The sequence below is a fragment of the Micromonospora sp. BQ32 genome, from assembly GCF_059358895.1.
In genome coordinates, this window is record NZ_JCADBI010000029.1 from 1 (window position 1) to 48,709 (window position 48,709).

General features: G+C 72.3%; 41 protein-coding genes and 1 pseudogene. 23 read left to right on the forward strand and 19 right to left on the reverse strand.

The genetic code is table 11. The features are described from left to right. Together AC5L30_RS31790 and AC5L30_RS31795 are read right to left on the reverse strand one after the other, a co-directional pair. Positions 1-491: pseudogene (locus AC5L30_RS31790) on the reverse strand (hypothetical protein); the annotation flags it as partial. Positions 492-856: 365 nt separating this feature from the next. Continuing rightward, entirely contained in the window at positions 857-2,338 is a 1,482-nt protein-coding gene (locus tag AC5L30_RS31795) for an aminopeptidase P family protein (protein WP_494871867.1), read from the reverse strand. 132 nt (positions 2,339-2,470) lie between these two features. Between AC5L30_RS31795 and asnB the strand changes: the two genes are divergently transcribed. Next, complete coding sequence (asnB, locus tag AC5L30_RS31800) at positions 2,471-4,432, forward strand: asparagine synthase (glutamine-hydrolyzing) (protein WP_091405235.1); 1,962 nt, start codon at positions 2,471-2,473, stop codon at positions 4,430-4,432. Positions 4,433-4,517: 85 nt separating this feature from the next. Here the strand turns inward: asnB and AC5L30_RS31805 are convergent, their stop codons facing one another. Then, positions 4,518-5,603, reverse strand: a complete 1,086-nt coding sequence (locus AC5L30_RS31805; RefSeq protein ID WP_494871868.1) for a lytic polysaccharide monooxygenase auxiliary activity family 9 protein — start codon at positions 5,601-5,603, stop codon at positions 4,518-4,520. Positions 5,604-5,955: 352 nt separating this feature from the next. Between AC5L30_RS31805 and AC5L30_RS31810 the strand changes: the two genes are divergently transcribed. The 3 genes from AC5L30_RS31810 (at position 5,956) to AC5L30_RS31820 (ending at position 10,304) form a co-directional block, all read left to right on the forward strand. Further along, on the forward strand, positions 5,956-7,161 hold the full coding sequence (locus AC5L30_RS31810; protein WP_494871869.1) for an XdhC family protein: 1,206 nt from the start codon (positions 5,956-5,958) through the stop codon (positions 7,159-7,161). Between the two features lie 116 nt (positions 7,162-7,277). Beyond that, the gene (locus tag AC5L30_RS31815) at positions 7,278-8,213 is read left to right on the forward strand and encodes a PfkB family carbohydrate kinase (RefSeq protein ID WP_494871871.1); all 936 of its coding nucleotides are present in this window, start codon (positions 7,278-7,280) and stop codon (positions 8,211-8,213) included. A 264-nt stretch (positions 8,214-8,477) separates the two neighbouring features. Further along, positions 8,478-10,304, forward strand: coding sequence for an alpha-galactosidase (locus tag AC5L30_RS31820; RefSeq protein WP_494871873.1), 1,827 nt, complete (start codon positions 8,478-8,480; stop codon positions 10,302-10,304). Between the two features lie 21 nt (positions 10,305-10,325). Here the strand turns inward: AC5L30_RS31820 and AC5L30_RS31825 are convergent, their stop codons facing one another. Together AC5L30_RS31825 and AC5L30_RS31830 are read right to left on the reverse strand one after the other, a co-directional pair. Then, entirely contained in the window at positions 10,326-11,156 is an 831-nt protein-coding gene (locus tag AC5L30_RS31825) for an MBL fold metallo-hydrolase (protein WP_494871874.1), read from the reverse strand. Beyond that, positions 11,153-11,557, reverse strand: coding sequence for a thioesterase family protein (locus AC5L30_RS31830; protein ID WP_494871876.1), 405 nt, complete (start codon positions 11,555-11,557; stop codon positions 11,153-11,155). The genes AC5L30_RS31825 and AC5L30_RS31830 overlap by 4 nt, the downstream gene beginning before the upstream one ends. 126 nt (positions 11,558-11,683) lie before the next feature. Here AC5L30_RS31830 and AC5L30_RS31835 point away from each other — a divergent pair, with 126 nt between their 5' ends. Then, on the forward strand, positions 11,684-12,766 hold the full coding sequence (locus AC5L30_RS31835) for a phosphatase PAP2 family protein (RefSeq protein ID WP_494871877.1): 1,083 nt from the start codon (positions 11,684-11,686) through the stop codon (positions 12,764-12,766). Between the two features lie 51 nt (positions 12,767-12,817). Here the strand turns inward: AC5L30_RS31835 and AC5L30_RS31840 are convergent, their stop codons facing one another. The 5 genes from AC5L30_RS31840 to AC5L30_RS31860 all read right to left on the reverse strand — a co-directional run bounded on the left by AC5L30_RS31840 (position 12,818) and on the right by AC5L30_RS31860 (position 16,794). Further along, positions 12,818-13,780 carry a hypothetical protein gene (locus AC5L30_RS31840; RefSeq protein WP_494871879.1) on the reverse strand — a complete coding sequence of 321 codons (963 nt, stop codon included), beginning with the start codon at positions 13,778-13,780 and terminating at the stop codon, positions 12,818-12,820. 8 nt (positions 13,781-13,788) lie between these two features. After that, a complete protein-coding gene (locus tag AC5L30_RS31845; RefSeq protein WP_494871881.1) occupies positions 13,789-14,136 on the reverse strand; it encodes a PadR family transcriptional regulator in 348 nt (115 codons plus the stop codon). A 102-nt stretch (positions 14,137-14,238) separates the two neighbouring features. Beyond that, positions 14,239-15,735: a PH domain-containing protein gene (locus AC5L30_RS31850; protein ID WP_494871883.1), complete on the reverse strand. Its 1,497-nt coding sequence runs from the start codon at positions 15,733-15,735 to the stop codon at positions 14,239-14,241. 43 nt (positions 15,736-15,778) lie between these two features. Further along, positions 15,779-16,321 (reverse strand): PH domain-containing protein, encoded by a 543-nt coding sequence (locus tag AC5L30_RS31855; RefSeq protein WP_494871925.1) that lies wholly within the window; start codon positions 16,319-16,321, stop codon positions 15,779-15,781. A gap of 242 nt (positions 16,322-16,563) precedes the next feature. Next, positions 16,564-16,794, reverse strand: coding sequence for a hypothetical protein (locus AC5L30_RS31860; protein ID WP_494871885.1), 231 nt, complete (start codon positions 16,792-16,794; stop codon positions 16,564-16,566). A gap of 240 nt (positions 16,795-17,034) precedes the next feature. On the opposite strand from AC5L30_RS31860, the gene AC5L30_RS31865 reads away from it, so the two are divergent. From AC5L30_RS31865 to AC5L30_RS31875, 3 genes are read left to right on the forward strand one after another with little or no spacing between them, the layout of a single operon-like run. Beyond that, positions 17,035-18,132, forward strand: a complete 1,098-nt coding sequence (locus AC5L30_RS31865; protein WP_196924350.1) for an AAA family ATPase — start codon at positions 17,035-17,037, stop codon at positions 18,130-18,132. After that, on the forward strand, positions 18,111-19,106 hold the full coding sequence (locus AC5L30_RS31870; protein ID WP_494871927.1) for a DUF58 domain-containing protein: 996 nt from the start codon (positions 18,111-18,113) through the stop codon (positions 19,104-19,106). Before AC5L30_RS31865 ends, AC5L30_RS31870 begins: the two co-directional genes overlap by 22 nt. Next, complete coding sequence (locus tag AC5L30_RS31875; RefSeq protein ID WP_494871887.1) at positions 19,103-20,053, forward strand: VWA domain-containing protein; 951 nt, start codon at positions 19,103-19,105, stop codon at positions 20,051-20,053. The genes AC5L30_RS31870 and AC5L30_RS31875 overlap by 4 nt, the downstream gene beginning before the upstream one ends. Before the next feature lie 297 nt (positions 20,054-20,350). On the opposite strand, the gene AC5L30_RS31880 is transcribed toward AC5L30_RS31875, so the two are convergent. The 4 genes from AC5L30_RS31880 to AC5L30_RS31895 all read right to left on the reverse strand — a co-directional run bounded on the left by AC5L30_RS31880 (position 20,351) and on the right by AC5L30_RS31895 (position 24,515). Further along, positions 20,351-21,619 (reverse strand): acyltransferase family protein, encoded by a 1,269-nt coding sequence (locus AC5L30_RS31880; RefSeq protein WP_494871889.1) that lies wholly within the window; start codon positions 21,617-21,619, stop codon positions 20,351-20,353. Further along, a complete protein-coding gene (locus tag AC5L30_RS31885; protein ID WP_494871891.1) occupies positions 21,616-22,521 on the reverse strand; it encodes an alpha/beta hydrolase in 906 nt (301 codons plus the stop codon). The genes AC5L30_RS31880 and AC5L30_RS31885 overlap by 4 nt, the downstream gene beginning before the upstream one ends. 99 nt (positions 22,522-22,620) lie before the next feature. Continuing rightward, positions 22,621-23,283 (reverse strand): response regulator, encoded by a 663-nt coding sequence (locus tag AC5L30_RS31890; protein WP_494871892.1) that lies wholly within the window; start codon positions 23,281-23,283, stop codon positions 22,621-22,623. Next, on the reverse strand, positions 23,280-24,515 hold the full coding sequence (locus AC5L30_RS31895; protein WP_494871894.1) for a sensor histidine kinase: 1,236 nt from the start codon (positions 24,513-24,515) through the stop codon (positions 23,280-23,282). Before AC5L30_RS31895 ends, AC5L30_RS31890 begins: the two co-directional genes overlap by 4 nt. 155 nt (positions 24,516-24,670) lie before the next feature. Here AC5L30_RS31895 and fabG point away from each other — a divergent pair, with 155 nt between their 5' ends. The 4 genes from fabG (at position 24,671) to AC5L30_RS31915 (ending at position 28,094) form a co-directional block, all read left to right on the forward strand. After that, positions 24,671-25,375 (forward strand): 3-oxoacyl-ACP reductase FabG, encoded by a 705-nt coding sequence (fabG, locus tag AC5L30_RS31900; protein WP_494871896.1) that lies wholly within the window; start codon positions 24,671-24,673, stop codon positions 25,373-25,375. 27 nt (positions 25,376-25,402) lie between these two features. Continuing rightward, positions 25,403-26,170: an enoyl-ACP reductase FabI gene (fabI, locus tag AC5L30_RS31905; RefSeq protein WP_091403861.1), complete on the forward strand. Its 768-nt coding sequence runs from the start codon at positions 25,403-25,405 to the stop codon at positions 26,168-26,170. 100 nt (positions 26,171-26,270) lie between these two features. Next, a complete protein-coding gene (locus AC5L30_RS31910; RefSeq protein ID WP_494871897.1) occupies positions 26,271-27,299 on the forward strand; it encodes a ferrochelatase in 1,029 nt (342 codons plus the stop codon). A 15-nt stretch (positions 27,300-27,314) separates the two neighbouring features. Continuing rightward, the gene (locus AC5L30_RS31915; protein ID WP_238657188.1) at positions 27,315-28,094 is read left to right on the forward strand and encodes an HAD-IIA family hydrolase; all 780 of its coding nucleotides are present in this window, start codon (positions 27,315-27,317) and stop codon (positions 28,092-28,094) included. Positions 28,095-28,231: 137 nt separating this feature from the next. On the opposite strand, the gene AC5L30_RS31920 is transcribed toward AC5L30_RS31915, so the two are convergent. Continuing rightward, positions 28,232-29,026, reverse strand: a complete 795-nt coding sequence (locus tag AC5L30_RS31920) for an Rv1486c family protein (RefSeq protein ID WP_494871900.1) — start codon at positions 29,024-29,026, stop codon at positions 28,232-28,234. 184 nt (positions 29,027-29,210) lie between these two features. Between AC5L30_RS31920 and AC5L30_RS31925 the strand changes: the two genes are divergently transcribed. Beyond that, positions 29,211-30,023, forward strand: a complete 813-nt coding sequence (locus AC5L30_RS31925; protein WP_494871902.1) for a DUF3097 domain-containing protein — start codon at positions 29,211-29,213, stop codon at positions 30,021-30,023. 24 nt (positions 30,024-30,047) lie between these two features. Here the strand turns inward: AC5L30_RS31925 and AC5L30_RS31930 are convergent, their stop codons facing one another. Further along, the gene (locus tag AC5L30_RS31930; protein ID WP_494871903.1) at positions 30,048-31,346 is read right to left on the reverse strand and encodes a serine hydrolase domain-containing protein; all 1,299 of its coding nucleotides are present in this window, start codon (positions 31,344-31,346) and stop codon (positions 30,048-30,050) included. Positions 31,347-31,466: 120 nt separating this feature from the next. Between AC5L30_RS31930 and AC5L30_RS31935 the strand changes: the two genes are divergently transcribed. The 4 genes from AC5L30_RS31935 to AC5L30_RS31950 all read left to right on the forward strand — a co-directional run bounded on the left by AC5L30_RS31935 (position 31,467) and on the right by AC5L30_RS31950 (position 36,476). Then, positions 31,467-31,940 carry an NfeD family protein gene (locus tag AC5L30_RS31935; RefSeq protein ID WP_494871905.1) on the forward strand — a complete coding sequence of 158 codons (474 nt, stop codon included), beginning with the start codon at positions 31,467-31,469 and terminating at the stop codon, positions 31,938-31,940. A 5-nt stretch (positions 31,941-31,945) separates the two neighbouring features. Beyond that, the gene (locus tag AC5L30_RS31940; protein ID WP_494871906.1) at positions 31,946-33,052 is read left to right on the forward strand and encodes an SPFH domain-containing protein; all 1,107 of its coding nucleotides are present in this window, start codon (positions 31,946-31,948) and stop codon (positions 33,050-33,052) included. A gap of 212 nt (positions 33,053-33,264) precedes the next feature. Continuing rightward, complete coding sequence (locus AC5L30_RS31945; RefSeq protein WP_494871908.1) at positions 33,265-34,032, forward strand: hypothetical protein; 768 nt, start codon at positions 33,265-33,267, stop codon at positions 34,030-34,032. 242 nt (positions 34,033-34,274) lie between these two features. Next, complete coding sequence (locus tag AC5L30_RS31950; RefSeq protein WP_494871910.1) at positions 34,275-36,476, forward strand: transglycosylase domain-containing protein; 2,202 nt, start codon at positions 34,275-34,277, stop codon at positions 36,474-36,476. Between the two features lie 5 nt (positions 36,477-36,481). On the opposite strand, the gene AC5L30_RS31955 is transcribed toward AC5L30_RS31950, so the two are convergent. Continuing rightward, entirely contained in the window at positions 36,482-38,329 is a 1,848-nt protein-coding gene (locus AC5L30_RS31955) for a thiamine pyrophosphate-requiring protein (protein ID WP_494871911.1), read from the reverse strand. Between the two features lie 91 nt (positions 38,330-38,420). On the opposite strand from AC5L30_RS31955, the gene AC5L30_RS31960 reads away from it, so the two are divergent. From AC5L30_RS31960 to AC5L30_RS31970, 3 genes are all read left to right on the forward strand, one after another. Next, complete coding sequence (locus AC5L30_RS31960) at positions 38,421-39,269, forward strand: TrmH family RNA methyltransferase (protein ID WP_494871928.1); 849 nt, start codon at positions 38,421-38,423, stop codon at positions 39,267-39,269. 47 nt (positions 39,270-39,316) lie between these two features. Then, a complete protein-coding gene (gene argG, locus AC5L30_RS31965; protein WP_494871912.1) occupies positions 39,317-40,768 on the forward strand; it encodes an argininosuccinate synthase in 1,452 nt (483 codons plus the stop codon). A gap of 101 nt (positions 40,769-40,869) precedes the next feature. Further along, positions 40,870-42,741, forward strand: a complete 1,872-nt coding sequence (locus AC5L30_RS31970; RefSeq protein WP_494871914.1) for a PucR family transcriptional regulator — start codon at positions 40,870-40,872, stop codon at positions 42,739-42,741. A 248-nt stretch (positions 42,742-42,989) separates the two neighbouring features. On the opposite strand, the gene AC5L30_RS31975 is transcribed toward AC5L30_RS31970, so the two are convergent. Next, a complete protein-coding gene (locus tag AC5L30_RS31975; RefSeq protein WP_494871916.1) occupies positions 42,990-44,339 on the reverse strand; it encodes a MurL-like N-terminal domain-containing in 1,350 nt (449 codons plus the stop codon). 82 nt (positions 44,340-44,421) lie between these two features. Between AC5L30_RS31975 and murD the strand changes: the two genes are divergently transcribed. After that, positions 44,422-45,768 (forward strand): UDP-N-acetylmuramoyl-L-alanine--D-glutamate ligase, encoded by a 1,347-nt coding sequence (gene murD / locus AC5L30_RS31980; protein WP_494871918.1) that lies wholly within the window; start codon positions 44,422-44,424, stop codon positions 45,766-45,768. Positions 45,769-45,857: 89 nt separating this feature from the next. Here murD and AC5L30_RS31985 read toward each other — a convergent pair whose 3' ends face one another. Next, the gene (locus tag AC5L30_RS31985) at positions 45,858-46,826 is read right to left on the reverse strand and encodes a hypothetical protein (protein ID WP_494871920.1); all 969 of its coding nucleotides are present in this window, start codon (positions 46,824-46,826) and stop codon (positions 45,858-45,860) included. Positions 46,827-46,913: 87 nt separating this feature from the next. On the opposite strand from AC5L30_RS31985, the gene AC5L30_RS31990 reads away from it, so the two are divergent. Both AC5L30_RS31990 and AC5L30_RS31995 read left to right on the forward strand, forming a co-directional pair. Next, the gene (locus AC5L30_RS31990) at positions 46,914-47,786 is read left to right on the forward strand and encodes a hypothetical protein (RefSeq protein ID WP_494871922.1); all 873 of its coding nucleotides are present in this window, start codon (positions 46,914-46,916) and stop codon (positions 47,784-47,786) included. Positions 47,787-47,816: 30 nt separating this feature from the next. Then, positions 47,817-48,641 carry a hypothetical protein gene (locus AC5L30_RS31995; protein WP_494871924.1) on the forward strand — a complete coding sequence of 275 codons (825 nt, stop codon included), beginning with the start codon at positions 47,817-47,819 and terminating at the stop codon, positions 48,639-48,641. The last annotated feature ends 68 nt before the right edge of the window (positions 48,642-48,709 follow it).

A 48,709-nucleotide genomic window follows, 5' to 3' on the forward strand; every position in this document is an offset into this window, starting at 1 on the left:
CCCGTGCGGGACTTCTTGTCGTCGTGCTTCTTGCCGTTGTCCTTCTTGTCGTCCTTCTTGTCGTCCTTCTTGTCGTCGTCGAACTCGTCCAGCTCGTAGGTGCAGTCCTTGGCAAGCTTCAGGGTGCCCCCGTGACCACGGTTGAGCAGATCGATGGCCTCGACCAGATCCTCCTCGTCACAGTCCACCTCCCTGACCTGGTCCCGGTCCTCACTCCGACCCTTGTCGTCCTTACCGCGCTCACCCCGGCCCTTGTCATCCCCGGCCTGGTTGTCCCAATCGTTGTTCCAATCGCCCACGTCGGGGCCCTGGCCGCCCTGCTTGCCGGCACCGACGTGGGACTTTTCGTCGTCAGCCTGGCCGGCGTCGCTGATGGGCTGCTTCGCGGACGATTGAGCGCCCGAGGTTCTATCGCGGCCACCGGGCTTGTCATCACGAGCGGCCAGGCCGCCCAGTGCCGCCAGGCCGACCACGCCGGTCAGTCCGGCCACGCCGGCAGCCACCCAGAGTTTGCGCCGCCCTGTACCCGGTGGGGCCGCGGTGGTCCAATCGTCGGGAGTCGTTTGGTTGTTGGACATCAGAGCCTTCCGCCCTTTCCTGCTACCAGACGGGGCCGCACCGCACGAGGCGCCGCGACCAGCTACAAATTGGTTGCAGCCTTTGAAGCTGACCATATGAGAACGATCCTCGTGATGCGGGCTTATCCGAAGAAACCGCGCATTCCGCTCAGGTGTAGTCAGGTGCTCCGCAACCTACCGGGGCCGACAGGAAGGGGTTGAACAGCACAAACGCCATCCCCCGCAGACGACGAAGGGCCCATCCCGTGAACGGGAAGGGCCCTTCGGGGCGTACGGGGTCAGCCGGGCAGGCGCGGACCAGCCTCGCGCTGCTCACCCAGCCACGTCTCCACCTCGTCGGCCGTGCGCGGCAGCCCGGCCGACAGGTTCACCGCGCCGGTCGCGGTGACCAGCACGTCGTCCTCGATCCGAATGCCCACACCGCGCAGCTCGGCCGGGACCAGCTCGTCCTCCGGCTGGAAGTACAGGCCGGGCTCGACGGTGAGCACGTAGCCCTCGCCCAGCGCGCCGTCGCGGTACGTCTCCTTGCGGGCGTTGGAGCAGTCGTGCACGTCGATGCCGAGCATGTGGCCGAAGCCGTGCAGCGTCCACCGCCGGTAGATGGTCGACTTCTCGTCCATCGCCTCGTCCACGCTCACCGGCAGCAGACCCAGCTCGGCCAGCCCTTCGGCGAGCACCCGCATGCAGGTCAGGTGGACGTCCTTGAACTTCACCCCGGGGCGGATGGCCTCGATGCCGGCCTGCTGCGAGGCGTACACGATGTCGTAGACCTGGCGCTGTAGCGCGGTGAACCGGCCGCTCACCGGCAGGACCCGGGTCACGTCGGCGGTGTAGAGGTTGTGGCCCTCGACACCCATGTCCATCAGCAGCAGGTCACCCGGTCGGGTGGCGCCGTGGTTGTGCACCCAGTGCAGGATCGTGGCGTGCTCGCCGGCACCGACGATCGAGCTGTACCCGACGTCGTTGCCGTCGTGGCGGGCCCGCAGCGCGAAGACGCCCTCCAGCAGCCGCTCGGAGACCGCCCGGTCGGCCGGCAGGATCCGGGCCACGTCCTCGAAGCCGCGTACGGTGGCGTCGATCGCGTCCTGGAGCTGGCCGATCTCCCACTCGTCCTTGACCAGCTTCATCTCCGAGATGGCGATCGCCAGTTCCCGGTCCCGGGCCGGCTGGTCCTCGGCGCGGGGCCCGTCATAGGGGCGGACGGCCGCGTCCACCTGGGCGTCGAAACCGCGCAACACCCGGGTACGCCCCGGCGCCAGGTCGGCGAGCGTCGCCTCCAGGCCGGTCAGGTCGGCGGTGGGCAGGCCCAGCTCGGTCGACTTCTCGCCGAGGGTGTGCCGCCGGCCCACCCACAGCTCGCCGTTGCGGCTGCGGAAGAACTCGTCGGTCTCCCGGGAGGACCGGGGCCGCATGTACAGCATCGCGTCGTGCCCCGAGCCGTTCGGGCGCAGCACCAGCACGCTGTCGGCGTCGTGGTCGCCGGTCAGGTAGGCGAAGTCGCTGCCCGGCCGGAACGAGTAGTCGGTGTCGTTGGCCCGGACCTTCTCGGTGCCGGTGGGGATCACCAGCGTCTCGCCGGGGAAGGCCGCCGAGAGGGCCGCCCGCCGCTTGGCGTAGTTGGGCGTCTCGGGGCGGGGCGTCACGGGGAGCGCCGTGTCGCGCCAACCCTGCCGCATGAAGGACAGGAACGCCTCCGGGTAGTCCGGATCGTGCGATTCCGTACCGTCCGTCGGCGTACCGTCGGTCTGTCCCTCGGTCATTGCGCCGCTCCCTCCGCTTCGTTGCTGGTCCCGACGGTACCGCGCGTCCGGTTGGCGGTAACGGCCCCCGGGAGTCGGGTGGATCGACGGACGGCTGCAAGGGCCGACAGCGCGCGTGGAAAGATGGCCACCATGTGCGGACTTCTGGCCTTCTTCAGCGCGAACGGCAACGCCGCCGCGCATCGCGACCACATCGCCGGAGCGTTGGAATGCCTGCACCACCGCGGCCCCGACGAGACCGGGGTCGAGGTGGTCGGCGACGCCTCCGGCCGGTACGCGGACGGCGTGTTCGCCCACAAGCGGCTGGCCATCATCGACGTCGCGTCGAGCCACGAGCCACTGCCCTACGCGAACGGCCGTTACCTGCTGACCTTCAACGGCGAGATCTACAACTACATCGAGCTGCGCGAGGAGTTGATCAGAAACTTCGGTGCCCAGTTCGCCACCGCCGGTGACGGCGAGGTGATCGTCGCGGGCTACCACTTCTGGGGTGAGCAGGTGCTCACCCGGCTGCGGGGCATGTTCGCCTTCGTCATCTGGGACCGGCAGGAGCGCCGGGCGTTCGGTGCCCGCGACTACTTCGGCATCAAGCCGATGCACTACCTGGAGACCGCCGACGGTCTCTACCTGGCCTCGGAGAAGAAGGCGCTGCTGCCGTTCGCGCACAGCAACTACCAGGGCGACGCGGGCGTCGACACGGCCAACCTGAGCCACTACCTGACCCTGCAGTACGTCCCTGAGCCCGGCACCCTGCACAAGGGCATCAGCCGGATCGGCTCCGGGGAGTACCTGAACTGGACGCCGGGCGGGCGGATCGACGTACGCCGGTGGTACCGGCCGGTGTTCCGGCCGGCGCCGGTCGACGACGAGCAGAAGCTCTACCACGAGATCCGCGAGACGCTGCGGGAGAGCGTGCGCATGCACATGCGCTCCGACGTGCCGGTCGGCTCGTTCCTGTCCAGCGGCATCGACTCCACCGCGGTGGTCGCGCTGGCGCGGGAGTTCAACCCGAACATCCTCACGTTCACCGTCGGCTACGACGTGCCGGGTTACTCGGAGATCGACGTCGCCCAGGATTCGGCGCGGCACCTCGACGTCACCACGATCCCCACCAAGATCGGTCCGCAGGACATGATCGACGCGCTGCCGAAGATCGTCTGGCACCTGGACGACCCGGTGGCCGACCCGGCGCTGGTGCCGCTCTACTTCGTGGCCAAGAAGGCCGCCGAGCACGTCACGGTGGTGCTCTCCGGTGAGGGCGCGGACGAGTTCTTCGGCGGCTACACGATCTACCGGGAGCCGCTCTCGCTGGGCACCGTCAACGGCCTGCCCGGCGGCGTGCAGAAGGGGCTGCGCGCGGTCTCCAAGGCGATTCCGCAGGGGGTCAAGGGCAAGAGCTTCCTGGAGCGCGGCACCACCCCCATCGAGGAGCGTTACTACGGCAACGCCCGGATGTTCACCGAGGAGGAGAAGCAGCACCTGATGCGCCGCTACGACCCCTCGGTGCGCTACACGGATGTCACCGCCCCGATCTACGCCGAGTGCACCGAGCTGGACGACGTCACCAAGATGCAGTACGTCGACCTCTACACCTGGCTGCGCGGCGACATCCTGGTCAAGGCCGACCGGATCTCGATGTCGCACTCGCTGGAGGTGCGGGTGCCGTTCCTCGACCGGGAGGTCTTCGACGTCGCGGCGAAGATCCCGGTCGACCTGAAGCTGCCGCCGCGCTCCGACGCCACCAAGTACGCGATGCGTCAGGCGTTGCAGGGTGTCGTGCCGCCGGCCATCGTCAACCGCAAGAAGCTGGGCTTCCCGACGCCCACCCGGGTCTGGCTGCGGGGCGAGATGTACGAGTGGGCCCGGCACGTGCTCAGCACCTCGGGTGCGGGCGATCTGCTCGACCTGTCGTACGCGCTGCGGCTGCTCGACGAGCACAAGCGGGAGGAGGCCGACCACTCCCGCAAGGTGTGGACGGTGTTGATCTTCTGCATCTGGCACGCGATCTTCGTGGCCAAGACGCTCGACCCGGGCATCCAGCGCAACCAGTCCGCGCTGCTCACGAAGCCGGTCGTCGGCTCCATGGTTCGCTGACCCTGCCCCACTCTGTCGATCAAGAGGTTTGCGTCATCCGGGACGGTTCCGATGACGCAAACCTCTTGATCATTTCAGGTGGTGGTCAGCGGCGGGCGCAGGTGACTGTGGGGAGCCCGTTCGTTCCTGACGAACTGGCCAGGAAGCCGAACGTGGCGGTGCCCTCCGGTGCGACCGTGCCGTTGTAGGCGACGTTTGTCGCCGTCACCGTTGAGCCGGACGACGTCTGTGTGGCACCCCAGATCTGACTGATCGACTGTCCGTTGGGCCAGGTCCAGCTCGCGGTCCAACCGGCGAACGGCGTACTGCCGTGATTCATGATCGTGACCTCGCCCTGGAAGCCGCCCTGCCAGGTGCTGCTCACCTTGTAGGCGGCCATGCAGTCACCGCCGGTCGGCGGCGGGGTGGTCGGCGGCGGGTCGGTCGGCGGCGGGTCGGTGGGCGGCGGGTCGGTCGGCGTGCCGCCCGGGCCCACGCCGGTGACCTGGCCGTTGCCGCCGTCGAAGGTCACGTCGGAGCAGCCGAAGAAGTTCTCCTGCGAGTCCGAGCGGACCCAGCGGGAGTAGATGATGTGCCGGCCACTCTTGCCCGACGGCAGGTTGCCGCTGAAGTAGTAGTGCCCGTCGTTGCTGCCGACCGCCCCGCGCTGCGGCGGGTTGGTCACCGTGAGGAACGGCTCCTCCAGGTCACTCCAGGCCAGCGCCCGGGTCGGGCTCCAGCTGTTCTTGGTCACGTAGAAGTAGAACGTGCCCGGGTGGTGCGCCCAGTTGCTGTACTTGAAGTCCAACCGCGCCCCGGCGGTCAGGTGGGTCAGCGGCCAGTCGGTGCGCGGCAGGTCGTAGCCGCGGAAACCGGTGTTGCCGCCGCTGCACAGTTGCCCGTCCGGGATGAAGCCGGTGGTCCGGCCACCAGCGTCGGAGCGCAGCACACTGAACCAGTTGTAGAGCGAGTTCGCCCCGCTCTGCGCCACGGCGGCGGAGCACGCGGGGTTGTTCGGCCTGATCTCACCGGTCTGGCTGCGGCCGTCCTGCCAGCACAGGAAGGTGCGGCTGCCCGGCGTCATCGCCGCGCCGTGCGCGGCCGCCGGCTGCGGATTGGACGCCACGGCGACAGCGCCGAGCGCGAGGGTCACGGCCGCGGTGAGCAACGCGGCCGTACGGGAACGATTCACGGGTTCTCCTGACTCGCGAGGCGTGCTGCTCGAGCCGCCTCGCCGCAATCGGGTGGGATGTGGCCTGATCGCCCCGCTGTCGTGAGCGGTGCGACGATCACGGCGACGTGCCCCGGCGGAAAACAGCCGTGGACGTGCGCCGTCGACGGTCCTGTCCTGGACCGGTGCCCTCGCGTCTAACCAACCCGGCAACCGGCGGCGCCGCAGCCCTCGCACCGCCCGGTACGCGTCATCCCACCACGCCACGCGGGGGGAGCGCAATAGTCGTTCCTCGATGCATGAGAAGACCCGCCGGTGGCCGTTGGACGCCATATCCTGCGTACGGGGAGCGGGAACGGAGAGGCGGCCGTCGGTGCCGGACGTGTTCGACGAGGTGCACCGCCGGTGCCGCGACGGCGAGCCGGTCGCGCTGGCCACCGTCGTGGCCACCTGGCACTCCGCCCCGCAGCCACCCGGCGCCGCCATGGTGGTCACGACCGACGGCACGGTCGTCGGCAGCGTCTCCGGCGGCTGCGTCGAGGCGGATCTCTACGAACGGGCCCGCCGGGTGCTCGACACCGGCCGACCCGAGCTGTGCCGCTACGGGATCAGCGACGACGACGCGTACACCGTGGGCCTGACCTGCGGCGGCGTCCTCGACGTGTTCGTGGAGCGCGTCGACGTGGGCGCCCTGCCGGCGCTGGACGCGGTCGCCGCCGCCCGCCGCAGCGGCCACCCGGCGGCAATCGTCACCTGCGTGGCCGCCGACGCCCACCACCCACCCGCCGACGCCAACGACCCACCGGCCGACGCCCACGACCCACCCGCCCACGTCCACGGCGACCCGGGAGCCGACCCGGCTCGGCGGCTTGGCCGGCGGCTGGTGCTGACCGGCCAGCGGTCCGTCGGCTCGCTCGGCGACGACCGGCTCGACGACGCCGCCAGCGCCGACGCCCTCGGGCTGCTCGCCGCCGGGCGCAGCGGGATGCTCCGGTACGGGTACCACGGGCAGCGTCGAGGCGGCGGCCTCAGCCTCTTCGTGACCGCGTACGCCACCCCGCCTCGGATGATCGTCTTCGGGGCGATCGACTTCGCCGCCGCGGTGGCCCGGATCGGCGCGTTCCTCGGCTACCGGGTCACCGTCTGCGACGCCCGGCCGGTCTTCGCCACCGCGCGGCGCTTCCCTGAGGCGGACGACGTGGTGGTGCAGTGGCCGCACCGCTACCTGCGGACGGAGTTGGCGGCCGATCGGCTCGACGAGCGGACGGTGGTGTGCGTGCTCACCCACGACCCGAAGTTCGACGTGCCGTTGCTGGAGCTGGCGTTGCGCCACCGGCTGGCGTACGTGGGCGCGATGGGCTCACGGCGCACCCACGACGAGCGACACAAGCTGCTGAGCGAGGCGGGGCTCAGCCCGGAGCAGCTTGCCCGGCTGGCTTCCCCGATCGGGTTGGATCTCGGTGGTCGTACCTCGGAGGAGACCGCGGTGAGTGTGGCCGCGCAGATCGTCGCGGCCCGGTGGGGCGGCACCGGTCGCCCCCTCGCGGTACTCGACGGGCCGATCCACCAGCCGGGGTAGCGCGCGCAGGTCGGTGCCTGGCCTTCGGCGCTCATCGGGCCGCGCGCTGTGCCAGCCTGGTGCCACGGCGATCGGCTCGGCGAGCGGCGGTCGGTGGCGACGACGAGAGGATCGGCATGGGATACGCGGTGGTGCTCGGCGAAGCGCTCGTCGACCTGCTCGACAGCGAGCTCGACGGGGAGCGGGTCTATCGGCAGGCCATCGGTGGCGGGCCGCTCAACGTGGCCGTCGGGGTGGCCCGACTCGGCGGTGCGGCGCAGTTCGTCGGTTCGCTCGGTGACGACGCGTTGGGCGGCCGGATCCGCGCCTTCCTCACCGCAGCCGAGGTCGGGGTGGCCGGTGCGGTCACGGTGTCGGCGCCGACCACGCTCGCGGTGGTCACGTACGCCGGGCCGGAGCCGGACTTCCGGTTCTACGGCGAGCCGGCCTCCTACGGACTGCTCGGCCCGGACGATCTGGATCTGGCGCTGCTGGAGGGCGCCGACGTGCTCTACTGCGGCTCGATCGTGCTGCTCCAACCCGGCACGCTGGCCGCCGCCCGACGTGCCTGGTCGCTCGCCACCGGCCTGCGGGTCTTCGACCCGAACGTTCGTCCCCGGCTGCTGAACGGGCCAGCCGCGTTGGCAGGGCTGCGCGAGGTGGTGGCCGAGTTCGCCGCCGGCGCGCACCTGGTCAAGCTGAGCGCCGCCGACGCGCTGCTGCTCTATCCCGGTGAGCCGGTCGAGGGGGTGGCGGCGTACCTGCGTGAGTTGGGGGCGGCCACGGTGGTGGTGACGCTCGGCGCGGCGGGTGCGGTGCTGGCCGCCGCCGACGCCGACCCGGTCCGGGTGCCGGCCCCCAAGGTCAACGCGATCGACGCGACCGGCGCGGGTGACTCGGTGATGGCCGCGCTCATCGCCGACCTGCTCGTCGACGGCGAACCGGAGAGCCCGTCCGGCTGGACCGACCGGGTCGCCTTCGCGCTGCGGGTGGCCGGCCTGGTCTGCGAGTCCCCGGGCGGTGCCACCGCCATGCCCACCCGCGCCGCCGTGCAGAACCGCTTCAACCCCTGATCCCACCCGCTCGCCCCCCTGCCCCCCTGCCCCACCCCCGCGCCTTCCGTGCCTTCCGCGCCTTCCGCGCCGATCTTGCACTTTCGATTGACGGTTGGTCCGCTTTGCTCATGTTTGGCCCCGCACAAAGTGCAAGATCGCGGCAGGGTGGGGCGAGGGTGGGGGCAGGGGGTGGGGTTGGGGGAGCGGGTTGACCTCGGGGTTTTGTGAACGTTAACATCGATGATGCGCGATGGAAACGTGGACGTCCTCGGGGAGGTTCTGATGCGGGTGGTTCTGGTACCTCTGGCATTCCGCCGGGTCGCGGCCCTGCTGGTCATGCTTCTCGTGGCTGCCGGGATGGTCGTCGCCAACCCGCCGGAGCGGGCGGTCGCGTGGGACAACGGGGTGGCCGACACCCCGCCGATGGGGTGGAACAGCTACGACTCGTTCAACTGGAGCGTCACCGAGGCCGACGTCCGGGCCAACGCCGACTACATGGCCACGAACCTGCGGCAGTTCGGCTGGGAGTACGTGGTGATCGACTGGGCGTGGTACTACCCCGGTCGGCACAACAACAGCCCCAACCAGGACGCGAACCTGCAACCCCGGCTTCGGATGGACGCCAACGGGCGGCTGCTGCCGGACACCACCCGGTTCCCCTCCGCCGCCGGTGAGAACGGGTTCAAGCCGCTGGCCGACTACGTCCACTCGCGAGGGCTGAAGTTCGGTGTCCACCTGATGCGCGGCGTTCCCCGCCAGGCGGTCGCCGACAACGTCCCGATCCTCGGCACCACCTGCCGCGCCAACCAGATCAACAACACCACCACCGCGGCCTGGCTCAACCTGATGTGGGGCCTGAACATGTCCAACCCCTGCGCGCAGAGCTACCTGGACTCGATGTTCCAGCTGCTGGCTTCCTGGGGGGTCGACTACGTGAAGGTGGACGACATCGCCGCCCCGACGTACCGGCAGTCGGAGGTCGAGGGATACCGACTGGCCATCCAGCGCAGCGGCCGCCCGATGGTGCTGAGCCTGTCACCCGGCCCGACCTCACTGGCCAGCGGCGCACACGTCCAAGCCAACGCGCACATGTGGCGGATCGTCAACGATCTGTGGGACAACTGGTCGTCCGTGGACGCGCTCTTCGACCAGCTGCGCAACTGGACCCCGTACCGCGCCACCGGTGCCTGGCCCGACGCCGACATGATTCCGATCGGCCGGCTCTCCAAGTACGGGCCGGTCGGGTCGCCGCGATACTCGAACCTGACCTCCGACGAGCAGCGCACCCTGATGTCACTCTGGGCGATCAACCGGGCGCCGCTGATGTGGGGCGGCAACCTGGTCGAGAACCGCGCCGCGGAGCTGGCGTTGATGACCAACGCCGCGGTCCTGGCGGTCAACCAGAACAGCGCGAACAACCGTCAGCTCTACGGTGGCAGCCGGCAGGTGTGGATCGCCGACGTGCCGGGCAGCGACGATCGGTACGTCGCCCTGTTCAACCGGGACAGCAGCGCGGGGCAGGTGTCGGTGAACCTTGCCGACCTCGGGATCGGGTCGGCCGCCGTGACCGACCTGTGGTCCGGCGCGTCGCTCGGCACGGTGACCGGCACCCTCACCCGGTCGCTCCCGGCCCACGGGGCCGGGCTGTACCGGCTGACCCCGGACACCACAGTGCCGGTGCCGACCACGTACACCCTCACCGCGCGGCACAGCGGCAAGCTGCTGGACGTGTACAACAACGCGACCACCGACGGCGCCGAGCTGGTGCAGTGGGCCGCGAACGGTCAGCCCAACCAGCGGTGGCGGTTCCAGGACGCGGGTGGGGGTTACCAGACGGTGGTCAGCGTGCACAGCGGCAAGTGCCTCGACGTGTACGGCGGCGCGACCGCGACCGCCGACGGGGTCCGCGTGATCCAGTGGAGCTGCAACGGCGGCACCAACCAGCAGTGGCGGGTACAGGACGTCGGCTCGGGGTACGTGCAGCTCGTCGCCCGGCACAGCGGCAAGTGCCTCGAGGTGGTCAACGCCGCCACCGCCGACGGTGCCCGCCTCGCGCAGTGGACCTGTGGCACCGGCACCCACCAGCAGTGGCGGCGTACCCAGGTGTAGCCGCGCGGGGTGGGTGGTGGGTCAGGCCGCGCCGGTCAGTTCGAGGTAGCCGCGGTGGGCGGCGACCAGGGCGGGGCGGGCGCCGAAGGGGGCCTCGGCGGCCACCCGCTCCGGCGGGGCGCTGCCGGTGTGCGCGGCCCGGATCAGCCAGGCCAGCTTCGCCAGCTCCGCGTGCTGGGTCCGGACGAAGTCGACGCCCACCGGGTCGCCGTGGCCCGGGATGACCACCGTGCGCGCGGTGGTCAGCCGCAGCAGGTCCGCGACCGCGTCCGGCCACTGCAAGGGGTACGAGTCCTCGAAGGCGGGCGGGCCGCTCTGCTCGACCAGGTCCCCGGCGACCAGGACGTCGGCGTCCGGCACGTGCACCACCAGGTCGGCCTCGGTGTGCCCCCGCCCCGGGTGGCGCAGCAGCACCCGCCGGCCGCCCAGATCGAGGACCGTCTCGACGTGCACGGTGTGCGTCGGGGCGAGCAGCGCAGTGTCGGCCAGCTCGGCGGCGAGCGCCGGGTGCTCACTGCGCAACTCCTCGTACGCCTCCCGGCGCAGCCGCTCCGGCTCGTCGCGCAGGGCGGTGGCGGCACGTTCGTGCGCGTACACCGGGCGGGGCGGGTCGCCGGCCAGGACGGCGTTGCCGAAGCAGTGGTCGTAGTGGTGGTGGGTGTTGACCAGCGTCAGGGGACGGTCGGTGATCGCGCGGACGGCCGCGGCCAGCTCGGTGGCCTGGGCGGCCGACGAGAGCGTGTCCACCAGTAGCGCCTCGTCGTCGCCGACGACCAGGGTGACGTTGACCCGCAGCAGCGGCTCGGCCAGCACGTGCACCCGGTCGGCGACCTCGACGAAGCCGACGTTCACGACGCCCGCCCGGCGCGCTCGACGAAGCGTCCCCGGTCGACCAGGATCCGGTCCACCCGGCCCCGGGCCACCGTCTGGTCGCCGTCGCTGACGGTGACCTCGAACGACAGCCGGCGACCGTCGACGGTCGCCAGCAGCGCCTGCGCGCGGACCGTTCGGCCGATCACGGTCGGTGCCAGGTGCTCCAGCTCGACCCGGGTGCCCACGGTCGTCGAACCGGGCGGCATCCTGGTCGCCGTCGCCGCGACGGTGGCCGCCTCGGCCAGCGCCAGCACCCGAGGAGTGCCCAGCACCGGTACGTCCCCGGAACCGACCGCCTGGGCGGTGTCCGCGTCGGTGACGGTCAACTCGACCTGGGCGGTCAGACCCGGCGCGAAGGCCGGCTCGGGCTGCTCCTGCATGGTCGTCAGCCTAGGTGCTCGCCGGACACGTTGAGCACGCGCCTGGCGATCCGGGCCCACCCACCCCGACGACCACCGGGTGGTCCCCGTCGGTCGATGCCGTACCCGTCGTTAACCTTGACCCCGATGGCCGTCGTGACTGACCCCCAGCCCCCCGCCCGGACCGACCCGCCCGCGTCCCCGGACGGGGGTCGTCGGCGCGTCGTTGCCATGACCGTCTGGGCGGTCGCCTTCGTGGCCGCGTGGCTGGCCATCGGGCTGCCCACCGACCCGGCGTACGCCTTCGTCTGGATCTGGCTCGCGACCATCGCCTGGAACAGCGAACGGCCGTGGCGTAGTCACCTGCGCTTCGCCCGGGACTGGGTGCCGGTGGTGCTGCTGTTCGTGGTGTACAACCTCTCGCGCGGGTTCGCCGACAACGGTGCCACGCCGCACGCGATGGAGCTGATCGTCGCCGACCGGTTCATGTTCGGCTGGGCCACTGGCGGGGAGGTGCCCACCGTCTGGTTGCAGCAGCACCTCTACCACCCGCAGGTGCACTGGTGGGATGTCGCAGCGAGCTGGGTGTACTTCTCCCACTTCGTGGTGGCGCTGGCCGCCGCCGCGGTGCTCTGGTTGCGCGACCGGCACCGTTGGGCCGCGTACATGCGGCGCTGGGGTTTCCTCTGCGCGGCGGGCCTGGTCACCTACTTCATCTACCCGGCCGCCCCGCCCTGGTGGGCGGCGCAGAACGGCCTGCTCACCGAGGTCGCCCGGATCTCAACCCGGGGTTGGAAGGCGTTCGGCATGCACGGCGCCGGCAACGTCCTCAACGCCGGCCAGATCGCCTCCAACCCGGTCGCCGCGATGCCGTCGCTGCACACCGCGTGGGCGTTGTTCGTGGTGCTGTTCTTCCTGACCGCCATCCGTCGTCGCTGGTGGCCGCTGCTGCTCGCGTACCCGCTGGCGATGACCTTCACCCTGGTCTACTCGGGTGAGCACTACGTGATAGACGTGCTGGTCGGCTGGGCGTACGTCGGGCTGACGTTCCTGGTGGTCGGTCTGGCGGAGCGTGGTTGGGCGGCGTGGCGCGCCAGGCACCCGAGCGTCAAGTCGGGACAGGCCACGGAGCCGTCACCGACGCCCACCGACCCTCCGCCCGGCGAGCCCGCGCCCCCACCACGGGAACCGGACACCACCACCCACCCCGCGATCCCCGCCGACCGCTAGGTGCTGTCCCGCGGATCGTGAGGGTCGCTCGTTCCGACCCGAAGCTGGTGTTCAGCGCATCACGGGTTCATCGGGTGGTAGCGACCGCACCTCGGGCTTGAGGCGACGGGCGAGGTGATTGATGCCGGCCATGGTGGCGGCGATCACCGTGATGAGGATCGCCAGTGGTAACGGCTGACCGTCGAAGTGCCGCATCGCCGTGTTGGAGAGCAGCGGGTCGGGGACGAGCCATCCGGCGATGAAGCCGGTGAGTCCGATGCCGATGATGACGGCGGGCCGGTGGCGGCGGACTGCGAAGGCGGCTCCGACAGCGACGGTGGCGGCGGTGAGGATCCCGATGACCGTCGGCACGGCGTCGGGAACGTAGACGCCGTGGCGCCCCCACTCTCCGGTGCCTTTCCAGGCGAGGATCCCGAGCGGGACGAGGGCCCACCAGAACAGGCGCGGCCGGGGCACGGTCCACCGCTCGCGGGCGGCGATCGCGAGCAGGACGAGGGTCAGGATCGGTGGGGCGTACGCGAAGAGTTGTTGGCCGGGGTTGATTCCCAGGCCGGCGCCGTTGAGCACGTCGATGACGGACCAACCTATGGTGACCGTCAGGAATATCGCTTGCAGGGTCAGGGCGGTCCGGGGCGCGCCGCACAGCCAGGCGATCAGCGGTGCGAGGGGCAGCAGGCCGAGAGCTACCATCTGCGGCCAGCTGGCGATGATGGGCGACATGTCGGTGGCGAGGACGGCGCCGGTGAACAGGTCCAGGGTGTGACCGGCGGGCTGGGTGCCGGCGGCGACGAGCAGGGCGGTGAGCCCGGTGGTCAGGGCCGTGGTCGTGACGGGCGTGGTGAGTCGCAGCCGGATCGCCAGGGCGATGATGTTCAGTGTCTCGTGCCGGCTGGGGTGTCGGCGGCCGTGGTCGAGATCGAGCAGCAGTCCGAGCAGTTCCTCGCCGCGGGCGGTGCGGTGCGTGGCCGGCAGCAGGCGCAGCAGCCGCCGATATCGTCGTTCCAGAGGGCTCATGTCCGGGCTCATCCGACGGTCCCGAGGCGTGGGGCGTTGCGGGCGGCACGCTTGTCGAGGCGCTCCTCGGCGAGCCGGACCGCGGTGGCCATCCGCCGGCTCTCAGCGCGGATGGCGTCCGCCCCCGCGTCGGTCAGTTTGTAGAAACGGCGCAGCCGGCCCTTCTCCACCTCGTCGTGGTCGGGGGCGATGAGCCCCTGGGTGACGAGGCGGTCGAGGGCCCCGTAGAGGGTGCCGGCGCGTAACCGGATCCTGCCGTCGGTCATCTCGTCGACCTCTGTCACCAGGGCGTAGCCGTGGCGGGGTTGGTCGGCGAGGGCGGAGAGGATCAGGAACGTCTGCTCACTGATTTCCATGACCTATATATATCGCACGGCGATATATATAGCAACGATGTGACGGGGTGGCGTGGCGGGATGGTCAGTACGCCCAACCGGTGCTCACACTGGCGGGGCAGGTCAGGGTTGGGTGCGCGCCTGGTGGGCTCTTGTGGTCAGCTCGGCGGCCAGGGCCCAGGCATCTGCCAGGTCGCGGTCCTGGGCGGTGGCGCCGGAACCGCCCGCGGTGTCCGCGTGTACGGAGGCCAACCCCAGCCGGCGCTGGAGGGGCCCCTGAACCACTCGCACGCTCTGGACCCGGGCGTACGGCACGATCACCAGCTGCCGGGTGAGCCGCCCGGACCGGGTGGCGAAGACCTGCTCGAACAGCCCCGCGCCGAACGCGGCACGGCCCAGTGGGTGCAGCCAACGGGTCCGGCGCGGCGGTGGGCTCAGCGTGAGCGCGTCGAGGCGTACCCCGGGGAGCACCTCGGCGACGATCATCGTGGCCGTCGGCAGGTCGCCGACCGGCAGCAGCCGATCGGGCCGGTTGCGGTCGTCGGCCTCCGCGACGGAGTAACCGGCCACCTCCAGCCGCAGCCGCAGCCAGCCCTTCATCCTCCAGAGCAGCGGCCAGGTGGCCCGCACGGTTTGCACCCGCTCCAGCGGCACGGTCTGCGCCCGCGTCTCCAGCAGGCCGTTGTGCACCCGCAGCGTGCCGCCGTCGCGGGCCAACCGGAAGTTCCAGTCGTCGAGGACCCGGCGGATCGGTTGCAGCAGCACACCCGCCATCGCGGTCAGGGTGCTCGCCACCGCGACGAACGACCACGAGCCGGCGGTGAGGAACTGCACCACGACGAAGGCCACACCGAACGGGAGCAGGAACGCCTGCGGGGTGAGCAGCTGGCTGATCAGCAGGTTCTGGTTGCGTACCGCGTGCAGTGGCCGGCCCGGCGCGGCCGCCGGTGGCGCTGGCGCGCCCGGGACCACCGAAGCCGCCGCGTCATCGGGCGCGGGTAGCTGCGCCACCCGCCCGGCCAGCGCCAGCAGACGCTCGCGCAGCAGAGCCGCGTCGGCCACCCCGAGGTACGCCAGTGGCGCCTCGGTCTTGCCCCCGCCGACCACCTCCAGCCGCAGCTCGGCCAGACCGGTGAGCTGGGCGAGCAGCGGCCGAACCACCTCCACGGCCTGCAACCGTTCCAACGGGATGGCCCGGATACGCCGCCAGAGCAGCCCCTCGTACACCCGTAGTTCCCGGCCGACGACGTGGTAGCCGGTGTTGTACCAGCTGATCACCGACAGCACGGTGGCGCCGAGCGCCAGCACCGCCACCATGGCGGCGAACCAGCCGAAGCCCACCCGGGACAGCGTCGACCAGGACAGCCCGGCGATCACCACGACCAGGGACTTGGCGCCGTGCAGCACCGGGCTGAGCGGGTGCAGTCGCTGCCGGGGCTCGCTCTCGGCACCGCCCGGTGGTGGCGGCCACGGCGCGGGCGCTCCCGGCGGCACCGGCCCAGGCGGCGCCGCACCAGCGAGTGGCGCGCCACCCGGTGCCGTGTCAGCGGGCAGCACCGGCCCCGATGGCGTCGAACCGGTGGGTGGCACGGTGCTCGGCTCGGCGGGCCCGTCGCTCATCGGAGCGGCCCTCGGCGGGGCCGGCGGTTGCCTTCGCGGGTGCTCACAGCCCCTCCGCCCGGTCCTCGCCGAGCGCGGTGAGTCGATCGCGCAGCCGGGACGCCTCCGCCGGACGCAGCCCGGGCACCCGGGCGTCGCTCGCCGCCGCGGCGGTGTGCAACTGCACGGTGGCCAGGTCGAAGGCGCGCTCCAACGGCCCGGCGCTCACGTCGACGAACTGCATCCGCGAGTACGGCACGATGGAGAGCCGGCGGACCAGCAGCCCGTGCCGGACCAGCAGGTCGTTCTCCCGCTCGGCGTACCCCCAGGCCCGGACCGCGCGGACGATCGCGACGGCCCGCCACGCGCCGAGCACCAGCACGACGGCGACGGCGAGCCCGAACAGCCAGTGGCCGCTGAGCGCCCAGCCGACCGCCGTCACCGCCAGCCCGATGGCGACCACCACCGCCAGCCGGATCAGCTCCACCCAGATCAGGTCGGTGGAGATCGGCTGCCAGTTGACCGTGTCCGGCCAGGGCTCCAGCGGGCCCCGTCCACCCGGTGCGGCCGTCAACAGGGCGCCGGGCGGGACAGGGTCGGGCGGCAGGAGACCGGGGGCCGGCAGGTCGGGCGCGCGCTGGTCGGCGGCGGGTGTCGGCCGGTGACCGGGTGGCAGCGCGCCCGGTGGTAGCGGGGCGGGCGTCGAGACATCCGGCGCGGCGGGCTCCGGACCGAGCGTGCCCGGTGCGGGGAACGCGCCGGGCGGCGGCTCGACGCCGGGTGGTGCGGTGGCCGGGGTGGGCGGCCAGGACGGGGAGGTGGGGCCGGGGGAAGCCGGAGGGTCGCCGCTCACAGGTCGAGCGTAGGCGATCCGGGCACCGGAGTGATGGCACGCAGGAAGCCTCGGGCGTCCAGGAAGTCACCGAGGCTGCCCCGGTGCTCCGCGCAGGCCAACCAGGTCTTGCGCCGATCGGCGTCATGCAGACGGGGGTTGTTCCACTCCAGCGCCCAGATCGCGGCGGACCGGCAGCCGCGGGCCGAACAGACCAGGGCCTCGTCGGCAGGGGAGGGGATGCTCATCCCGGCCAGTCTAGGGCGGCGGGACGGAGAGGTTGAGCGCCGGGCGACCACGGGGGGAGCCGCCCGGCGACGGGATGAATCGTACACGCGGCGGGCCGGTCCGCGCACACCCAAGATGCGCGATTCGGCTGCTGGGGACGGCGCGGTCAAAATCGGCTTCTCCCCACCTCGACACTCAGCAAGGCGTGCGAGTCTTGATACCGCACGAGCCGCGACGACCGACAACGCTGTGGAGGACCGGTGGCCCAGCCGACCATGCCCGACGCCCCGACGCCGAACGGAGCGGCACCCGCGCCGGTGACCACACCGGCGCAGGACGCCACCCTGCTGGAGAAGGGTCTGTTCGAGATCAAACGCGTGATCGTCGGGCAGGACCGGATGGTGGAGCGGATGTTCGTCGCGCTGCTCGCCCGCGGTCACTGCCTGCTCGAAGGCGTGCCCGGGGTGGCCAAGACCCTGGCGGTGGAGACCCTCGCCAAGGTCGTCGGCGGGTCCTTCGCCCGGGTGCAGTTCACCCCGGACCTGGTGCCGGCCGACATCATGGGCACCCGGATCTACCGGCAGTCCAGCGAGAAGTTCGACGTCGAGTTGGGCCCGGTCTTCGTCAACTTCCTGCTCGCCGACGAGATCAACCGCGCTCCGGCGAAGGTGCAGTCCGCGCTGCTGGAGGTGATGAGCGAGCGGCAGGTGTCCATCGGCGGGGAGAGCCACCGGGTGCCCGACCCGTTCCTGGTGATGGCCACCCAGAACCCGATCGAGCAGGAGGGCGTCTACCCGCTGCCGGAGGCGCAGCGGGACCGGTTCCTCATGAAGATCGTGGTGGGCTACCCGACCGACGCGGAGGAACGGGAGATCGTCTACCGGATGGGTGTGGCCGCACCCGAGCCGACCGCGGTGTTCGACACCCCGGAGCTGATCGCCCTGCAACGCAAGGCCGACCAGGTCTTCGTCCACAACGCCCTGGTCGACTACGCGGTCCGGTTGGTGCTGGCCACCCGCGCCCCGGCCGAGCACGGCATGCCCGACGTCGCGCAACTGATCCAGTACGGTGCCAGCCCACGCGCCTCGCTGGGTCTGGTCCGGGCGACCCGCGCGCTGGCGCTGCTGCGCGGGCGTGACTACGCGCTGCCGCAGGACGTGCAGGACATCGCGCCGGACATCCTGCGGCACCGGTTGGTGCTCAGCTACGACGCGCTCGCCGACGACGTGCCCGCCGACCACATCGTGCAGCGGGTGATGTCGACGATCCCGCTCCCGGCGGTCGCTCCCCGGCAGCAGGCCACCCCGCCGTCGATCGCGCCGCCGCCGGGCGCTGGCTGGCCCGGGCAGCGGCCGTGACCTCACCCACCCCTCGTCCGGCCCCCGACCGCAGTGAGGCCGTGCTGTCCCGATTGCAGTTGCTCGTCACCCGCAAGCTCGACGGTCTGCTCCAGGGCGACTACGCCGGCCTGCTGCCCGGCCCGGGCAGCGAGGCGGGAGAGTCCCGGGAGTACCGCCCCGGCGACGACGTGCGCCGGATGGACTGGCCGGTCACGGCGCGGACCACCACACCGCACGTGCGGCGTACGGTCGCCGACCGGGAGTTGGAGACCTGGCTCGCGCTGGACCTCTCCGCCAGCCTGGACTTCGGCACCGGGCAATGGCTCAAGCGGGAGGTCGTGGTGGCCGCCGCGGCGGCCATCACCCACCTGACCGTGCGCGGGGGTAACCGGATCGGCGCCGTGATCGGCACCGGTGGCGGGGTGTCCGCGCCGGCCCGACGCTGGCGCGGCGGAGCAGCGCCGGCCGGGCCCGGGGTGCTCACCCGGCTGCCGGCCCGCTCCGGCCGCAAGGAGGCGCAGGGCCTGCTGCGCGCCGTCGCCGGCACCGCCATCCAGCCCGGCCGGGGTGATCTGGGCGCCCTCATCGAGATGCTCAACCGTCCGCCCCGCCGGCGCGGGGTGGCCGTGGTGGTCTCGGACTTCCTCGCGCCGGCCGAGCAGTGGGCGCGGCCGATGCGTAAGCTGCGCGTCCGCCACGACGTGCTGGCGATCGAGGTGGTCGACCCGCGCGAGCTGGAGCTGCCCGACGTGGGCGTGTTGCCGGTGGTCGACCCGGAGAGCGGCGAGCTGCACGAGGTGCAGACCGCCGACCCGCGGCTGCGGCAGCGCTACGCCGACGCCGCCACCGCCCAACGGGCCGCGATCGCCGCCGCCCTGCGCGGCGCCGGCGCGGCCCACCTGCGTCTGCGTACCGACCGAGACTGGCTGCTGGACATGGTGCGATTCGTGGCCGCGCAGCGGCACGCGCGTACCCGGGGGACGACACGATGATCCGTTTTCTGCAACCGTGGTGGCTGCTGGCTGTGCTGCCGGTGTTCGCCCTCGCCGCGTTCTACGTCTGGCGGCAGCTGCACCGCCGGGCGTACGCGATGCGGTTCACCAATGTGGACCTGCTGCGTACGGTGGCGCCGAAGGGCCTGGGCTGGCGTCGGCACGTCCCGGCGACCGCGTTCCTGCTCTGTCTGCTGGTGCTGGCCACCGCGCTGGCCCGCCCCGCGGTGGACACCAAGGAGCCGCTGGAGCGGGCCACCGTGATGCTCGCCATCGACGTGTCGTTGTCGATGCAGGCCGACGACGTGGCGCCGAACCGGTTGGAGGCGGCCCAGGAGGCGGCCAAGCAGTTCGTCAGTGAGCTGCCGGAGAGCTACAACCTGGGCCTCGTGTCGTTCGCCAAGGCGGCCAACGTGCTGGTGCCGCCGGGTAAGGACCGGGACGCGGTGACCAGCGCCATCGACGGGCTGGTGCTGGCCGAGGCGACCGCGACCGGCGAGGCGGTGTTCACCTGCCTGGAGGCGATCCGGTCGGTGCCGGCCGACGGCGCGGCGGGCATTCCGCCGGCGCGGATCGTGCTGCTCTCCGACGGTTTCCGGACCTCCGGTCGGGCGGTGGAGGAGGCGGCGGCGGCCGCGCAGGCCGCCAACGTTCCGGTCTCCACCATCGCCTTCGGCACCGACACCGGCCAGGTCGACATCGGCGGGCAGCTGCAGCGGGTGCCGGTGGACCGGTTGGCCCTCGCCGAGCTGGCCGAGACCACCGAGGGTTACTACTACGAGGCGGCCTCGGTGAGTGAGCTGAAGCAGGTCTACCAGGACATGGGCAGCTCGATCGGGTTCCGCACCGAGCCGCGTGAGGTGACCCAGTGGTACGCCGGGGTGGCGTTGCTGTTGGCGCTCTGCGCGGGCGCGTTCAGCCTGCTCTGGTCGTCCCGGATGCTGTAGCCGGTGCGCCGGCGGCGGTCAGTGACCGCCGCCGGCGAGCACGAAGACGATGGCCACCCAGACGGCGGCGAGGGTGAAGCCCAGCGGGGCGACGTAGCGGCTCATGGACGGCTCCGGGTGGCGGCTGGACGGTCCGCGTGCGGGGGCGGACCGCAGGGGGTGGGGACGCGCACACGAAGTCGTGACCGGGCGGCTCCCGGCGACCGCCCGGGATCGGGCGGCGCGGCACACTCACCTCGGCAGCTGCCAAGGTGGCGGGGAGCGGAGCGGGGTCAGCTCACCAGACTGAGTCGTGGCTCAGCGGGACTGACCATCGGCCCGGCCACGACTGGGAGGATCGCTATCTCGCACAGCGATCACCTCCTGCAAGTCGGGCGGGCCGGAACGTCGATGATCGTACACCTGCGGTGCCGACGGAACGCACTCGGCCGACCGGCCGGCGGCCCCTCCACCGCCCGGCTGGCGACGCCGGTCACCACCAGCGCGTACGCCTCCGCGGCGGAGCGATGTCGGCTGACCCGCCCGCACCACCATGACCAGCACCACGGCGAGCAGCGGCAGCCAGCAGCAGCGCGCCAGCACCCAGCCCGGGTCGTCCGGGGCGGTGTGCAGACCGGGCAGGGCCAGGCCGCTGCGGGCGGTGAGCGCGGTCACCGCCACCAGTACCGGCTGGTGCCACAGGTAGATCCGGACCGCGAGCCGGTTCACCTCAGTCACCCCGCGCGCCGGCAGCGGCCGGGTCAGCAGCCGTTGCAGCGCCGGCCGGGCGAGCAACCCCAGCCCGACCTGGGTGACCGCCAGCGCGACGACCAGCAGCGACGGCGGGTTCAGGTTGGACACCCCGGCCCCGGGCACGCCGACCGCGCTCACCGGGTAGCCCAGCGCCAGCAGCGCCGCCAGCGCGACCGCCCCACCGGCCGCCAACGTGCCGCCCGCCCGCCGGCCGGTCAGCCGCCCGTCGGCGTGCGCCACGCCCAGCAGGTACGGCACCGACCAGGCCGCCAGCACGGTGACCGGGGGCAGGTCGGCGCCGGCCGGCAGCAGCCGGACGGCCAGGTCCGCCGCGGCCACCACGGCCACCGCCGGCGCCCCGCACCGCACCATCCCCCAGCGGCGTACGGCGGCACGCAGCGGGCCGGTCACCGCGACCAGGAACACCAGCGGTAACAGGAACCACAGCGGGCTGACCGCGAGCCGCAGCGCGACGGCAAGGGTGTCGTCCGAGGTGCCGACGACGGTGGCGGCGAGCAGTACCGCGGCCCCCACGCCGAGCAGCGCCACCGCGGGCAGCAGCAGCCGACGCAGCCGACCGGCCAGCCAACCGCCCGCACCGCCCGGGTGGCGGGCCAGCGACCGGGTCGAGCCGAACCCGGCGGTGAAGAAGAACAACCCGAGTGTCTGCAACACCCAGGTCATCGGGGCCAGGTCGGGCAGCGCGGTCAGCGGACTGGCCTGGTGCAGCCCGCCGTCGCCGGTCAGCACCAACCCGGTGACCAGCCAGTGTCCCAACACCACCCCGCCGATGGCGTACGCCCGCAGCGCGTCGACGGCCCGGTCCCGGCTCACCGGGCGTCCCCGATCCGGTCGGTGTCGCCGCCGCCCAGCACGACCGCCGCCACCGCGACCAGCGCGGCGCTGCCCGGCGCGAGGTAGCCGTCGTGCCCCGCCACCCCACCCACCGGCAGGGGTTCGGCGCCGAACGCCGGGTCGCCGGGTCGGCGGCCGAAGCCCAGGCCGGGCAGCCGCACCGGCGGGACCCGACGGATCCAGTCGGTCGGCGCCTCGGCCGCCCAGAACCGCCGCCCGCCGGGCAGGTCGTCGGCGCGCTGCACCCCGGCGCCGACACCGCCGAGGCTGACCACGTCGGTGACCTGGGTCGGGGCGTCCGCCGCGGCCAGCGACACCACCAGCGCCCCGTAGCTGTGCCCGACCAGCGTGATCGTCGCCGCCGGCCGCCGCCCGGCCAACTCCCGCAGCAGCGTGGTCAGCCCGGCCGCGCCGCGCCGGGCGCTGACGCCACCGGCGGCGGTCAACACCCCGTCGGGCGGGTCGTAGCCGAGCCAGGCCAGCACCGCTACCCGCGCCGCCGGGTCGGTCGCCCGCAGCTCCCGGTAGAGCAGCCCGGCCTGCACGGCCGGCGCCCGCCGGGCCACCCCGCCCAACCCCCGGTCGAAGTCGGCGAGGGTGCTGCCGACCCCCGGCACCAGCACCGCGATCCGGTCCGCGTCGGCGAGGTCGCCGAGCACCTCGACCGCGCGGCCGTCACCGCGCCCGTCGAACAGCAGGAACCGGCGTCCGTCGGCCGCCCAGTCCGCGTACGGGGGGCCGGCCGCGCGCATCGCCGCCGCCATCACGGGGTACGCCTCGACGAACCCCGCCGCCGTGGCCGGCTCGGGTCGGGTCGGCAGGACCAGGTTCACGCCGAGCAGCGCGGCCACCGCCACCCGGCTGGCACCTCGTCGTCGCATCACGTTCTCCCTCCGGAATGTCGTCCGGAGGGAGAGTGCGCCCAGGGGCGGGGCCGGGTCGTCGCCCCGCGGAGCCGTTCCCGGGCTGGCTCCCCGGGGCTACTCGCCGGCCGCCACCAGACCCGTCTCGTACGCCAGCACCACGGCCTGGGCGCGGTCGCGCAGACCCAGCTTGGCCAGGATCCGCCCGACGTGGGTCTTCACGGTCTGCTCGGCCACCACCAGGTCACCCGCGATCTCCGCGTTGTTGCGGCCCCGGGCGATCAACCGCAGCACCTCGGTCTCGCGGGGAGTGAGCCCGGCCAGGTCGGTGGGGCGCGGGCGACGGCGGTCCGGACGGGCCGCGAACTCGGCGATCAGCCGGCGGGTGACCGCCGGGGCGAGCAGCGCGTCGCCGGCCGCGACCACCCGCACCGCGTGCACCAGATCGGCTGCCGGGGCGTCCTTGAGCAGGAACCCGCTGGCTCCGGCGCGCAGCGCCTCGTACACGTAGTCGTCCAGGTCGAAGGTGGTGAGGATGAGCACCCGGGGTCGCTGCGCCGACCGGTCACCGAGCAGCTTGCGGGTGGCCTCCAGCCCGTCCATGACCGGCATCCGCACGTCCATCAGCACCACGTCCGGGTCGAGGTGGCGGGCGGCGGCCACGGCCTGCGCCCCGTCGGCGGCGTCACCCACCACCAGCAGATCCGGTTGGGCGGCGAGCAGCGCGCCGAAACCCTGCCGGACCATCGCCTGGTCGTCGGCGATCAGTACCCGGATCATCGGCCCCCGCCCTCCGCGTCGTACGGCAACTCGGCCGTCACCGCGTAACCCCCGTCGGGCAGCGGCCCGGCGGTGAACGTACCGCCCAGCGAGGTGGCCCGTTCCCGCATGCCGGTCAGCCCGTGCCCGGAGCCCGCCTCGTCCAGCCGGGAGCCCGCCTCGGCGGGTGGCGCGTTCTGTACGCGTACCCCCAGACCGGACGGACCGGCGCGGACGGTGACCCGCACCGCGGCGCCGGCCGCGTGGCGGGCCGCATTGGCCAGCCCCTCCTGCACGATGCGGTACGCGGCCAGCCCGACCGGCGCGGGCACCCGGTCGTCGTCCACCGGCTCGGCGTCCAGGGTCACCGGCAGCCCGACCCGGCGCGCCGCGTCCACCATCGCGCCCAGGTCGGTCAGGTCGGGCTGCGGCGCGGTCTGCGGCCCGGTCGTGTCGCTGCGCAGCACTCCCAGCAGCCGCCGCATGTCGGTCAGCGCGTCGCGGGCCGACGCGGCGATGGCGACGAACTCCTCGGCCGCCGGGGCCGGCACGTCCGTCAGCCGGTACGGGGCGGTCTCCGCCTGCACCGCGATCAGCGACATGTGGTGGGCCACCACGTCGTGCAGCTCCCGGGCGATCCGGGTGCGTTCCTCCAGCACCGCGCGGCGCTCCTGCTCCCGTTCGCTCAGCTCGGTCTGCGCGGCCAGCGCGCGCCGGGACAACCGGTCGCGTCGGATCAGGTCGCCGACGATCGCCAACGCGCCGAGCAGCAGCAGGACGGCGACCAGGTTCTCGGGGTGGACGAAGATGAGCACCGGCACCGTGCTGATCGTCACCACCCAGGCCAACACCGGTCGGTCGACCCGCGCGACGACCACCGCCAGCACCGCGATCGACCCGAGCGCCAGCGGTGGGGTCCACGGCCAGGCCTGGTCGGCTGGCGCGTTGAACGTGCAGATCAGCAGGGCCAGCACCGTCAGCCGCCAGGCCAGCAGCGGACGCCGGGGCAGCGCCAGCAACGGCGCCACGGTCATCGCGGCGAACAGCACCGCGACCGGCATCGGCAGGCCCCACTCGGTCTCCACGGTCAGCGTGATCAGGAAGAGGCCGAGGACGGCGAGCAGCCCGACCGGGGCGGCGTAGCGGGCCGGCCCGGGCCAACGGGCCAGCAACGGCCGTTCGGGCCGGGCGTCCGGGCCCAGCAGGGTCTGTCGCAGGGCCCGCCGGGCCACGGCGACCGGATGCCGATTCACCACCCGGAGGCTACGGGCCGACCCCGTCGCGGGGCGTGCCACCAGGGGTTGATCCCGCTGTCGTACCCCAGTGTGACGCGACTCCCGTTAGCGCTTACCTACCGGTAACGCCTAGGCTCCGACGCGTCCGTGCTGACGATTCGCAAGGGGGAACAGTGGCCCGTACCGTGCTGGTGACCGGGGGCAACCGGGGAATCGGCCTGGCCATCGCGCAGGCATTCGCCAAGCAAGGCGACCGGGTGGCGGTCACCCACCGCAGCGGGGACGCGCCTGACGGGCTGTTCGGCGTCCGCGCCGACGTCACCGACGCGGCCTCGATCGACGCCGCGTTCACCGCCGTCGAGGCCGAGCTGGGTCCGGTCGAGGTGTTGGTCGCCAACGCCGGCATGACCGCCGACACGCTGCTGCTGCGGATGTCCGAGGAGCAGTTCACCGACGTGGTGAACACCAACCTCACCGGTGCGTTCCGGGTCGCGAAGCGGGCCTCCGGGAAGATGCTCCGCGCCAAGTGGGGCCGCATGATCTTCATCTCCTCGGTGGTCGGCCTCGCCGGCGGCGCCGGGCAGGTCAACTACGCCGCCAGCAAGGCCGGCCTCGTCGGCGTCGCCCGCTCCATCACCCGGGAGCTGGGCAGCCGCAACATCACCGCGAACGTGGTGGCGCCCGGCTTCATCGACACCGCCATGACCGCCGGCCTCACCGAAGACCGCAAGGCGGAGCTCCTCAAGTCCATCCCGGCCGGCCGGATGGGCAGCCCGGAAGAGGTCGCCGCCGTGGTCACCTGGCTGGCCTCCGACAGCGCCGGGTACGTCTCCGGCGCCGTCATCCCGGTCGACGGCGGCCTCGGCATGGGCCACTAACCCTTTTGACTACGGAGGAAATCTGCGATGTCCGGACTGCTCGCCGGTAAGCGACTGCTCGTCACCGGTGTCATCACCGACGCCTCGATCGCCTTCTCGGTGGCGAAGCTCGCTCAGGAAAATGGCGCGCAGGTCGTGCTCACCGGCTACGGCCGGCTCTCCCTGGTCGAGCGGATCGCCAAGCGGCTGCCCGAGCCGGCGCCGGTCATCGAGGTGGACGTCACCAACACCGAGCACCTGGCCGGCCTCGCCGACCGGGTACGCGAGCACGTCGACGGCCTCGACGGTGTGGTGCACTCGATCGGCTTCGCCCCGCAGAGCTGCCTGGGTGGCGGCTTCCTCGACGCGCCCTGGGAGGACGTGGCGACCGCTCTGCACGTCTCCACCTTCTCGTACAAGTCGCTGGCCATGGCGGCGCTGCCGCTGATGTCGCCCGGTGGCGCGGTGGTCGGCCTGACCTTCGACGCGACGAAGGCGTGGCCGGTTTACGACTGGATGGGCGTGGCCAAGGCCGGCCTGGAGTCCGCGTCCCGCTACCTGGCGCTGCACCTGGGCAAGCAGGGCATCCGCAGCAACCTGGTGGCCGCCGGGCCGCTGCGCACCATCGCCGCGAAGTCGATCCCCGGCTTCGACCAGTTCGAGGACGCCTGGGCCGAGCGGGCCCCGCTGGGTTGGAGCCTCACCGACCAGGAGCCCGCCGCGCGGGCCTGCCTGGCGCTGCTCTCCGACTGGTTCCCGGCCACCACCGGCGAGATCGTCCACGTCGACGGCGGCTACCACGCCATCGGTTCCTGACGCCGCACCGTGACGCCCCCTGGTCGTCGTTCGCATGATCTACGCGGCCGGACCAGGGGGCGTCGCCGGGACGTCCCGGCCGAGGGGCGAGAATGACCCCATGTCGTACGACGCGGTGGTCCTGGTGTCCTTCGGCGGGCCCGAGCGGCCCGAGGACGTGATGCCGTTCCTGCAGAACGTGACCCGGGGCCGGGGTGTGCCGCCCGAGCGGCTGGCCGAGGTCGCCGAGCACTACCAGCACTTCGGGGGGGTGTCCCCGATCAACCAGCAGTGCCGGGACCTGCTGGCCGCGGTCCGCGCCGACTTCGCCGCGCACGGTCTCGACCTGCCCATCTACTGGGGCAACCGCAACTGGGACCCGATGCTCGCCGACACCGTGACCCAGATGCGCGACGACGGGGTCACCCGGGCGCTGGCCTTCGTCACCAGCGCGTACGGCGGCTACTCGTCCTGCCGGCAGTACCAGGAGGACATCGCCGCCGCCCGTGCCGCTGTCGGCCCGGACGCCCCGGTGATCGAGAAGCTGCGCCAGTTCTGGGACCACCCCGGCTTCGTCGAGCCGCACGTCGATGCGGTCCGGGCGGCGCTGGGCCAGCTCGACCCGGCGAAGCGGGACACCACCCGGCTGGTCTTCACCGCCCACTCCATCCCCAGCTCGATGGCAGCCAACGCCGGCCCACACGGCGGCCGGTACGAGGCGCAGCTGCACGAGACCGCCCGGCTCGTCGCCGCGGCCGCCGCACCCGACCTGGCGTACGACCTGGTCTGGCAGAGCCGCTCCGGCCCGCCGCAGATGCCGTGGCTGGAGCCGGACATCAACGACCACCTGGCCACCCTCGCGCAGGGCGGCACCACCGCTGTGGTGGTCAGCCCGATCGGGTTCGTCTCCGATCACCTGGAGGTCGTGTGGGACCTGGACACCGAAGCGCTGGAGACGGCGAAGCAGCTCGGCCTGGACTTCGTCCGGGCCGGCACGCCGGGCACCGACCCGCGCTTCGTGACCATGGTGCGTGAGCTGGTCACCGAGCGGACCGACCCGGACGGCGCGCAGTTGCGCCGCCGCCTGGGCGAGCTGCCCATGTGGGACAGCTGCCCCACCGTCTGTTGTGTGCCGACCCGTCGCCCCTGACCTCTGAGGATCATCATGCATGACCGCAAGCCCGTGCAGAGTTGGCTGACCGACATGGACGGCGTGCTGGTGCACGAGGGCCAGCCGGTGCCCGGCGCGCCGGAGTTCATCAACCGGATGCGCGCCTCCGGCAAGCCGTTCCTGGTGTTGACCAACAACTCGATCTACACCCCGCGGGACCTGACGGCCCGGCTCAGCCGGATGGGGCTGGACGTGCCGGAGGAGTCGATCTGGTCCTCGGCCCTGGCCACCGGTCAGTTCCTCGCCGACCAGCGGCCGGGTGGCACCGCGTACGTCATCGGTGAGGCCGGGCTGACCACGGCGCTGCACGCGGTCGGCTACGTGCTGACCGACTTCGCCCCCGACTACGTGGTGCTCGGCGAAACCCGCACCTACAGCTTCGAGGCGATCACCAAGGCCGTCCGCCTGATCAACGACGGCGCCCGGTTCATCTGCACCAACCCCGACGTGACCGGCCCGTCCGTGGAGGGCGCGCTACCCGCCGCCGGCTCGGTGGCCGCCATGATCTCCAAGGCGACCGGGGTCGAGCCGTACTTCGTCGGCAAGCCCAACCCGATGATGATGCGCTCGGCGCTCAACACCATCAACGCGCACTCGGAGAGCACCGCGATGATCGGCGACCGGATGGACACCGACATCCTGTGCGGTCTGGAGGCCGGGTTGGAGACCATCCTGGTGCTCACCGGGATCAGCAGCCGCACCGAGGCGGAGCGTTACCCGTACCGCCCGTCCCGGATCGTCAACTCGGTCGCGGACCTGCTCGACGAGGTCTGACCGGCCGGCCTCGGCGGGCTGTCGCCATGCGCCGGTGCTGCTGGCGTACCACCATGACCATCCACACGAAGAACATCATCTCGGCGGCGGCGAATATCAGAAGGACCCAGTGCCGATCATGGTCGGCTCCGGTCAGGTCAGGGGCGCAGCGGGGCGTTGCAGGCGGCCACCAGAGCCTGCCGGCACGCTGCGGTGAGCGGACGAAGTGCCGCGTCCCGTTGCTGCGCCTCGTAATTGTTCATCGCCCCGCCGGGCGCGGAGTGCCCGGCCAGCGCGAGCACCCGGTCGAGCACCGCGGCCCGGGCGAAGAGCCGGCGGGCCCGCGGGTCGAAGCCCGGTGGCAGGTCGGTGGCGCCGTCGGGGCGGCGCAACGCGGCCAGCGCACCCGCCAGCTCGGGCCGCCACTGGGCCACGTCGAGGCGGGTCAGCGCGGCGGTCGTCTCGGCCAGCGCGGCGGCCAGCTCGGCCTCCGCCTCGGCGGCGCCAGGCAACGAGAGCGACGCGGCGGGGGCGTTGGCCGGCAACGGGTACACCCGCCACAGCACCGTCTCGAAACAGTCCCCTGAGCCGGAGGTGTGCGAGCGCACCTCCGGGATCAACCCGAGCCCGCCGGCGACCACCGCCTCACCCGTGACCAGCGCCGCGCCGGCGAAGTCGCCGGGGCCGGGCAGACCCCGGGGGTCGCCCGGCGCGGGCAGCACCAGGCGGATCTCGTCCGGGGAGAGCTTGGCCAGGGTGGGCAGCGCGGCGCCCAGCGGGACGTCGGTCCAGGTGCCCGGGGCGTCCGCGACGAGATGTTCCTCGTTGCCGGCGATGGCGTCGGCGACCTCGTCGTACGGCACCAACCCGGCGCGCCACGCGCGCACCCAGGCAACGAACCGGCTCGACCGGCGCGGCGCGAGTGTGGCCGCGCCCGTTGCGGGGGTGGACATGCCGAAAGGGTACGTGGTCACGACCGGCCCTGTCTCGGCTGCCGCTCCGGTCGCCCGGCCTGCCCCCAACTGCCCTGTTCGCCCCAATCCACGCCCGCTGGAGCGGGTGTGTGGTCGGCGGTCAGAGGGCGGGGCGGTGTGTCGGTAGCCGGGGTGGGCGCGGGCTGGGTTTAGCGTGATCGACATGGCGGGGCGATACGGCGAGGACGTGTTGGCGGGCGACTGGCGGCGGCGGAAGGTCACCCCCGAGGTGGACGCCGAACCGGATCTCGTGGTGGAGGATGCCGACTCCGGGTTCTGCGGAGCGGTGGTGGGCTTCGAGGCCGGTGCGGTGGTGCTGGAGGACCGGCACGGTAAACGGCGCAACTTCCCGCTGCTGCCGGCGGCGTTCCTGCTCGACGGCAGCCCGGTCACGCTGCGCCGCCCGACCCGGGCAGCGGTGCCTACGGCTCGTCGGCGGACCGCGTCCGGTTCGGTCGCCGTGGACAACGTCCGCGCCCAGGTGGCCAAGGCCAGCCGGATCTGGGTGGAGGGCATCCACGACGCCGCCCTGGTCGAGCGGATCTGGGGTGACGACCTGCGCATCGAGGGCGTGGTCGTGGAGCCGTTGGACGGCATCGACGCCCTTGACGCCGAAGTACGCGACTTCGGCCCCGGCCCGACCCGACGGCTCGGCGTCCTCGTCGACCACCTGGTGCCGGGCAGCAAGGAGAGCCGGATCGTGGCCCGGGTGAACTCGCCGTACGTGCTGGTGACCGGGCACCCCTACGTGGACGTGTGGCAGGCGGTCAAGCCGGCGGCGCTGGGTATCGCCGCGTGGCCGGTGGTGCCGCCGGGGCGACCGTGGAAGGAGGGGGTCTGCGCGGCCCTCGGGGTGGCCGAGCCGGCCGACATGTGGCGGCACATCCTGTCCCGGGTGAACAGCTTCGCCGACGTGGAGACACCCCTGATCAACGCCATGGAACGCCTCATCGACTTCGTCACCGAGCCAGCCTGACCGCCCCGTCCTTCCGGCAGCCGGTCAGGGGATTTCGTCGGGGCTGCGCGTGAAGACGAACGTGGCGATGTCGACCGCCGCCGCCCGTCCGCTGTCGTCGCGCCGCACCGACAGGATCTCGCCGTTCTCCGGGCCGGAGCGTCCCCGCCAACGGTCCGTCCCCTCGGCCGTGAACCGGCTCACCCGCTCACCGCGTACGTGGGCCACCAGGTCACCCGCGTCCCAGCTCAGGTCCAGCGGGGTGCCCATCCACCACCAGCGGCCGGTCAGCTCGGTCAGCTCCGCCGCAGGCGCGGCGGTGGCCGGTCGCCACGGCTGCGGGAACGCCGGCTCGGCGTCCAGCACGGTGGTCAGCAGTTGGCGGCCGAGCCCGGTGATCGGGAAGCCGTACGAGTTGGCGAAGCCGACCACGGCCGTACGGGTGGGCCGGTGCACCACGAGGGCGGCCACGTACCCGGGCATCGAGCCGCCGTGCCCGACGTACACCCGCTCGCCGTTCCGGTAGAGCTCCAGCCCCAGGCCGTGCCCGCCGGTCCAGGAGTCGTCGCTGATCACCACGGGTGCGCACATCTCGGTCAGCGTCCCGGCGGCCAGCACCGACGCGTCGGGTTCGGCGAGGTAGGCGGCCCAGCGGCCCAGGTCCTCGATCGTCGACCAGAGCTGCCCGGCGGGGGCCATCGCGCCGGTGTCGGTACGGGGTTCCTCGCGCAGCGTGCCGTGCCAGGGGTGGACGACGTAGCCGCGGGCGTACGGCTCGGTTGCCGCGTACGTGGTGCGGCGCATTCCCAGCGGGGTGAGGATCCGTTCGTCGAGCAGGTCGGCCCAGGGCTTCCCGGTGAGTCGTTCGAGCAACCCGCCGAGCAGCCCGTACGCCAGGTTGGAGTAGTGGTACGTGGCGTGCGGCGGGTAAGCGATCTTGTCGGCGCTGACCCCGGCGAGCAGGGTGGCCAGGTCGACGCCCGCCGCGCGCTCCCACCAGTCGCCCTCGGGTTCGCGTTGGATGCCGCTGGCGTGGCCGAGCAGTTGGCGCAGGGTGAGCACGCCCACACCGGTGCCCGGCAGGTGCTGCTCCAGCTGGTCGTCCAGGGCCAGCCGGCCGGCATCCCGCAACTGCATGATCAGGGTGGCGGTCATCGTCTTGCTGATCGAGCCCAACCGGTACTGCAGGTCGATGTCCGGGCGGGGTTGCTCGCCGGCGACGGCCAGGTGGACCAGCGTGCCGTCGCGGACCACGCCCAGCACCAGCGACGGGGTGCGACCGTCGGCCTGTGCCTGGGCGACCCGGGTGTCGATCTGTCGGGCGGTCTCAGGGAGCAGGGTCAACGGGATCTCCTCGGGTCGGGCCGCCGTTTCGTGGTGGTTTGGCGGGCCGGAACGGGCCTCGCCGAGCCTACTGATCTTCGCGGAGAGGTCGCGCGTGCATTTGCGTGTCACGATCGGGGGGTGGACGCCGTGGTGTGGATCGTTTTGGGTGTGCTGCTGGCCGTCGCCGAGATTTTCACGACGACGCTATTTCTGATCATGTTCGGGGCCGGTGCGTTCGCCGCCGCCGGTGCGGCCGCCCTGGGCGCGCCGGTCGCCGTGCAGGCGCTGGTCTTCGCGGTGGTGTCGGCGTTGAGCCTGGTGCTGGTCCGACCGGTCATCCGGCGGCACAGCCGCTCGGCGCTGGAGAGCGGCGAGCAGCCGTTCGGCGTGGAGGCGATCGAGGGCTCCACGGCGCTGGTGCTGGAACGGGTGGACGCCGAGCAGGGTCTCGTCAAGATCGACGGTGAGTTGTGGAGCGCCCGGTCGTACGACACGACACAGGTCTACGAACCTGGTCAACGGGTTCGGGTGATAAAGGTCCGGGGCGCGACCGCCCTGGTGTGGCAGGACGATGTTTCTTCCGCCGGCGAGCTGCCGGAATCGAGAGGGTGAACGGGATGACCTTAATCGGGGTGGTGGTGATCGCGGTGGCGTTGATCGCCGTGATTACGCTGGCCAAGGCGGTGCGGATCGTGCCGCAGCAACGCCAGGACGTGGTGGAACGGCTCGGCAAGTACAAGCGCACCCTCAGCCCCGGCCTCAACCTGTTGGTGCCGTTCATCGACGCGGTCCGTACCAAGGTCGACATGCGCGAGCAGGTGGTCAGCTTCCCGCCGCAGCCGGTGATCACCTCGGACAACCTGGTGGTCTCGATCGACACGGTTCTCTACTTCAAGGTGGTCGACTCGGTCCGGGCGACCTACGAGATCAGCAGCTTCCTCCAGGCCATCGAGCAGTTGACCGTCACCACGTTGCGTAACGTGATCGGTTCGCTCGATCTGGAGCGGGCGCTGACCAGCCGGGACGAGATCAACCGGCACCTCTCGGGTGTGCTGGACGAGACCACCGGCCGCTGGGGCATCAAGGTGACCCGGGTCGAGATCAAGGCGATCGAGCCGCCGGCCAGCATCCGCGACTCGATGGAGAAGCAGATGCGCGCCGAGCGGGACCGCCGTGCCGCGATCCTGACCGCCGAGGGGCACAAGCAGTCGGTGATCCTCACCGCGGAGGGTGACAAGCAGTCGGCGGTGCTGCGGGCCGACGGTGACCGGCAGGCCCGGATCCTGCAGGCCGAGGGTCAGGCGAAGGCGATCCGGACGGTCTTCGACGCGATCCACCAGGCCAACCCGAGCCAGAAGGTGCTCGCCTACCAGTACCTGCAGGCTCTGCCGCAGATCGCCCAGGGCAGCGCCAACAAGGTCTGGATCGTCCCGGCCGAGCTGACCAAGGCCCTGGAGGGAATGGGTGGCGCGCTCGGTGGGCTGAGCCAGATGGTGGGGGACCTGCCCGCACCGGAGGCCGCGGACCAGGCGAGCCAGGTCGAGCGTGAGGCCGCCGAGGCGGCGCAGGCCGCGGCGGACGCCGCTCAGCAGATCCATGACGAGGTACGCGTCGCCGAGGCGCAGGCCACCGGCGGCAAGGGCCCGCAGGGGCTGCCCGCGCCGGAACCGGTGTCGCCGGCCAGCCTCGTCGAGGATCCGGCCGACCAGCGCGAGCGCGGCTGATTCCGGACGCCGGCCACCTGGCCGGGTAGGGCGTGGGTCAGAGCGTCGGTCGAGCCGCAGGCCGGCCAGGGGCGCTGACCCACTCCCTTAATACGAGAAAGACTCATGGGGCGCTCCGACGCCTGCCACGATCGGTCCTAGGACGGGTGGTGACCAGGCAATCGGGGCGCCCCGGCGCGTCCCGCACCGCTCGTCGGCGAGCGAGGTGACGCATGAAGGATCCGGCGAATCGGATGTGGTCCTCTGCCCCGGTGCCCGGCGCACACGACCCGGTCGCCCCACTGGGCTCCCGGCGCAGCGGAGGCGGGTTCGGCGTACTGCCATTCGTCGGCGAGCCGACCCCGGGTGCCCCCGCCACGAACGCCAGTTGGGCCTGGTCGGTACGTCGGTTCGCGCGGGCGGCGGTCTGGCTGCTGCCCGCGTACGCCATCCTCTACGGCGCGGTGGCGATGGCCAGCGACGGAGGGGTGGGCAACGACCCCTATCCGGCCGACGGCCGGGCGGTCTACCTGATCGGTTGGGTGGCCGCGGTCTGGCTCGGCCTGCTCGCGCTGCTGGCCCTCACCGGGCTGCTGGCCGCTACCCGCAGCCGCCGGGTGGCGGCCGCCGGGCTGCTGGTCAGCATCGCCGGCACCGTGCTCATGCTGCCGTTCGCCGGGTTCGAAGAGCAGACGCCGGTCTTCGGCGCCACCGCGCGGTCGCTGGTCCTGCTCGGCGCGACGTTCTACAGCGCGGGCTGGTTCCTCACCGGGTGGGCGGTGGCCCGCTCGGGCACCTTCAGCCTCGGCGACGGCGTCATGCTGATCATCGCCGCGCCGCTGCTCGGCCTCGGCGGCGCCCTGATCGGCTCGTTGCAGACGTTCGGCGCGATCTTCGTACTGATCGCCGGCATCGGCATCGGCTACCGCTCCGGCCGCCTGATGCCCCGCGAAACCGCCAGAGACGCCGCCACCGCCAGCCTCAGTAACCCCAACCCCTAACCCACCCCACCCACCCACCCACCCACCGTCCCCGACCCCGCCTCTCGCCCGTTGATCATGAAGTTATTGCGCTCGGCCTCTGCGTGTCGTGGCAATAACTTCATGATCAACGGGGGTCCGGCGGGTCGGGGGAGCGGGGACGGGGCGCGGGGTGGGAGTTGGCTGGTGGGTAGGGGTGAAGTTGCTGACAATTGGGGAGCGGGGGTGGTCGGTTGGCGGCTTTCATGGCAATCCTGGGGAGCATGGCCGCCCCCCGCTCGCCGCTGTCGCGGCTGTTCACCGTGCTGCTCGCCGGCGTGTTGGCCGGGCTTGTCCTGGCAGTCGCCGCGCTGCCGGGCAACCTGCTGCTCGGGCTCACCGCCCGCGCCGCGCTGGGTTCGTACGCCGCGTTGCCGGCGTCGTTGAAGACCCCGGCCACGCCGCAGCGTTCGTACCTCTACGCCAACGACGGCAAGACGCTGATCACCACGTTCTACGACGTGAACCGCACCGACGTCCCCCTGTCGGAGATCGCCCCGGTGATGCGGCAGGCGATCGTGGCGGCCGAGGACCGGCGTTTCTACGACCACGGTGGCGCGGACCTGCGCGGCCTGGCCCGGGCACTGGTGGCCAACGTCAAGGGCGGCGGCACCGAGCAGGGCGGCTCGACGCTGACCATGCAGTACGTCCGTAACGTGCTCAAGACCGACCCCACCCGCACCGCCGAGGAGCGCGCCGCCGCGACCGACCCCACGGTCGGGCGCAAGATCCAGGAGATCCGGTACGCGAGCGCGCTGGACAAGAGCCTCGGCAAGGACGAGATCCTCGACCGGTACCTGAACATCGCCTACTTCGGCTCCGGCGCGTACGGGATAGCGGCGGCCAGCCAGCGGTACTTCGGCAAGCCTCCGGCGCAGTTGACCCTCAGCGAGTCGGCGCTGCTGGCCGGTCTGGTGCAGTCTCCGGACGCGTACAGCCCGATCAACGGCGACAAGGACCAGGCGCTGGCGCGCCGGTCGTACGTGCTGGACTCGATGGTCGCCACCAACGCGATCACCGCCGCGCAGGCCGCCCAGGCCAAGGCAGAGCCGTTGGCCCTGCACCCCACCGCCCAGCCCAACGGCTGCACCGCCGTCTCCCAGGGCCACGACGACTGGGGCTACTTCTGCGACTACCTGCGCCAGTGGTGGCTGACCCAACCGGCCTTCGGGGCCACGGTCGCGGAGCGCGAGCAGGCGCTGCGCTCGGGCGGCTACACCGTGGTCACCTCGCTGGACCCGAAGATCCAGGCCACCGCTCAGCAGCAGGCCACCAAGGTCTACTCCTACGACAACAAGCGGGCCCTGCCGATCGCGGCGGTCCAGCCCGGCACCGGGCGGGTGCTGGCGATGGCGGTCAACCGGCACTACAGCCTCGCCGACAACCCGGCCGGGCAGGCGAACTACCCGAACACCGTCAACCCGTTGATCTCGGGCGGAGCCAGCGTCGACGGGTACCAGGCGGGTTCGACGTTCAAGCTGTTCACCATGCTCGCCGCGCTGGAGTCGGGCCGTACCCTCTCCACCGGTTTCGACGCGCCCGCCAAGCTGCCCACCCGGTACGCCGCCGAAGGACCGGGCAGCTGTGACGGCCGCTGGTGCCCGGCGAACGCCAACCCGGACTGGATGGACGGGTACCGGATGATGTGGGACGGCTTCGGCCGCTCGGTGAACACCTACTTCGTCTGGCTGGCCGAGCAGGTCGGCCAGGACAAGGTGGTCCAGGTGGCGCAGCGGCTCGGCATCACGTTCCGCGCCGACTCGGACGCCGCCTTCGCGAAGAACAACGCCGCGAACTGGGGTTCGTTCACCCTCGGTGTGGCTGCCACCACCCCGCTGGACCTGGCCAACGCGTACGCCACGGTGGCCGCCGAGGGCACCTACTGCACGCCGGTGCCGGTGGTCTCGGTGACCGCCGCGGACGGCACGAAGGTGCCGGTCGGGCAGCCCTCCTGCAAGCGGGTGCTCGACGCCGATGTCGCTCGTGCCGCCACCGACGCGGCGCGCTGCCCGGTGGGTCAGCAGTCAACGTTCGGGCAGTGCAACGGGGGCACCGCCACCGGTGTGAACGACATCCTCGACGGCCGACCGGTGGCGGGTAAGACGGGTAGCTCGGAGCAGAACTCCACCGAGACGTTCGTCGGCTTCACCCCGCAGGTCGCGGTGGCCGGTATCGCCGCCAACCCGGACGACCCGGCCGACTCGGTGGGGTCGGCGGTGCAGAGCAAGGTGATCGACGCGGTCGCCCGGGTCATCGCCACCGCCGTGAAGGGCCAGCCGGAGAAGGCGTTCGTCGCACCGAGCCACGAGCTGGCCGGCGACCCGCACCGCCCGGTGGAGCGCCCAGCGGTCCCGGACCGCCAGCAGGACCGCACCACCGAGGACCCCCGCTCCGCCCTCCAACGCTGGCTAGACCGCCGAGGCTGACAGTTTCAGCGGTCTCGGCGGCGGGGGCGGTAACTGGCCAGGGTGGCGGGGAGGCCGCGGCGGATGATTCCGGCCCAGTCGGTGTCGCCGCGCAGCACCGCCGCCGCGGTCTTGCGGGCCTGTTCGACGGTGAAGTGTGGTGGCAGCATCAGCTCGGCCGGGTCGACCAGAGCGTTGATCACCACCGGTCGGTCGGCGGTGAGCGCCCGGTCCCAGACGTCCCGCACCTGATCCGGCGAGTCGATCAACTCGCCGTGCAGGCCGAGCACCTCCGCCCACTGATGGTAGGCGATGTCCGGCAACTGCTGGCTGTCCGGGAACATCGGCGTCCCCTCGGTGGAGCGCTGTTCCCAGCTGACGAACGCCAGATCCCGGTTGTTGAGCACCAGCACCACGAAGCGGGGGTCGGCCCAGCTGCGCCAGTACTTCGCCACGGTGATCAGCTCGTTGACGCCGTTCATCTGCATGGCGCCGTCGCCGATCAACGCGACCAGCGGCCGGTCCGGGTGGGCGAACTTGGCGCTCAGCGCGTACGGCATGGCGCCACCCATGGACAGCAGCGTGCCGGAGAGGCTGGCCAGCATCCCGGGGCGTACCTGGATGTGTCGGGCGTACCAGGCGGTGGTGGTGCCGCAGTCGACCGCGAGCAGCACGTCGTCGGGTAGCCGTTCGTTCAGGGTGTGGAAGAGCAACTGCGGGTTGACCGGGTCGGCGACCTGCTCGGCCAGGTCGTGTTGCACCCGGCGCCAGGCCGAGGTGGCCTCGGTGATCTCCGCCCGCCAGGCGCTCGGCCCGGGGCCGGGGCCCAGCTCGTTCAGCAGCGCCCGCAGCGTGGGGCGGGCGTCGCCGGTCAGGTTCACCTCGGTCGGGTACCGCAGCCCGAGCTGGGTGCCGTCCAGGTCGATCTGCACCGCGCGGGCCTGCCCGGGCGGCGGGTAGAACTCCGAGTACGGCATGTTGCTGCCCACGATCAGCAGCCGGTCGCAGCCGCTCATCAGCTGCCAGCTCGGTCGGGTGCCGAGCAGCCCGATCGCGCCGGTCACCCACGGCTCGCGGTGGTCGACGGCGGTGAAGCCGAGCAGCGCGGTGGCCACGCCGGCCCCGAGTCGATCAGCGATCTCGCGGACCTCGTCGCGCGCGCCGAGGGCGCCCTGGCCGACCAGCATGGCCACCCGCTGCCCGCCGCGCAGCACCTCGGCCGCCCGGCGTACGTCCGCCTCCGGCGGCACCGTCGGCGTGCTGCTCGGCGCGTTGCTGGTCTGGTAGTAGCCGTGCGCGTGCGGCGGGTTCGGGACGGCCGGCTCGTCCTGGAGGTCCAGGGGCAGGACAAGGGCGGTGACGGTACGCCGGGCCAGCGCCGTCCGGCACGCCCGGTCGACCAGGTGGCGTACCTGCGCCGGGTGGTCGAGCTGGGCCAGGAACGCCGCGGCCACGTCCTTGTAGAGGGCGAGCAGGTCGACCTCCTGGTAGTACCCGCCGCCCTCGGCGGTGGTCGCGGTGTGCCCGACCAGGGCGATCACCGGCTGGTGGTCGAGCTTCGCGTCGTACAGGCCGTTGAGCAGGTGGATGGCGCCCGGCCCGCTGGTGACCAGCGCGCAGCCCAGCGGGCCGCCGCCGTACTTGACGTGCGCGGAGGCGGCGAAGCCGGCGGTCTCCTCGTGGCGGACCTGGACGAACTGAGCCCGCCCGTTGGTGCGTTGCAGCGCGGAGGTGAGGCCGTTGATGCCGTCGCCGGGATAGCCGAAGTAGCGGTGCACGCCCCAGCTGAACAGGCGCGACACGATGTGGTCCGCGACGGTCGGACGCCGGGGCAGAGTGCCCGCTTCGCCCGGCGTGGTGTCGTCTGCGCTCACCTGGCTGGTCCTTCCCGTCGAGTCCGATGCGCGCCGGTCATTCCCCTTCTTCTTCGGACAAAACGCCTCACCAGGCGGGCGTCGGAGCGGGATCCTCCGCGTCCGGCAGAATCGTCGGGTGCCTGTCCACCAGATCACCGACCCCGACGACGACCGGATCGCCGACTACCGGGCGCTCACCGACGTCGAGCTGCGCACCCGCTGGGAGCCGCCGCACGGCCTGTTCATCGCCGAGGGGGAGCTGGTGCTGCGCCGGGCGCTGCGCGCGGGCTACCCGGCCCGGTCGTACCTGGTCGACGCCAAGCGGGTCGACCAGCTCGCCGACCTCGACACCGGCGACGCGCCGGTCTACGCCGCGACGCAGGACGTGCTGCAACGGGCCGCCGGCTTCCACGTACACCGGGGGGTGCTGGCGTCGTTCCACCGCCGGCCGCTGCCGACGGCGGCCGAGGTGCTCGCCGCCGCGCGCCGGGTCGTGCTCCTGGAGGGCGTGAACAACCACACCAACCTCGGCGCGGTCTTCCGGGGTGCCGCCGCGCTCGGCATCGACGCGGTGCTGCTGTCGCCGTCCTGCGCCGACCCGCTGTACCGGCGCAGTGTCCGGGTCAGCATGGGTGAGGTATTCGCCATGCCGTACGCGAAGCTCGACCGCTGGCCCGAGGGTTTGGACCAGGTGCGGGAGGCCGGCTTCACGGTGCTCGCCATGACGCCCGCGCCGGACGCCGTACCCATCCAGCGGTTGACCCCGGCGCAGCGCGAGCGGGCGGCGCTGCTGCTCGGAGCGGAGGGGCCCGGCCTCACCGCGGCGGCCCAGGCTGCCAGCGACGTGCGGGTGGTCCTTCCGATGCGGCGCGGCGTCGACTCGTTGAACGTCGCCGCCGCCGCGGCGGTGGCGTTCTGGGAGCTGGGCCGCGACGATCCGCCGTTCGGCGGCGAGTAGACCGCATCAGCTTGCATGGCCATGCGTTCTATTGCATAATTTTCCCCGTGTCCAAGGTTCTCACCTCCCTGCCCATCGGCGAACGTGTCGGCATCGCCTTTTCCGGCGGCCTCGACACCTCGGTCGCGGTCGCGTGGATGCGCGACAAGGGCGCGATCCCCTGCGCCTACACCGCCGACATCGGCCAGTACGACGAGCCCGACATCGCCTCGGTGCCCGGTCGCGCGCTCAGCTACGGTGCCGAGGTCGGTCGCCTGGTCGACTGCCGCGCCGCCCTCGTCGAGGAGGGCCTGGCCGCGTTGACCTGCGGCGCCTTCCACATCCGCACCGGCGGGCGGGCGTACTTCAACACCACCCCGCTGGGCCGCGCGGTGACCGGCACCCTGCTGGTGCGAGCGATGGTCGCCGACGACGTCCAGATCTGGGGCGACGGCTCGACCTTCAAGGGCAACGACATCGAGCGGTTCTACCGCTACGGCCTGCTGGCCAACCCGATGCTGCGCATCTACAAGCCGTGGCTCGACACCGCCTTCGTCACCGAGCTGGGTGGGCGTAAGGAGATGTCGGAGTGGCTGCTCGAACGCGGCCTGCCCTACCGGGACAGCACCGAGAAGGCGTACTCGACCGACGCCAACATCTGGGGCGCCACGCACGAGGCGAAGACCCTGGAGCACCTCGACACCGGCATCGAGACGGTCAACCCGATCATGGGCGTCCGGTTCTGGGACCCGTCGGTGGAGATCCCGACCGAGGACGTCACCATCGGCTTCGACCAGGGCCGCCCGGTCACCATCAACGGCAAGGAGTTCGGCAGCGCCGTCGACCTGGTGCTGGAGGCCAACGCCATCGGCGGCCGGCACGGCCTGGGCATGTCGGACCAGATTGAGAACCGGATCATCGAGGCCAAGAGCCGCGGCATCTACGAGGCGCCCGGCATGGCGCTGCTGCACGCCGCGTACGAGCGGCTGGTCAACGCCATCCACAACGAGGACACCCTGGCGAACTACCACAGCGAGGGTCGCCGCCTCGGTCGGCTGATGTACGAGGGTCGCTGGCTGGACCCGCAGGCGCTGATGCTGCGCGAGTCGTTGCAGCGGTGGGTCGGCACGGCGGTCACCGGCGAGGTGACGTTGCGGCTGCGCCGGGGCGAGGACTACTCGATCCTGGACACCACCGGCCCGTCGTTCAGCTACCACCCCGACAAGCTGTCGATGGAGCGTACCGAGGACTCGGCGTTCGGCCCGTCGGACCGGATCGGCCAGCTCACCATGCGCAACCTGGATATCGCCGACTCGCGGTCGAAGCTGGAGCAGTACGCCTCCCTCGGTCTGGTCGGCGGCGGGAACACGCAGCGGATGATCGGCGCCGCGCAGGCCGCCTCGACCGGGTTGATCGGCGCGATGCCCCAGGGCGGCGCGGAAGCCATCGCCTCCCGGGGCGTCGCCTCGGCGGAGGACGAGGCACTCGACCGCGCCGCGATGGAGTTCGGCGTCGACTGAGCCCGGCTGCCCGCCGGCCGCCGGTGGCAGGTGCTGGGCCGGCTGGCCCGGCCGCCGGTGGCAAGTCGAGTTCCGGCGTCACGGACGGTAGCGTGGCGGCCGTGTTCCCTACCGTCCGTGAGGTCCTCGCCCTGGACCCGGTCCGCCACGGCGCGCCCCGGGTGGTCGCCGGCGACGAAGGGCTGGACCGACCCGTCCGCTGGGTGCACGTCGCCGAGGTGCCGGACATCGCCACCCTGCTCGGCGGCGGCGAACTGGTCCTCACCACCGGCATCGGGCTGCCCGGGGACGACGCCGGGTTGCGCGCCTTCATCGGCGATCTCGCCGACGTCGGAGTCTCCGGGCTCGTCGTCGAGTTGGGCCGCCGGTACGTCAGCGGGGTGCCCCGGGTGATGGCCGCCGCCGCCGAGCGGCGCGGGCTGCCCCTGGTCGAGCTGCGCCGGGCCACCCCGTTCGTGCGGATCACCGAGGCGGTGCACGCGCTGATCGTCGACGCGCAGCTCACCGAGCTGCGCGCCACCGAGGAGATTCACCAACGGTTCAACGACCTCTCCGTCGAGGGCGCCGACGCCGCCGAGGTGATCCGACAGGCCGCCGAGCTGTCGGGTTGCCCGGTGGTGCTGGAGAACCTGTCCCGGCAGGTGCTCGGGTACGACCCGGCGGGGGAGAGCGCCGAGCTGCTGCTGGACGGCTGGGAGCAACACTCCCGGCGGATCCGTCCGGCCGGGCGGACCGCGTACGACCCGGACAGCGGCTGGCTCGTGACCACCGTCGGCGCCCGGGGGCAGGACTGGGGTCGGCTGCTGCTGCGCTGGCCGGCCAGCGGGGACGTGCCCAGCGCCCAGGCCGTCGAGCCGACCGTCGGCCCGCCCACCCGGCTCACCATCCTGATCGAGCGGGCCGCGTCCACCCTCGCGCTGGGTCGGCTGATCCGCCGCGACGCCGAGGGGCTGGAACGGCAGATCCACCGCACCCTGCTCACCGCGCTGCTCGACCACTCCCGCCCGGTGGACGAGGTGGGGCTGCGGGCCAAGGCGCTCGGTGTGGTGCTCGACCGGCGGCACCTGGTTGGCGTGATGGTCCGGCACCGCGCCGACGACCCCGCCGGGGAGGTCGGCCCCGAGGCCGGCCTGGCCCGGCTACGGGATCTCTCCGAGGCGGTCGGCCAGGCCCTGCGGGAGGCGAAGCTGACCGCGCTGACCAGCGCCGTCGACGACCACTCGGTGGGCGCGCTGCTGGCCCTACCGGACGCGGCCGCCGAGGACCGCGCGCTGTCCGCGTTCGCCAGCGCCCTTCGTCGGGTACGCCTCGACGCCGGCACCGGCCGACCGGGGCCCGGTGTCGAACCGGCTCGGGCGGCTTCCGGCGTCGAGGTGTCCCGCTCCGCGTCCGATTCCTCCCGGGCGGCGCCCGGTCCCGACCCGGCCCGCCCGGGGTTCGGCGTAGATCCGTCCCGCCCGGGGCTCGGTGTCGAGGCCGCTCGGTCGGGGGTGGGCGTCGATCCGTTCCGGGGTGCTGGCCCGGGTGGCGTGATCGTTGCCGCCGGCTCCGGGGTGGGCACCCTGCGGGAGGCCCGACGGTCGCTGGTCGAGGCGCGGCAGATCGCCGAGGCGGCCCGGCGGGATCGGCGGGACCTGCCGATCTTCCGGCTGCCGCACGTCGGTCTGGCCGGGCTGCTGCACCTGCTGCGCGACGAGCCCCGCCTACAGACGTTCGTGGAGCGCGAACTCGGCGCGCTGCTGGAGTACGACGCCCGGCACCCCCGGGAACGGCTGCTCGACACCCTGCGCGCCTACCTGGAGCAGGGGCGCAACAAGTCCGCCGGTGCCGCCGCCGCCCACCTGTCCCGGCCGGCCTTCTACGAACGCCTGGCCCGCATCGCCCGCATCCTCGACGTGGACCTCGACTCGGTGGAGGCCAGCCTCTCCCTACACGTAGCCCTACTAGCCCTGGAAGCAGTCCGCACCCCCTAACCCCCACCCCGACCTCCCCCACCCCGACCTCCCCCACCCTCGCCCACCTCCCCCCGCCCACCGGCCCCTGCCCTCGCCCCGGTGATCAAGAGCTTTGCGTCAAAAATCTGGCGCAGGGTGACGCAAACTTCTTGATCACCGGGGCGAGAGGCGGTGGGGACGCCGGGGGAGGGGGAAGGGGTGGGGGAAGGGGTGGGGGAGGTGGGCGAGGGTGGGGTGGGAGGGGGTGGGAGAGGTCGGGGTGGGGGTTAGGTGAGGGAGTTGAGGGCCTTGGCGTAGGTGGGGGGGATGTGGTTGGGGCCGCCGGGGGTGAAGACGTCCGAGTTGGCCACCGCGGACCAGGCCGTCTCCGGGACGGCGTCGACGAGGGCCTGGATCACCGGGGCGTCGCGCCACTGGTCCTGCTCGGCGAGCAGGCCGAGGGCCACCACCGACTCCTCGACCTCGCCCACGCACTCGAACGGCTTGTGCCCGTCCACGCCCAGCAGTTCCCGGTAGCCGGGGATCTGCTCCGGGTCGGCCAGCAGGTCGCCGCCGAAGATGCCCACCACCCGCTCTCGGGGCATGAACGGCGCCATGGCCAGGAAGACGAACCGGCACTTCGGGCAGTCACGGCACCAGCGCTCACTCGCGTCGCGCAGCTTGAACGCCTGGTTGCAGCTGGTCACCACGTCGTCGTACCGGGTGAACTCGGCGAACAGCCGGGCGATGTGCAGCTCGGACAGCGACCGCAGCAGGGAGAAGTACGGGTCGGTCAGGCCGGCGTGCTCGGCCAGCGACGCCCGCAGCAGCCCCTCCGCCTCGACGCCCTTGGACCACTGGTGGTTGATCTCGTGGCCGTCCCAGACCAGGTTCGGGTCGGACGCCGAACGCTCGTTGGACATCACCACCGGGCCCAGCCCGTGCAGGACGGCGGTGGCCACCGCGATCAGGGAGTTGATGGCGGTGACCGGGATGTGCCCGTTCAGCGCGCCGGCCGCGTTCAGGTCGAACAGCACCGGGTCGATGCGCCGCCGGGCGGCCAGCGGGACCAGCCCGGACGCCTCGTTGACGGCGACGATCACGTGGTTCGGGTTGACCGAGAACGGCACCGGGTCCAGCTCGGCGCGGCGCAGCGCCTCCAGGCTGACGATCGAGTCCTTGCCCCCGCCGACCGCCGAGAGCGGGCGACGGTCCGAGTCGTCGTACACCCGTGGTGACCCCGGTGTGCCGGCCGGCACCTCCGGGCGCAGCTCGAGGACGTGCGGCAGCTGGTTGCGGTACGCGTACTCCGCGAGGCCCTTGGTGTAGACGGCCGTGACGTAGTCGACGGTGGCCGCGCCCAGCGGCGCCGGCAGCACGAGTCGGGGCGGCGCGGCGGCCTTGTAGTAGCTGACCCCGGCCACGAGGTGCAGCACCTCCAGCACCCGGTTGAGGGTCGCCACCGTCTCGTCGGAGGGTGGCTCCGCCGGCAGCGGGAGCGTGATCACCTCGGTGAACCGCTGCTCACCGGCCGGGCCGGTCAGGGCGTAGTCGAACAACACCTCGCCGGTGGCGAAGTCGATCGAGTAGGACGGGAAGGTGAAGGCGTCCATCCGCCGGAGCTGCTCGTTGGGCACACGCCATACTAGGCCCTGGTTCGTCCGGCCGTGTCCGGACCGGGCCCGCCCTGCCGCCGCCGTGACCCCCGAGGAGAGCCCCGTGCGCCTTTCTGACCTGCGCGGACGTACCGTCGCCGTCTGGGGCACCGGTCGGGAGGGCCGGGCCGCTGTGACCGCCATCGCCGCGCACGGCCCGGCCGAGCTGGTCGCCGTCGACGACAGCGCGAACTTCCTGTCGCTGCCCTGGGACGGCCCGCTGGCCGAGGCGGCGCCAGTGGTCACCGGCGAGGCGGGCTTCGAACGACTGGCCGCCGCGGACGTGGTGGTCCGCTCACCGGGTGTGCCCCAGACCCACCCGTGGCTGGTCGAGCTGCGCCGACGCGGGATCATGGTGACCCAGGGCACCGCGCTGTGGATGGCCGACCACGCCGCGCGCACCGTCGGGGTCACCGGCAGCAAGGGCAAGAGCACCACCTCCAGCCTGATCAGTCACCTGCTCACCGCGATGGGCCGGCCGAACGTCTTCGGCGGCAACATCGGGGTGCCGACCCTGGACCTGCCGGAGGCCGAGCTGTACGTGCTGGAGCTGTCCAGCTACCAGTGCAGCGACCTCACCGACTCGCCCCGGGTGGCGGTGGTCACCGCGCTCTTCCCCGAGCACCTGGACGCGCACGGTGGGGAACGGGAGTACTACCGGGACAAGCTCAACCTGCTCGCCCACGACCCGCAGACGATCGTGGTCAACGGTGGCGACCCCCGGCTCGCCGCGGAGCTGGGGGAGCTGCCGGCGGTCCGGGCCGGTCGCCCCGACACCACCCACGTCGCCACCGGCGCCGACGGCACGCCCTGGTTCCACCTCGGTGACCAGCCGCTCTTCCCGCGTGCCGTGCTGCCGCTGGTCGGGCGGCACAACGAGGGCAACCTCTGCGTCGCGCTCGCCGTGCTCGACGCGCTCGGCGTGGACGTGGTGGCCGGCAAGGACCACCTCGCCGTCGCGGTCGCCGAGTTCCAGGGGCTGGCCCACCGGCTCACCGAGATCACCGACCCGTCCGGGCTGACGTTCGTCGACGACACCCTGGCCACCAGCCCGTACGCGGCCATGCACGCCATCGACGCGTACGACGGGCGGCCGTTGACGGTGATCGTCGGGGGCAACGACCGGGGTCTGGACTACACGCCGCTGGCCGAGCACCTGGCTGAGCGGGAGCTGACCGTGATCGGGATTCCGGACAGCGGCGCCCGCATCGTCGAGGTGCTCACCGGCCTGCCGAAGGTGCGCACCGAGCTGGTCGACGACCTGGTGGACGCCGTCCGGCTGTCCCGTGAGGTGACCCCGGCCGGCGGGGTGGTGCTGTTGTCCCCGGCCGCGCCCAGCTACGGCCGGTTCCGCAACTTCGAGCACCGCTCCGAGGTCTTCGCCCAGGCCGTCGCCGACACCGCCCACTGAGACCGGCTCAGCCGACACCGCCCACTGAGACCGGCTCAGCCGACACCGCCCACTGAGGCCGGCTCAGCGGCGGGTCCGGGCCACCGACGTCAGCGCAGGCGAAGCCCGGCGTGCAGGGCGCGCATCGAGCGGATCGCCGAGCGGATCTCCTGGAGGTAGCGCCCCGGCGTGAGCGTCTGCTCGGGCAGCACCGCCAGGTCGGCCAGCGTCGGGTCCACCCCGACCGTGTCGATGGCGCACCCGTACGGCAGGGCCAGCGTGCGCAGCGCGTCGCCGTGCTGAAACGGCACGTAGATCGGCGCGGTGACCATCAGGACCTCGTCGCCCGGGGCGAGCCGGACGTGGCCGGCCCAGAACCGCTGGGTGTCGGCGGTGTGCGCGCGCCGGTGGTCCGGTTCGCTGGACGGCGCGGCCAGCACCCGGATCGGCGGCAGCCCGTCTGGTCGGTAGGTCCGCGACGACCAGGAGTGGTGCGGGTGGCCGGCGTCGACGCCGTCCTGTTCCGCCGGGGCGGTCACCTCGAACACCCGACGGACGGCCGTGTCGAGCACGTCCACCTCGGTCTTGTCGGCCGGTAGGCCCGCGTCGGCCAGCGTGCGGCGTTCCCACTCCGACAGGGGCCGGAAGCTGCCCAGGACGGCGACCTCGCCGCTCACCGGTAGGCCGGCGCGGAGCAGGTGCGCGGCGTACCCGACCCGGCGGACGCAGGCGTGCGCCAGGCCGCCGAGCACCACCAGGTGGGCGTACGCGGACCGGGTCGGTGGCACCGGGTGGATCAGCCCGAGCGCAGCGGCCGCGTCGAGCACCAGTGTCGCGGTGGCCGGGTCGAGGTCGGGTTCCCGGGCGTCGGGCCGTTCCCGGCCGCCCCGGAAGTCCCAGTGCCTTGCGGAGAAGTCGTCGAGGAAGCGGAGCACCTCGGCGAGGTCGCCGTCGGGCCAGCTGCCGCCGAAGTGGGCGACCAGGCCGCGCAGCGGGGTGGAGCAGACCCAGGCCCGAATCTCCGCCGTGATCCGCTCGTCGTCCATCCCGGTCGCCGACGCCGCGTCCGCTCTCTGCACCTGCCGGATGCTACCGGCCCGCTGCGTCGGGGTCGGTGGTTGTGGATGCTGTCTACGCTGGCGGGAGCGGCTGATTGGGGGATCTCGATGACCCGTGACGTGGCCCGTCAGCGGTTTCGGCAGGGTGGCAGTTCCAGCGCGGGCTTCGTCCGGCTGGTGGCGCACACCGACCCGGTGGCGTTGGTCGGCATCACCCTGTCGATCACTCTCAGCATCGTGCTCGACCTCAGCAACGCCGCCTCCGGGGTGGAGTCGCTGTTGGCAGGTCTGATGGGCATCACCATCTCGCTGCTGGTCGACTCACTGGCCCGCGCGGAGCGCCGCTTTCACCTGCGCACCCTGTTGGACGGCCCGCCCTGGCTGGTCCGCACCACCACGGAGCTGGCCGGGGCCATCCGGGAGGCGGCCGAGCAGCACGCGGGCACCCGGGTCGCGGTGGAGGCGCAGCGGCGGTACGAGCAGTTCCGGCTGGAGGCCGAGCAGCTCGCGGACGGTCGGATCATCCGGCGCGGCGACGAGGACGAGGACCTGGTCGGCGCGACCCGTACCTGCGCGCACCGGTTGGACGCGTTGACCAACGTGATGCCCCGGGTGAGCGGGGAGCTGAGTTGGTGGCGCAGCGAGATCGGCCGGCGCTACTGGGAGGCCAACGTGGAGGCCCTGCAACGGGGTGTCCAGATCACCCGGGTCTTCGTCTACGCCAGGCTGACCGACGATTTGTCCGCCCTGGTGGAGAAGCAGCGCGCGGCCGGGGCGCGGGTGGGTCTGCTGCCCCTCGGGGTGGTGAGTCCGCACCTGCACGTCAATTTGACACTCTGGGACGGGTCGAGCTGTTGGGAGGCCCACATGACCGCGCACGGCGAGATCGGCGAGAATCAGTTCTCGGTCAACCGGACGGACGTCGCCCGGCTCACCCGCGTCTTCGACCTCTGCGCGAACGCCGCGACCTTCCAGGACTGACGGCCCCCACCGGGCCGGGAACGGGTGAGCATGACGTGGAGTGCGGTCCTGCTGGTGACGGCCGTGGTGTGGGCGGTCAGCGTGATCCGCTCCGTCCGGCTCCGCGCGCTGGTCTACAGCCTGCCGCTGCCGATGACGCTCGCCCTGGTCACCACCGACCACCGGGTGGACGGCGCGCAGGTGCTCGGCGTGCTCGGTCTCAACCTCTTCTTCGTCACCGTGGCGGTCACCCACCAGCGGTGGCGCTGGCCGATCCTGCTCGCCGACGTCGCGGGGATCGCCGTGTACGTGGCGCTGAGCGCCGGCCTGCTGGCCGTCGACATCCCGTTCGAGGTGGCCCTCGCCGGCACGCTCGTGCTCTGGCTGGCGACCATCCTGCTGCTGCGCCGTCGTGCCCGCCGCAGCGCCGGCTCGCGTGTCGCTCCCGCCGCGGAGGCGGTCGCCGTGGCGGAGACTCGCTCGGACGGGCTGCCGGTGTTGCTCAAGTTGGTGGTGATCTTCGTTGGGGCGGTCCTCACCGCGCTGCTCGGTGCGGTGCTGCGCGGCATGGTGGTGACCTTCCCCTACTCGGGGGTGCTGGTCGCCGTCGAGGCCCGTCGGCAGTTGGCCGAGTTCAGTCGGCACTTCGCCCGCAACAGCCTCGCCTTGGTCGGCTTCCTGACCGCGTACCACTACCTTCAGGACGTCTCGTCGGCCGTGGCGTTGGGCGCCGGCTGGACGGCCTTCGCGGTGGTCGCCGCCGTCCTGCACCTGCCGTTGCGTCCCCGCCGGGTCGCCCAGGCGCGCGCGGTCAGCCGCCCGCCGAGGCCGTTGCGGTCGGCGGCCGAGCCACCCACACCTACCGGTCTGCCCTGACTGTGAGGCTGGCCGGGTTGGCCTGATGGTGATGGGCTGATGGTTGGTAGCAGCGGACGTGACTCTTG

Excerpts from the sequence above, each read along its gene's own strand:
- AC5L30_RS31820 (WP_494871873.1), top strand. The coding sequence starts at position 8,478 with ATGCGGGTGGTTCTGGTACCTCTGGCATTCCGCCGGGTCGCGGCCCTG.
- AC5L30_RS31845 (WP_494871881.1), bottom strand. The coding sequence starts at position 14,136 with ATGGAAATCAGTGAGCAGACGTTCCTGATCCTCTCCGCCCTCGCCGAC.
- AC5L30_RS31950 (WP_494871910.1), top strand. The coding sequence starts at position 34,275 with ATGGCCGCCCCCCGCTCGCCGCTGTCGCGGCTGTTCACCGTGCTGCTC.
- AC5L30_RS31835 (WP_494871877.1), top strand. The coding sequence starts at position 11,684 with ATGGCCGTCGTGACTGACCCCCAGCCCCCCGCCCGGACCGACCCGCCC.
- AC5L30_RS31995 (WP_494871924.1), top strand. The coding sequence starts at position 47,817 with ATGACGTGGAGTGCGGTCCTGCTGGTGACGGCCGTGGTGTGGGCGGTC.
- AC5L30_RS31945 (WP_494871908.1), top strand. The coding sequence starts at position 33,265 with ATGAAGGATCCGGCGAATCGGATGTGGTCCTCTGCCCCGGTGCCCGGC.
- AC5L30_RS31875 (WP_494871887.1), top strand. The coding sequence starts at position 19,103 with ATGATCCGTTTTCTGCAACCGTGGTGGCTGCTGGCTGTGCTGCCGGTG.
- AC5L30_RS31925 (WP_494871902.1), top strand. The coding sequence starts at position 29,211 with ATGGCGGGGCGATACGGCGAGGACGTGTTGGCGGGCGACTGGCGGCGG.
- AC5L30_RS31910 (WP_494871897.1), top strand. The coding sequence starts at position 26,271 with ATGTCGTACGACGCGGTGGTCCTGGTGTCCTTCGGCGGGCCCGAGCGG.
- AC5L30_RS31915 (WP_238657188.1), top strand. The coding sequence starts at position 27,315 with ATGCATGACCGCAAGCCCGTGCAGAGTTGGCTGACCGACATGGACGGC.
- fabI (WP_091403861.1), top strand. The coding sequence starts at position 25,403 with ATGTCCGGACTGCTCGCCGGTAAGCGACTGCTCGTCACCGGTGTCATC.
- AC5L30_RS31830 (WP_494871876.1), bottom strand. The coding sequence starts at position 11,557 with ATGCAGGAGCAGCCCGAGCCGGCCTTCGCGCCGGGTCTGACCGCCCAG.
- AC5L30_RS31940 (WP_494871906.1), top strand. The coding sequence starts at position 31,946 with ATGACCTTAATCGGGGTGGTGGTGATCGCGGTGGCGTTGATCGCCGTG.
- AC5L30_RS31815 (WP_494871871.1), top strand. The coding sequence starts at position 7,278 with ATGGGATACGCGGTGGTGCTCGGCGAAGCGCTCGTCGACCTGCTCGAC.
- asnB (WP_091405235.1), top strand. The coding sequence starts at position 2,471 with ATGTGCGGACTTCTGGCCTTCTTCAGCGCGAACGGCAACGCCGCCGCG.
- AC5L30_RS31850 (WP_494871883.1), bottom strand. The coding sequence starts at position 15,735 with ATGAGCGACGGGCCCGCCGAGCCGAGCACCGTGCCACCCACCGGTTCG.
- AC5L30_RS31795 (WP_494871867.1), bottom strand. The coding sequence starts at position 2,338 with ATGACCGAGGGACAGACCGACGGTACGCCGACGGACGGTACGGAATCG.
- AC5L30_RS31920 (WP_494871900.1), bottom strand. The coding sequence starts at position 29,026 with ATGTCCACCCCCGCAACGGGCGCGGCCACACTCGCGCCGCGCCGGTCG.
- AC5L30_RS31885 (WP_494871891.1), bottom strand. The coding sequence starts at position 22,521 with ATGCGACGACGAGGTGCCAGCCGGGTGGCGGTGGCCGCGCTGCTCGGC.
- AC5L30_RS31840 (WP_494871879.1), bottom strand. The coding sequence starts at position 13,780 with ATGAGCCCTCTGGAACGACGATATCGGCGGCTGCTGCGCCTGCTGCCG.
- AC5L30_RS31890 (WP_494871892.1), bottom strand. The coding sequence starts at position 23,283 with ATGATCCGGGTACTGATCGCCGACGACCAGGCGATGGTCCGGCAGGGT.
- AC5L30_RS31990 (WP_494871922.1), top strand. The coding sequence starts at position 46,914 with ATGACCCGTGACGTGGCCCGTCAGCGGTTTCGGCAGGGTGGCAGTTCC.
- AC5L30_RS31860 (WP_494871885.1), bottom strand. The coding sequence starts at position 16,794 with ATGAGCATCCCCTCCCCTGCCGACGAGGCCCTGGTCTGTTCGGCCCGC.